The organism is Psychrobacter sp. K31L, from assembly GCF_017942195.1.
Classification (GTDB): domain Bacteria; phylum Pseudomonadota; class Gammaproteobacteria; order Pseudomonadales; family Moraxellaceae; genus Psychrobacter; species Psychrobacter glaciei.
In genome coordinates this window covers 476044-533714 of record NZ_JAGKSC010000002.1, presented here as the reverse complement: position 1 = coordinate 533714, position 57671 = coordinate 476044, and the positions used below count along the sequence as shown (strand labels likewise).

Sequence of the window (57671 nt, the reverse complement as noted above, 5' to 3'; positions counted from 1 at the left end):
GCAGGAGCTGCTTGATTTTGGCAAAAAGCAGTTGACTGGTTACAAACGTCCGCGTCACGTGCAGTTCGTTGACGAATTACCAAAATCAAACGTGGGTAAAATCCTCCGTAAAGAATTGCGTAAGATGGAAGGTTTAGAATAAAGTAAGCGCCACATTTAATGGCAACAGCGGCGCAATAGCTTGAGTGAATCTTGCTATTGCGCCGTCGCCACGTTAGGATGTCGTAATATTTAGGTCTGCTAAGGCATCCAGTTATCCTTTATTTCGGAGTGTCAGTATGTTGGAATGCAAGAGTTTCGGAACTTGAGTGTTTCGCTAAATAAATACTGGCTACTACTCAAATAATGACAGACCCCTTATCTTATGACATTGCTTTTAAAACATCGTACTAGGAATTTTTATGCGTATTGACAATCGTGAGCTTGACCAACTTCGCTCGATCAGCTTTGAGCGCCATTATACTAAGCATGCTGAAGGGTCTGTATTAGTCAGCTTTGGCGATACCAAAGTACTCTGCACAGCCAGTGTTGAATCAGGCGTACCGCGTTGGCTCAAAGGTAAGGGTAAGGGCTGGATCACGGCAGAATACGGTATGTTGCCACGAGCGACAAATACCCGTAATCAACGCGAAGCGGCACGTGGTAAGCAGTCAGGTCGCACGCAAGAAATTCAACGTCTCATCGGTCGTAGCTTGCGTGCCATGATTGACTTGAGCAAGCTGGGCGAAAACACCATTTATCTTGATTGTGATGTATTGCAAGCAGATGGTGGTACTCGTACCGCTAGTGTAACTGGCGCAGCTATCGCGCTCATTGATGCGTTAGAAAGCATCCAAAAAGCCAAAAAATTGAAAGCGGACCCATTGATTGGTTTGGTCGCTGCGGTTTCTGTTGGTATGAAAGATGGCAAAGCGTATCTAGATTTGAACTACGAAGAAGACGCCAGCTGTGATACGGACTTGAATGTGGTGATGACTCAGAAAGGTGAGTTCATTGAACTACAAGGTACGGCAGAAGAAAAGCCATTCACCCGTGCGCAAGCAGACGATATGTTGGTACTGGCAGAAAAAGGCATTGCAGAGCTTATTGCGATGCAAAAAACAGCGTTAGGCTGGTAATCTACTGTTAATGTCTAAGATGATTAAATATTTTTTTTGATGCTATTGTTAATCTTCGATAGTTAAGTGTCTTTTGACAGATAGTTGTTTGCTAAAACACATGGTTGTCTTTTAAAAGATAATTGTCTCTCAAAAAACAGTGGTTCTGCAACAGGTAGTAACGCATGCTTAAGCTGACTGATGATGGTGCCAAAATCACTCTGCACGCTCAACCGCAAACGGCTGATAATGGTCTGTTTTGGTTTGGGTCAGCATTGCTTATTGGTGCAGTTGCAGTGGCCATGGCCATGAGTCTACTCTCTGAGCGCTTGGCTATTGGTGCGCTTGCTTTGCTTATTATCGGTAGTTTTATTTTTAATAAGCAACGCCAACAACGCAAAAAGGCCATGAGTGGCGTTATTAATAACGGTATCTTATGGGTGCGAGCTGGCGAGCTGGTGCATGACAATAATGGTAAGCGTGAGCACATCCATTTGACCGATAGTGATGACGTCAAGCTTATCGGCGAACAGCTACAAATTTGCGATAGTGACAATGTACGTAAGTATCATATTAGCGGCTTTGAGACTGTCCAAGAGGCAACCGCTGCTAAAGCTATCTTGCAAGGTCAAGCGCTGACAAAGCGCCATGTCAATATTAAGATGAGCAGCGATTAGCGTCTTTACTAGGGCGTGTCCTCATTTTTAAAATGAGGACACGCCCTAGCCTTATAATTGTGAGCTTATACTTTTCTAAAAATTTCTATCCCACTCCCGTATTATTCGTACTTACATTTTTATCGCTTGTCTAAACCCCTTTTTCTCTACTACCACTAGTCTGTCTTTTTATACCTTTTATCGTCAATGAAAAAGGAATAATGCTTGCAGATGCACGCTTAAATAGTTTATAAATAGGATTGGAAATCCAACCCCTATTATTGTTAATGCTATCATTGCGATGCTATTGACAAGGAGCTAGTCATGTCGCGTTTGCCAGTGTCTATGTCGTCGGTCACAACGTCATGTAGTATGTCGTGCAGTCTATTGCTACTCACTGTCGGTATGGTAGGTCAAGCCCATGCAGATAGTATGAGCGCGCTTATTGCGCAAAAGTCCGTCCAGCCTGAATATAGTGCCCGTTATACACCAACGCATGCTGCGGTACCTGCTGCCAAAGTGAGTACACGCTCTACGATTCAACGTGCTGGCAGCTATCGATCAAGCCCTGTCAATGTTCGACCAACTAGTACTCCCTCTTATTCAACCACTAGTTATTCTAACAATAACTCTTACGCGAATCCGCCAGCGGTCAATACTTCTTATCGTTATCCTGACGTACAACGTCAAACACCTAGCGCGCTACCAGCATTTTTATCCGGTAATTATGACAACGTCGATAGTGAGTATTTACCGTTGCTCAGCAATGCTGAGACGCAAAGCAATATGGCAGCACGTGAGGTGGTGAGTACAGCACGCAAAATGGCACTGAACGAGCGCTCGATTATTCAAGGCGGCTGTTGGGATTATCTGGATGCGGTATTTAAACGGGCAGGGGTGACGCGCGATACGGTGCATAAAGGGACTTATGGTCAAGGTCCGTACGCCAATAGTGGCGAGATTGAAGTCGGAGATTGGCTCTACTATATTAATCATGGCTACAATGGTGTTGAGCATAGTGGACTGTTCGTTGGCTGGGTCGATGAGCGTGCAAAGCAAGCATTGATACTCAGTTATGCGGGCGAAAACCGACGCGAACCTGCACGTTATCGTGTTTATGATTTGAGCAATGTTTATCAAATCATGCGCCCTAGTGTTTAAGCTCTAATGTTTGACAGTAAGTCATAAAATACGATTGGCTATGTCAAATGCCTTTGTTATAGTAGGATAATAAAAAAGCGTCCGTTACTTATTAGAGTAGCGGACGCTTTTTATTTTTAGGCCGTTAGTTCTAGAGATTAGTCATTGTACTGAGCTCTAGAAAGGTTTTACCACCACTAAAATTACGATAATGACCAAAGCAAATACTGGCACTTCATTAAACCAGCGCCAAAATTTATGCGACTTATAATGTGGATTATCCATCAGTTTTTTACGATAAAAGCCGCATGCACCGTGATAGCCAGACAGTAGTACGACTAGCAAGAGCTTAACGTGTAACCAACCTTGAGTTTTATACACATCCCAGCCTAACCCTAACATCCATAGACCGAATACCCATGTCGCTATCATCGACGGTGTCATAATACCGCGATAGAGCTTGCGCTCCATAATGGTAAAGCGCTCTTGGCTAATGCTATCATCACTCATCGCATGATAAACAAACAGGCGCGGCAAGTAGAAAATTGCTGCAAACCAGCAAACCATAGAAATAATATGTGCTGCTTTAATCCAGTTAAAATAATCTGCCATTACTTAATCTCTTGTTATCAGCCATTTGAAATGAGAACACACCCTAGGCTTATTTTCATACGCTTTTTATAAGGGCTAATTGATGACACAGCCCAAACGCAAGTGCAATGCAGATTATTAATAAATAGTCGCTGCACACAGTCAAACTAGTCAGCCAATACCACTTGTGTTTGATGACCATTCATCGCATCCATCACAGGCAATACTCTAGGCGCTCTTGGTGCGGCAAACTGCTTTGTTAGACCAAGCTCACGCATAAGTCTGTCATCGCCTGATTGACTGGCGTTACCAGTGGTCAGAAGTTTGTCACCATAAAAGAATGAATTGGCACCTGCCATAAAGGCCAGTGCTTGCTCAGAGTCAGATAGGCTTTCGCGACCAGCCGACAGGCGCACATAGCTGGTCGGGCAGCAAATACGCGCCACGGCAATGGTACGAATCCACTCAAGTACAGGCAGCTGACCTTCTGCTAATACCTTATCGCCAATCGGGGTGCCTTTAATGGGCACTAATAGATTGACCGGAATCGACTCTGGTGCTTTGGGCATTTTTAGCAGCTCGTGTACCCAGTCGATGCGATCGTCACGGCTTTCACCCATACCAACGATATTGCCGCTACAGACATTGATACCTGAGTTGCGCACGTTATTGATAGTATCTAAGCGCTCGTCATAGCTGCGCGTGCTGACAACTTGCTCATAGTAGCGGCGCGAGGTATCCAAATTATGATTGTAATAATCCAATCCTGCATCCGCCAATTGCGTTGCTTGATTGGTATCAAGCATACCAAGCGTCATACAGGTCTCAAGACCTAACGCTTTTACTTCTTTGACCAGTTCAACCACATAGGGCATGTCTTTGGCGCTAGGATGTTTCCACGCTGCACCCATACAGAAGCGTGACGAGCCACTGGCTTTGGCACGTTTAGCAGCGGCAATGACTTTATCGACTTCTATGCGTTTCTCTGCTTGCAGGTTGGTGGTATCGCGATGATGACCTGATTGCGAGCAATAGCCACAGTCTTCTGGGCAGTTACCTGTTTTAATAGACAGCAATGTGCTGATTTGCACTTCATTCGCTTTAAAATGTTGACGGTGAATGGTTTGTGCTTGTAATAATAAATCCATCAAAGGCAAATCAAAGAGCTGAGAAATTTGTTCACGGCTGTGCTTGCTGGTCACATTTTGGTCTGTTTTAATCGCGTCTGTGGCTAGCATCGCCAACAACTCATTGGTTGTATTGGCTTGATTGTTAAGTGTGTCAGTTTGGCTGTCGGCGTTAGGTTCTGAGATACTAAGCAGTCCTGCCATAATATAAGTCCTTTTATAACGGTATTAAAAATATGGATATTTGCGTCTTTTATTGTTTTAAGATATTTAATGGTTCTAAAACAATAAAAAAGGCTGCGATATAGTATACCGCAACCTTTTTAGAAAGTCAGAACACGACTAGATAGTATTTAGAATTACTACAATTAAGCACATTAGAAACATCTTAGAGGCACACCAATAGTCATTGCTGGCTATTCATTTATTTAACTGTTTATGTCTGACTATTTACCCAATTTATGCTTAGCAACACCAACCCAATGCTCAGCAAATTTCTGTGCTTTATAGGCATAAGGTTTGGCTTTATCAAGATAAGGCTTACACTCTTCTGGAATGGCTGGCACGATGTGTTTGGCAAGCTTATTGAACCACATCATTAGGCTGTAATCACCCTCGATGCTCAGGTTACCTTCTTGTACTGCTGTCATAAAAGCAGGCAGACTGCCTTGGGTCAAAAGCTTAACGCCAGTCATAGAGTCTTTGAAATTGATGGTTAGGTCCGCTTCTTTTGCATGACCGCTATGTTGGCTAAATTGTCCATTATCAAAGCTAAAAGAACGGGCAATATCAGATTCAGTACTGGCAAATTCAATCGTGACTTTGCGATCAGCAAATAGCGCTTTGACGTCTTCATTGTCGCTATCAGCTAGCATAGACAGGCGATAACCAACCACGGCCAATAACGCATCTAATGGGTCAGATTTGATATCTAATACAGGAATAGTAAACATAGTGGAACTCCTAAAGGGTGGGGCATAAAAATAAAGCGTACTTTATACCAGTTTTTATGATAAATATATAATTAGATTATAAACTATTGAGTGGTATCAATTCTTTAGGAGTTAAGTAGAGCGTGTTAAGTATCTTGTAACATTGGTCGTTTAAGGTTGACCGATTGCTTGGCATCTGTGTTTTTGATTACTTGCTTTTTAATTATCTGCTTTCTGATTAATGGCTTTCTGTTTAGCCGTCTAATGAAAACGCGGCTGATAATCGTCGTCGTAGACAGGTGTGTGCTCGACATAGCGAGCCGCTTCCAACTCGCGCTGCTGACTGACCGACTGACTCACATCATCGTAGCGTAATGCCCGATACAGCACCCAGACCGCCAAAGGTAGCCAGCTTATTCCCATAGCGATGACGTAGCTGTGCCATTCTGAAAGCTCTGATAGTGTAGGGCGACCTGACAAGATATTTTGGATAACTTCGACGCTCAGCCAGTAGACCATGCCGCCAAACAGATATAGCAAGAGCCAACGATGCGATGAGAGAGCAAGTGCCACGACCACACCTGCTAGCACCCCATAACCAAGCCATGCCGCGCTGCTCCACGCATCAACACCGATAAAAGAAAAAATAGTCAGTAACATCATTCATCTCGCTATTCATAAGGTGAATTCCAATGAGTCTATTATGAAAGGTTATTGAACAAAGCTGAAGAGGGTGTAGGCGACTTTGCGACAACCGTTGACGTTTGGTTTTTTGAATGATTTTGACCATTTAGCGTAGGGAGTTGCTAGAAAAAGCGCCGCAAGAATGGGCGCTTTTTATTGGGAACGACGAGAAGGTTTTGCTAATTCTAGATGAGATTAATACAAGCTTGAGGCAGGGCTAAGCTCGATTGGTACGGTTGCCCCACCAAGACAATAGCGACACCAAAATAGCACCGAGTAGCATAAGTCCGACTGTGCTTAACCAGTGCGGGCCAGTAGGATATTGCCATGGCATGACATTGGTGATCGCCTCGCTATTTAGAGAACCTAAGGCGTCGACTTTCCACGGCCAGACTTTAACCAAAGATCCGGCGATAAAGCCTGTGAGCAAGGCTAATGTAGCTTGATAATAGCGAGACAATAACCATTTAAGCGCACGAGTAAATAATAACAATCCCGTTGCCATACCCGCTATAACAGTAAAAATGACGGTGAAATTATGAGTATGGACAGCCTCTAATACCGTATCATATGCTCCCATCAACAGTAAGATAAACGACCCTGAAATACCCGGTAAAATCATCGCACAAATAGCAATGGCTCCGGCAAAAAACAGATAGGGTAAGCTTGGAGTGGTGGTCAGTAAAGGCAAGCTACTGATAGTAACAGCTGTTACTATTCCAATGATAAACAGTACTGCTCGTCCTATGTTCCAGCGCTTAATTTCGCTTAATAAAATAAATACGGTTGCGACAACCAGCCCAAAAAAGAATGACCAAATCAGTAATGGCTCATTGTCCAGTAGATGCTTGATCATACCAGCCAAGGTCAGAAAACTGGTGGCAATACCGAGTAGCAGACATAATAAAAAAGTGGCATCCACTTGTCGCCAAACCGCAACTAGACCTTTGATACCACCTTCTTGGCGGAATATCTGCCACAGATGGGGGCCAATGCTACTAAGCGCATTAATCAAACGTTCGTAAATACCTGCAATCAATGCAATAGTACCGCCAGAGACACCAGGCACGATATCAGCCGCGCCCATGGCCATACCTTTGAAGTAGACGCCTAACAGCTGCTTTGGACTGTCAGTAGTAGTCACACTGGTATCTAATGGTTGCGGCACTGACGACTCGCTTGGTTTGGGTGATTGGGGTGCCGTCATGGACAGTCCTTGAGTGATTTAAGATGAGCGTTGAAGATGAGTGCCAATATTTAGATTAAAGTCATGAGTTAGACTAAAGTTATGCTCAGGCAGTAAGGTTCAAATGGTGTTATTAAAATAGCGCCAGAGTCAGCGGCAACAAAATATAAAAACTATAAATATAAAAGCCAGATTAGGGTCTGTTGAATATTCAAATGTGGTACTGGCAGTGGCTATTTTTTAGACAATACGCAGTGAAATTTTTGACGCCTAGTTATTCTAGGTTAGACAATTTCTCCATGTATTGGCAAAAAATAGCCCTGCCCTGAAAGGCTGATACTAAAATCACCCCAAACGTTGTTGTAAACCTAGCTAAGGTCTCGACATTATCGTCGGTTTACGCCTAGTTTGGGACGATTTTAGCGATCAGCAGTCCTAATATTTGAATGTTCAACAGACCCTAATGACAAAGACATTAACCTAGCTTTTTATAGTGTGTCCAGCGTTTAGACATTACTCAGTAGGAGCAAGTGCGGGATAGCCAAGCGCGTAGAGCACGCCTTCTAGACCAGTCACATTAATCGCTGCATCGGCACGTGCTTGCACAATAGGCTTAGCATGATACGCGACCCCCAAGTCAGCAATCGCCATCATCGGCAAATCATTGGCACCGTCACCGATACAGACCACTTGTGACATCTCGATACCCAAACGCTCAGCAGTATGTTCGACGATAGCCGCCTTTTTGGCGCCATTAACGATGGGTAATTGTACATGACCAGTGACTTCACCTTCGTCAATGTCTAATGCATTGGCATGGACTTCATCAATACCGAGCTGCTCAGCAATATACTGGGCAAAATAAGTAAAGCCGCCAGACACCAATACCGTATGATAGCCCAAGGCTTTTAGTGCGCTGATGGTAGTGCGAGCGCCCACAGATAGCGTTAAGCGGCTGCATATATCATCGAGCACATCCGTTGAGATACCTTTTAATAACGCCACACGCTGCGCGAACGACTCATCAAAATCAATCTCACCGCGCATGGCCGCCTCAGTGATGGCTTCGACTTCTTCACCAATTCCCGCTGTTTTTGCCAGTTCTACGATGACTTCTTGTTCAATCAACGTTGAGTCCATATCAAAGCAGGCAAGCTTGTGGGTACGCAGCATATGACCGACAGATAAAATATGGCAGTCAACGACGTTTAAGTCGTCCGCAATATCCGCGCTGTGCGTGTTTTTATATTGCTCGGTCAAGTCATGACGCAAGCGCGTGGTCAATTGATCATCGATGATATGAGCCGCCGCTGTCTTCTTGCCAGGGTGCATGAGCGTGTCGGTTACTGGCACCAGTAGATAGCGGAATACTTGCGCATGGGTAAAGGGAAGACGTTGCGCATCTGCTGCCATCGGTTCTGTATCAGAAACCGTGATATTGACAAAGCTTGCATCGGTGTCTTCGGCGACGGTTACCAAATGCCAGCTTGGTTGCTCATCGACCCACGACTGAATATATCGATGAATATCCATTGCTGACACTTGAGTCGGCAGCACTACGATGAGTGCAAAAACAGGCAGCGACTGTAGCGCATCAAAATCTTGCAAATTGGTATCATCAGGTAATAATGCCGCAATAGAATCGACGGCTTGTTGCCATGCTTTGCTGTCTTTTGGTAACGAATAAGAGGTATTTTTTGGCATGGCTCAATTGTCCCTTGTATGCTCATATAAGATTGGGAATAATAACAGTTTTACTGAGCAGCGCCTATAGATGACGCGCAAAGTATCGCAGGTGTCTAAAATTGCCTGTCAGGGCGCAAAAACTGCTCAAATGCGATAAAGTTATCATGATAAATTTATAAAGCGACTAACGCTATAAGGCTTATTATGGTGATATAGTAGATGAGATAAACTGACCACTTGGTAACGATGTTGTGGCAAAGACAGCAGCGGTGTTAATGATGCAGATTGCGATACTATCATGAGTTAAGTTTAGTCCGATGGGCGAGAGCTATTTGCCGTCATAGTAGTTTAAATAATGGTGATTGGTTTCAGTAACGCTCTATCAATATGCACGCATCACAATTTTCTAAAAATTAGCCAAAAAATGAGCAGTAGCCTCGTTTTTTAATTTCTCTTCTCCAAAAAAGTTTACCATATCATGACGTATTTAGCGCCGCGGCAAGGGTTGTTTGCCATTATTCTTCTGGTTAGTTTTTGTTTGCAGACTCTATTATTGGTCATCAGTACCGACCAACAGCTGAGCAAAAGTCGTGCGTTAAAAGGCGAGCAGATGGTCGCCCAGCTGATTGATGAGGCAAGGTTGTCTTTAGAAAACAAAGACCGTGTCAGTCTCAGCGTTATTGCCAATCGCTATACCAGCGAGCAAGACGTCACACGGATACTGATTAAAGACAACAACGACGACATCTTGGTGCCTGTTGGCAATGCGCCAATGCAGCAAGGCGATACCATTCGTCAGATCGCCACCAATGGCGATGCGGTGATTGGCAGTGTGTCGTTGACATTAAAAGATATTAGCAAGGGCGAGATTATCGCTATGCAATGGCCGTTTGTCATCGGTACTATGCTGCTGCATTTATTGCTTTGGCTGATTTATGGTTATCTGGCTCGTCCTACTAAAGAGCAAATCAATGCGCTCAGCCGTGATGTCGAAGATTTATATCGCGAGCAATATCGGCAGGTTGATCAACGCAGTGACTATCGTGAGAATGCTCGCGAGAATGATCGTGGCTATGCGGATGATGCGAATGGTTCAAATGACAAGCGCTCAGCCGATAACGAGAATGACAATACTAGAAACAGTAGCACTAGAAACAGTAGCAGTAAAAATGAAGGTCGTAATCTTGATGATAATCAAGTGACTGCTGAAACCAATGATAAAAATACAAATACCCGCAAAATTGACGTCCATAATGAAGTCAATGCCTATCTAAGGGCGCAGCAGAATCAAGACGCGACGACGGAAGACACTGGTCTTAATGCTGACAATACCTCTGAATATCGTACAGATGATCAGGCCACCAACGCAACGCAAAACGATGGGCGCAGCAGTGATAATGGCACTCATAAAGTCAATGGCAGTACCTCTCAGTTATCTACCGCTAAATTATCCGCTACACGCGCAGTTGACACGGTCAGTGTCCAAATCGTATTTCATGACGAATTTAATATGCTTGAGCGCCTAGCGCCTTCCCAGCGCTTGCCTTACCTTGCGCTATGTACGCAGCTACTCAATCAGGCAATAACCGAACTACTCAAACAACCACTGTTGATGGGTGTGAGTGCGATGAATGAACCACGCTTTGACGAAAGCGGTGCCTGTGCGGTGCTCAAAGCGGATAATAGCCATGCCAAAGTCGCGCTAGCAGGCGTGATGCTTGGCAAGCTCTACCTGATGCTCAACAAGATCATCCACGACAAGCATATTGAACTGTCGCGTTTTGCCTTGTCAGCCAAAGCTGGGGTGAGTGATGATGCCCAAGCCGATGCCATGACCCAACTGTTACAAAGCGTGGGCAAAAAAGAGCAGATGTTGATATTGCTGCCTAATGCTGGACTCAAACAAATCAGCAACCATGTTCAAGTGCACAGCATCATGCGTCCGACAACTGTCTATGAGCGTGAGTGCGCGATATTTGATGGTGGCAATGACTCGATGATTCAGCGTTTGGCAGATGTCCGTAACGCAGTTCTGATGATTGAAGAAACGGATGAGTAATATGCTTCATCGCTATTAATGCTGCCACTCTCTCTACAATTGCCTGCGAGATAGCCTTTACGATTGTTCTTGTGTTTGTTGCTAAATAGGGCATAGTGATAAAAAGGATTGACAATGCCCAGTAGAGACTTTATAAGGCATATATATATTCACGTATTTTTAATACACTTGCCAAAAAATGATAGGAGTTTGTCATGAGTGACGCTGATATTGACGACGATTTTGATGATGATTTTGTCGACGATGATGATGCAAAGATGGTAGAAGAGGCTGAGACTAGTGTGCGTACGCGCCTAAGTAGTCTTGAGAAGCGTCGACTAATCGATAATTTGCTAGAAGAAAAGCGTTTGGCTAAAGAGTTAAAAGACGATCTTGACGATCTAGATAACTTCGATGAAGATGGCGATGACTGGGATGATGATTTTTAGGATTTAGACTTAAGTTAACGATCCTGTTAGGTTAGCCAAGCAGATGATACGATTAAAGTAGGCCAAGTAAACCAAACTAAGCCAATGCCTTAGGGGTTGATCGTGACTGAATTGTGCTAAGCTGGCTGCACCATATTTTGGTTTTTAATGCTTGGTTTTGAACGCTTGGTTTTAGATTTTAATGATTGCTGTGCCACTTAGGGCGTGCCATCAATTAGCACATGGATACATTTAGTGGTCTTAAATGGTTAAATTTTGCCAAACGTCGTCAGAAATCTTGTCAATAGGTTCATATTTACGGCAATTTCTTTCTTGTTTGGCTACAATTTTCCTCATTTTAAGCCTCACAATCTAAATGATGACACGCCCTCGCTATATTCAATAAATTTATTTTATAAAGGTTGTTTGGTTTTAGGTGTGTCATCCATGCAACTGCTATCCCCTTCTTATTCACCATCAGACATTTAATCGGTCGTTTGTGGTGACTGACGCAATCCATCTTTCAAGGATTATTACATCATGAGTAACCAACTAAGTTTTGATGAATTACTAGATTATTTGGACAATCAAGAGAGCCAGTTTGTGCTCGATAGTGTCGCCGCGCATGGTTTTCTGACAGCGACAGTCATCGGTCGTCCATTGCCTAATTGGATGGATGCGCTATTTGAAGGTCATGCTAGTGAGATTCCAGAAAATGTCATCGATGGCATTAAGCGCTGGCGCGACTCTATCATCGCTGAACTAAAAAATGAGACACCTATCGAGCTACCGTTTGGTGAAGGTGCTGGCGACGAAGAAGTGGCTGTTGATTTTTCAGACGAGTCAGACATCGTTGCTTGGTCAATCGGCTTTGTCGATGCCATGTATGGTGATGAAGCCAGTGATTGGTTTGAAGATCAAGACACTGCAGAAGACGTGGCAGTACTGACCTTACCAATGATTGTGCTTAGCGGCATCGATGATGAAGATCCAGAGCTATCTGAGATGCGTAAAGATGAAGACAAAATGGTACAGATGGCCAATAGCATCGAAGGCAATTTGACTGAGCTATTTTTATTGTTCCATACCAATGATTAGTCTTTTATAGACAGTTTTTATAGGCAGTGTTGATTGCCATTAATAATGTGGTTTGTTCGCAGCAATGTGGTCTGCCATTATTCTTTATCAATGTTGATTAACGCTGACCATTTCTAGCTGAATTATTTTTATAAGTCACCGATAAGGTCGTACTATGACTGTGCAACTCTCCAATCTTGAGCACTTACCCAATTATCAAATTACCGAACGCCTAGACGTTGTGTACGGCAGTACGGTACGCTCAAAGCATGTCGGTAAGGATTTGTTCGCCAGTCTAAAAAACATCGTTGGCGGCGAGCTGACTGCCTATACTGAGCTGCTAGAAGAGTCACGCCAAGAGGCAATAGATCGCATGATTGTAAAGGCCGAAGCGCTAGGGGCTGATGCCGTCGTTGGTCTGCGATTTTCGACCTCTAGCATCGCGCAAGGTGCTTCTGAGCTGTTTGTCTATGGTACTGCGGTCAAAGCAGTACCTGTGCAACAGCAGCCTGCATCACCGCCACAGTACCCATCTGGTCACACTCCACCTATTCAAAATGCACCTACTCAAAATCCGCAAACACAACCGCCAACTCCAGCGGACGATTTACCACGTTTCAATCCTTTTGGTTAGTTAATTAAGTTTTAAAACACTAAAGCTTTTTTATGATAAGAGACGTGCCATGAATAATTCTATTACTCAATTCCTCATTAACTACGCGCCGCTTATTATATTATTCGTGGTGGGGTGGTTCTTTGGATCGCGTCATGAGCGCCAACACTTAGCACAGCTCAGTATCGCAGAGCAAACCTTGGGTCACATCGTGGTCTCAAGCGAGCGCTTTTATTACCCCAAGCTGGCAGCCGATAGTAAAGGTGAGCTGGTGCTGGGCAGTGTGGTGATTGCCCAAGATTACTTTAAGATGATTATCGCTCGGGTACTGAGTTTATTTGGCAAAAACTTAACCACCTATGAGACGTTGCTAGATCGCGCAAGGCGTGAGGCTATCGTCCGTATGCGCACGCAGGCACAGGCCAAAGGCTACAATCATATCTATGGTTTACGTCTTGAAGTCACTAGTATCAATCAATTGGGCAGCATGGTCGAAGCCATTGCCTATGGCACAGCAGTGGTCGATATCGACACAGCAACTGACCACCACAAATAGCTCAGCCAACCCCTAATTATCTGTAAGTTTCTATAGCTCTTCGGACAGTCATCAATGCTTGTTTCTTCAATGCCATCGTAAGCATGCCATCCTAAAATTTATATTTACATCTATCAGCGTAAATACCTCAAACCTATATTCCATTACAAAAGCCCATTATTGACCGGGGAGTAACGGAATGATGTAAGTTATGAGCACGCGACAACGCTATACTTAATTTTATCGTTCGATATGCTGGTGTACGTGTATTAGCAGGATTGGCTTATACCGCTAGCGTGAAAAATATCGTTATAAATTCTACAGCAACCTAGCCATTAAGTGCTTTGATCAAGTGCATTAAGGACAAGCGCTGTGTGTCGACCTATAGACAGGTCTTATCTACATGGATGTAGTTATGGAAAATCTTGAAATAGTTACCTTAGTAAACTCAGTCGTTATTCCCCTTTGCCTATTTTTGATTATGATGGGCATGGGTATGACCCTCATTACCAACGACTTTAAACGTGTTTTGAAATACCCAAAAGCGGTCAGTATTGGCTTGCTCAATCAGCTTATCTTATTACCGATTATTGGTTTTGCACTGGCAAATATCATGCCGTTGCGACCTGAGTATGCGGTAGGGGTCATGTTACTCGTGCTCTGTCCAGGTGGCACCACTTCCAACCTATTTACCTTCCTTGCCAAAGGCGATGTAGCGTTATCAGTCACTATGACGGCCATTGCTAGTGTCGTCACGGTATTTAGTATCCCTGTTGTCCTGAGTTTTTCACTGATTCACTTTATGGGTGCTGGGAGCGAGTTTCAACTGCCGATTATAAAGACCATGATTTCTTTATTCGTCATCACCATTCTGCCTATTAGTATTGGTATGCTGATCAAACGCTTTGCGCCAAGGGTTGCTGATAGCTCACAAGTCATAGTCTCTCGTTTTGGCGTGACGTTTTTGACATTCTTAGTGGTGTTTTTGAGTTATGTACAAAGAGATATCATCGTTGAGGCCCTTATCGCTACCGGACCAGTATCGTTGCTACTAAACCTGTCAACCATGGCGCTTGGTTACTATAGCAGTAAATGGTTGGGCTTAAACCTAGCACAGCGAACGTCCATCACTATGGAAGTCGGCTTGCAAAACAGCACCTTATCTATATTTATGGCGCTCACGCTATTGTCTAATTACGACATGTCGATGACACCAGCTATCTATACGTTAGTCATGTTCTTGACAGCAGGTATTTTGGTGCGAATATTTAGCGCAAAATATAATAAGATGAAGAAGACGGAAATTGAGAAAGGTGTTTTGGCTGCACGTATGCTCTAAATGTGTCGTCACTATTGATTACTCATAAAATATTGCCAGCGCACACTCTTAAATAATGAGTCTGCGCTGGCATATGTTTGTGCGAATCAGAGGCGTTATGATTTGATAGTCATTTGATTGCTCTAGCGATGTCGTCTATCCATCCTCGCTATTTGGTTGTCTTTATTTTGCTGCTTAACTTTGGCGACATCAAATAAGAAAGTACGGTTTTTGAGAACCGCGACAAATACCACGCCACCGACGGTATTGCCCAATATCACCACCACTAAAAATATCAAGTACCGCCAAAAACTGACGGTATTGCCATAGAGTAGAGCAGAAAACACCTCAATATTACCCACGATACTATGATGCAAACCCAAAAAGCCAATACTGCCTGTGATTAACGAGACCAGCACGATACGGCTAAGGGTGTCGCGTGCCGAGGTGACAAGCCACGCAGCAACGCCCATCATCCAACCTGCTAGTACCGCGCTACCAAATATGACCCACCATTCAAATCCTAAAACATGCTCGGAATAGGCATCGATATCGCTGACGTCAAACAGATGCATATGCAAACCCAAACCGATCATCAACGCTGCAAATAAACAGCCGCCAACGATATTGCCAGCGATGACAATCCCCCAAAGCCGCATGAGTTTGTTTAATGGTTCGATACCATTGAGTACTGGTAGGCTCAGCAGAGACGTTTGTTCAGTGAACAATAGCGACTGACCAATGACGACGATAATAAAGCCAATCGGATAAAGTAATGACGCCAGCACCATGGCATATTGATTGGGCATTACATCGGTCAATAGGGCGAATGCGGACAAAATCATAAACAGGCTAATACCAATCTCCAATCCTGCAGTAAAGGCACTGGTAAATAACGAGCCAAGCGAGCGATTAAAGGTTTCTTTGGCATCGATGACTTGCTCGACTAAGATGCTGGCATAACTTTTTGGCTCGCTTAAGTTGTCATCGCTGGCCACTTCTTTGATGGTTTCTTTATCTTCGTCACTGATCTCTTTTGGCAAGTCTTCATCTTTTATGGCGTCACCTTTGGGCAAACCTTCATTTTGGTTTGCGTCTTCAGAGCCATCTTGGCTTTCATTTTGAGCGCCATCCTGATTGGTTCCAGTAGCCACTTCTAACGCCTCGTTATTGTCCTTCTCATCGGCATTGTCACTACTCTGCGCCGCGTGAATACTAGCTGTCGAACTCGGATCATTATTTTTATTAGAATTGTCTTTAGTATTAGGCATGACAGTAAACTTATATAAGAGGAGCGGTGAGTGAAGGATATAAAAATAACGGTCAAACCAGTGTCAACGTCATAGCCGTTGCTATGTTGCTGCAATGCAAAAAAGCTTATTTTAATAAGTTACAGTAAGGCCATAACGACTGCAAGTATCGAAAAAGCATTCGATACTAACAAAATCTGCCCATATAAGATAAAATCATCCTACTAACTTTTTTGTTTGCTCGAATCACCTATTATTATCCAGCGTTAGCGCTATGCCTGAACCCAGCTTGCGTTGGTTAATTGTATGAATTCAGCGATAACCATACTTTTGCTTACTATTTATTTAATCCATTTACGTTTTAGTCTGAGAGCCTTATGAGTAACCCTAATAGCAAAAATAATTTAACCCAATCTATTCAAGCCGCCTTAAGCCAATTAGAGAATGCCTATAATCCTGCGGAAGTCGAAGCGGGTATGTATCAAGGCTGGGAAGACAGTGGCTATTTTCAGCCGACTTTTGACAAAGACGAGTCATTTTCTATCGCACTACCACCGCCGAACGTCACTGGCTCACTACATATGGGACATGGTTTTAACAACGCGATCATGGATGCGCTCACGCGTTATCACCGCATGGATGGGGACAATACGCTATGGCAGCCAGGTACGGATCATGCAGGTATCGCCACCCAGATGGTTGTTGAGCGTCGCTTAGAAGCACAAGGTATCAAACGCCGTGATATGACCCGTGAAGATTTCATCGATAAAGTATGGGAATGGAAAGAAGAGTCGGGCGGTAATATCACTAGCCAAATTCGCCGTTTGGGCAGCTCGGTTGACTGGTCACGTGAGCGCTTTACCATGGATGACGGTCTGTCTAATGCGGTAAAAGAAGTGTTCGTACGCCTGTTCGACGATGGTTTGATTTATCGTGGTAAGCGTTTGGTCAACTGGGATCCTAAGTTCCAAACGGCATTATCTGATCTAGAAGTGGAAAACCACGACGAGAAAGGCAGCTTGTGGCATTTCCGCTATCATTTCACGGATGCAGACCTAACGACTCAAGATGGTAAAAACTATCTAGTCGTCGCAACCACGCGTCCTGAAACGCTCCTTGGTGATACCGCTGTCGCTGTCAATCCGAGCGATGAGCGTTACGCGCATTTGGTCGGCAAAACCATTACTTTGCCAATCACTGGTCGTGTCGTGCCTATCGTCGCTGATGATTATGTCGAAAAAGACTTCGGTACTGGCTGCGTGAAAATCACCCCAGCGCATGATTTTAACGATTATGAATTGGGTCGTCGTCATAACTTGCCATTGATTAACATCCTCGATGAGCGCGCCAATATCTTAGCATCGATGGAAGTCTATCCTGACTTGCAAACGCGTGAGCCAGAGTTAGAGACTACGCCAAGTGACTATGCAGGACTTGAGCGTTTTGCCGCGCGTAAGTTCCTTGTGGAGCAAGCAGGCGAGCAGGGCTGGCTAGAAGACATCGAAGACTACGCACTAAAAGCCCCGCGTGCTGAGCGTGGCGGTACGATCGTTGAGCCGTGGTTGACCGATCAGTGGTATGTTGCGGTCAAAGAGCTTGCCAAGCCTGCGATTGACGCAGTAGAAGACGGCAGCATCGAGTTCGTCCCTGCACAGTACAAAAACATGTATATGTCGTGGATGACCGATCTGCAAGACTGGTGTATCAGCCGTCAGCTCTGGTGGGGACATCGTATCCCTGCATGGTATGACGATGCGACGGGTGAAATCTATGTCGCCCGTGACGAAGCCGAAGTGCGTAGCAAGTACAATCTAAGCGATGATATCGTATTGCGCCAAGATAATGACGTGCTCGATACGTGGTTCAGCTCTGGTCTATGGACGTTCAGTACGCTTGACTGGGCAGACGTCAACGCTGATCCACGCGTGATGGACACCTTTCACCCAACCAGCGTGCTCGTGACAGGTTTTGACATTATCTTCTTTTGGGTTGCCCGCATGATCATGATGACCATGCACTTCGTGAAAAACGAAGACGGCACGCCGCAAGTACCGTTTAAGACCGTCTATGTGCATGGTCTGGTGCGTGATGGCAATGGTCAAAAAATGTCAAAATCGAAAGGTAACGTCTTAGATCCGATTGACCTAATCGACGGTATTGATCTGGAAGCATTGGTAGAAAAGCGCACCAGCAATATGATGAATCCAAAAGATGCGGCCAAAATCGAAAAGCAAACGCGTAAAGAGTTCCCAGAAGGTATCCCAGCCTTTGGTACGGATGCACTGCGCTTTACCTTTACATCCCTTGCCAGTACCGGTCGCGATATCAACTTTGATCTAAAGCGTGTCGAGGGCTATCGTAACTTCTGTAATAAAATCTGGAACGCCAGCCGTTTTGTACTCATGAACTGTGTCGATAGCGAAGGTGCTGCCAAGCCTATCGATCAAGCCGCGAATCCTGACGTATGGGAATTGCCAGAAAAATGGATCATGAGTCGTCTGAACTCTACCGTTGCCGATATCCATCAGCATTTCGCCCAGTATCGTCTCGATATGGTCAGCCAAGATATCTATGAGTTTATCTGGAACGAGTACTGTGATTGGTACGTTGAGCTTGCCAAAGCCAGTCTAAATGATGACTCGGTGTCTGACGAGCGCAAAGCGCAAATCCGCTATGTATTGCTACATGTGCTAGAGACGGCGCTACGCTTTAGCCATCCAATCATGCCGTATCTGACCGAGCAAATCTGGCAGACGGTCGCACCACTACTGGGTCGTAAAAATACCGATAGCATCGTGGTCGCTGACTATCCAAAAACGGATGAGGCACAAATCAGTGAGCAAGTTGAGGCGGATATGGCGTGGCTACAGGAGCTAATCGCTAGCGTCCGTAACATCCGTGGTGAGATGAAACTGGGCAATGCCGTACGTCTGCCAGTGCTACTACAAAATATTTCGCTAGCAGAAGACGAGCGTCTATCACGTATCGCTAATCAGTTTAAAGCGCTTGCCAAAGTCGATAGCTTAACCATCCTAAAAGAAGGCGATGAAGTACCATTGTCATCATCAAGTATGGTCGGTCAGCTACGTGTACTCGTACCGATGAAAGGTCTAATTGATCCAACGGCTGAGCTGGCACGCTTAGGTAAGTCGTATGATAAGTTGAAAGGTCAATCCGAAGGTATCGCGCGTAAGCTAGGTAACGAAGGCTTTGTCAGTAAAGCACCTGCGGAAGTGGTCGATGCTGAGAAGGCAAAACTGGCTGAGCTAGAAGGGCAGTTGACCGCGATGACAGCGCAGATGGTGGAGTTGAGGGCGTTGTAACTAAGTTGTAAATAGTTATAGCAATAAAAAACGCTGTCACAATTGTGATGGCGTTTTTTATTGCTTACTGGTTAGTTCTCTGAATAGCTCTTATTACTAATAAATACTGAATATTTGTGTGCTATTATTTACAGTCTATTAATATGAACTCGAATATATCTATATAAACTGTAAAAGTATCGTTAGTAAAGCACCTGCATAAATGATCAATGCTGAAAAAGCGAATTTTCCTGAGTTAAAAGATCAGTTGAAAGCGTCGTAGCATTTTCCGCTTTTAGCTACTATCTTACTTGAAAAATGGCCGTGATAAATAGCCATTAGCGCACCTGTAGCCTTAATAATACTTCTAGCTAAGTCACCATAATATCGTGCTCAAGCAGGTGTATCTGCTATAGTCGGTCTTAAACAGCATTTAATTATAATTTGGTTATGATGTAATGCTTCCATGTTTATAATGGTTGTTTTAAGGATAGAGTTAACCTAATTTTTATGCTTGATTTTAGGCTTTTTATTTTCTGACCACTAGATATTCTATTATTTTTATGATACTGGTTAATAATTGTGAATTTTATTACCTTTTAATATTTAAGTATAAACCACTTTAGGTTTAATAGAGAGTTTCACGATATGCAAAGTAAGTCTATTAACTTCAGTAATGAAGCATCGAAACTACTCAATGAATATGAATCAGGTTGTAAGAATGACTATCATAATTATCTAATGAAATTTTCTAAATTGCTAGCAGGATATATAGCAGAAGCAGTTTTTATTAAGCTTGGAGAGCTACGGTTAGAGTGTGAAAGTGAGGAGGAGGCTTACAAGTTTGACGAAGATGTTACTGAGCTTCAAGTTTATCTAGATATAGGAGAGTACACAGGAGTTTCTGTTAGTTTAAGCGAAAGACTAGCAGAGATAAATATAACGGTAGAAAATATTAAGTTACCTTATGATAACGATATAAAGTTTCTTAATAGTGAAAGTCGTGAAATATTATGGAGATTAGGCAGAATAGATTTAATAAACTGCTATTTTGAATCAGAGTATTTTGATATAAATAATAATACTTATTTTAAAGATTGTAATTTTGAAAATAATTTCACTATTAATCCATTTTCTAAAAATAATTCAGGTGATAGATACCGATACATAAATTGCAATTTTAATGGTGACGTCAGTGTCATTCCCTCAGGTAATAATAAAGAAATATTATGTAATTTGTTTTATGAATGTAATTTCTCGAAAAAATTGACTATTCAGAATTTAACATTTAAAAGAAATCTCTTTATTTTCCCAGATCCTATAAGTTTATTTAAGAGTTTGAGTACTAATGCAGATAAATCTCAATTTAAAAATGAGTTTAAAAAAATAAAAAATCATCATGGATTTGAAAAAATAATCATATCTAAATGTATTTTTGAGCTTGAATTTAAATTAAATGGGTTTAATTATGATTACTTAAACAAGCTTAAAGGATATAGTTGCGAATATGAATCTGATGATCTGGAAATTAAGGATCTAGACATAATAGATACCAAATTCGAGTCAAAATTTGAGATTAAAAATAGAAATGCTAATATTTTCAACTTTAAAAATTCTAATGTCACAGGTATTTTTGATGCTTTTGAAAGTAAATTTCATAGGGCTTATTTCTTTAAAAGTATTTTTAAAGATTTCGCAGCTTTTGAAAAAGTAAATTTTAGTAATGGTTTGGAAGTAAATAAGACTATCTTTGAATATACTACATTTAAAGATTTTTCTAATTTCAGAAATACTAAATTTCCATCAGGATTGGATTTTTCGACAGCAAATTTAAAACAAGAACCTAACTTTTTAAATACCGATATTAATTTAAAAGGAACAGATAGAGAAACGCTCAGAATAGTAAAAAATTCTTTCGAAAAAAATAATAATAAAATAGAAGCAAATCGTTTTTTTACTTATGAAATGAGAGAGTATAGAAAGGAAACAAAGTGGATAAAAAATCCTTTTAGAAGGCTTGTTTTAGATGCTAACTATGTAATATCTGGATTTGGAAATAATTATGTTTGGCCGATAATAATCTTATTTGCATCTGTAGCATTATATGTTCATCTTCTTATACATCAAAACGAATGGGTAGTTAAGACATTAGATTTAATGAGTTTCATAGGAGGTGATAGAGCTATCTTTTGGTTTGATACAGTAACTTATTATGCTAATGAAGGATCGAAGGTGATTATTCCTTTTAATAAATTATTAGAAGCTAAACAAGGCTTTGAGTTTATAAGTCTACTTTTCTTTATATGGTTTGGAGTATTAATTTGGCAGACAGTTGTTGCTGTCAAAAGGAATACTCAGCATTAAGCTTTTATTTACAGAAAAGTAGTACCAATTTTAAATGAGGAACACCATGAACCATCTCACCGTCGGACAACGCTCGCCTCTAAGCAACCTTGCTATTGACGATACCGCACCCATCACGCTTAAGTTCACTCGTCAAAGCCCGATAGAGATGGACATCAGCTGTTTTGCCTTAGACGCAGCGGGCAAACTGATCAATGATGATTACATGGTGTTTTATAATCAGCCAACCTCACCATGCGGGCAAATCAAGCTCACCCATTACGAGTCGCAACCAACGGCGAGTAAAGGCATCCAAGCCGAGTTTGAAGTCAATCTATCCAAACTGGCGACTAATATAGACAGCTTGTTTTTTGTGTTATCAGCCGACACCCCGCTTAATCAAATTCAATCGTTAGAGATTGGCATTTGGCAGCAATCACAAAAAGCGCAGGCAGAGTATCAAGCAGCAGACTTTGCCCAGCAGCAAGCCAGTATGCTGATACAGCTTTATCGTAAGAGTGGTGTTTGGCGAGTATCTAACGTGGCGCAAGGCTTTAATGGTGGACTTGCCGCCATCGTGCAGCATTTCGGTGGCGATGTAGAAGAGGGCAGCCCGACAGTAGAGGCAACCGTAACGCCAGTGCAAGCAAAACCATCGCTAGAGAAGGTCATGCTAGACAAAGCGCCAAAGCTGGTCAATCTCGCCAAAAAAGCCACGATATCGCTTGAGAAGCGCCAATTGCAGCAATTAACCGCAAAAGTGGCGTTGGTGTTAGATGCCTCAGGCTCAATGAACAGACAGTACAAAAAAGGCCGCGTGCAAGAAGTAGTCAACCGCATATTGCCATTGGCAGTGAACTTTGATGACGACCAAGCACTAGACTGCTGGGCGTTTGCCCGAGATCCGCAGTATTTGGGTGAAATTGGGCTCAGCAATTATGACGGTTTCATTGACAACGCTCATGGCGGCTGGCGCAAATGGGCACTTGGCCCGCGCATCAATAACGAAGCAGAGGTCATGAAAGCCGTAACAGAGTTTTATCAAAAGGACGGCTTGGATGTGCCTGTCTACGTGCTATTTATCAGTGATGGCGGGGTGAATGACAATCGCGGTATCACGAGAGTCATGACGGAAGCGGCAAAATTACCGATATTTTGGCAGTTTGTGGGCTTGGGTGGTCGTGGTTATGGCATCCTAAAAAAACTAGACGACATGGCAGGGCGCGTGATTGATAATTGCGACTTTTTTGAACTCGATGATTTGGACGACATCAGCGAAGAAGCACTGTATGAAAACATGCTAGAAGAGTTTCCAACGTGGCTAAAAGAAGCTAAGCAACTTGGTATAGTCATTCCACTATAAAAGTATGACTGCGTTAACCTCGCTTGAAGTATTTAATATACGTCTACACTTGGTTGCCTTGTACTACTTTTAAATTGAATCGACTATATCGTGCAGCAATAATTTTATTATTCTATTATCACTACATAAAAAACCGCTCACCTTATAGGGTCAGCGGTTTTTTAGACTAAAAATTTAGTGGCTTATTCAGTTCTACTCAGCATATAGAGGCGCAAGAATACCTTTATAGGCCAAACGCTCGTTCACAGGCATTTTAAATACTTGCCCGTTAAATGCGGCAGTTTTGCCCCATTCAATTTTATTGGTTTTCAGATTCAGTAAGTATAGATGATGAAACTGACCTTGCTGCGGTGCAGAGAAGCTGGTTCCTGCGGTCGCCACAGCCGTCGTCACACCGACTGCCATCGAATAGCCGAATGATGGTTTAGAACCAGTCACCATGGATACAAATACTTTGTCAGTCCCTTCCATCTTTTGAATGGTGGTTAGTGTGGCTTGATCTAATGCCAACTCAACACTAGCCCCTTTTGCAGCTTCAATTTCTTGACGCTTGGCTTTATTTAAAGTGCTAAATAGTGTGAGGTAGGCTTGATTGGTCGCTGTATCAAAACTGTTGCCCGCGCTTAATAGAGGATAGGTTGTGTTGAGCTGCTCTTTAGCGCCTGCGGTGGCGGCAATATCCATTTTGGTTACAGCTTCTTTGGTTAGCATGCCACAAACAAAGGGCGCTGTCGTACGAGCAACCGTGAGCCCTTTGTGACTCAATGCCTCTTTAACTGTGTGCATCATGGCCACAGAAGTCGCATCAGACTGCTGATATAAAATATCATTTTTGCCCATCTCAACTCGAATCAAACAACCATCACTTAAAACAGTAACAGGCTGATTGGCCAATGCTTTTTGAGTTTGATCATAGGCCAAACGTGAATCTGGGCTAGTGGTGGTGGCGCAACCACTAAGCGCTAGCATAGTCGCTGCTACCAAAGATACCGTTAACGCTTTAGCCATAAAAAGGTTGGTCATAAATATCCCTATAAATACCGAAACACTTAAAAAATGTCGATTAATAAAAAAGAAGATTATGCCTGAGTTTTTATTTTTCACCTACTAAAAAATATACTAAAAAACAGTGTTTTTGTGTACCGTACAGTCGTTATATTTTTAGAAAAAACGACATAAAGATGCAAAATTACGCTTGTACGTTTTTGAGCAATATCGCATGCTTAGCTACTTATATAGGTAGCTATTTTATAAACCAGTAGCTACTTACCCCAACTGATACATCGTTGAATGACACTACTTATATGACCAATCATAAAAAAACCTTTTACTATAGACCTAATACCAATCAATCGAGAAGCCCCGCAGTGCGTTGGACGTTTGTCATACTGGGTTGGATATTTTTTATATTGGGTATTATAGGAGTATTGTTACCCGTGATGCCAACTGCGCCTTTTATACTACTGGCAGCAGGGTGCTGGGCACGCAGCTCGCGACGCTTTCATTTTTGGCTGATCAATCACAAATACTTTGGTAAGTTTGTCCGTGATTGGGAAAATAATCATGCCGTACCCCTCTATGCCAAGTGGTTAGCCACGATAATGATGACTATATCGACGGCAATGTTATTTTATCGCTTGCCAGCCGATACAATGTGGATGGCATGGGCGGTAGCCACTGTTTGTAGTGGGGTTGCGGTGTATTTGTTCCGCTTGCCAAATGCCTAAAATCGTTGCAATTTGAACCAAAAATGACTAATAAAAGGGCTTTGTTACACGAAATGTCAGATAAGACTTGCGATACTAGGATGTACCCCTTATAATACGCCCAAGCTTAAGAGCAGTTCTGCACCAAATCATTACCTCGTAGTATTAGTTATAATCCTTCGTTTTAATATTTATCGTTCAGTAGCTATTTGCAAGCGTTACCGGTCACTAGGCCATTAATAAATTAAAAAGTAGGATTATCAATATGTCAGATACTCAAAAAGGTACAGTTAAGTGGTTCAACGAAGCTAAAGGCTTTGGTTTTATCGCTCCAGAAACTGGCGCAGACGTTTTTGCTCATTACAGCGAAATCACTGGTTCAGGCTTCAAAACCTTAGCTGAAGGCCAAGAAGTTGAGTTCACTGTAACTCAAGGTCAAAAAGGCCCACAAGCCCATAACATCGTTGCTATCTAATCTGTCTTTATAGACACTTAGAGCAAGATGAAAAAAAAGCGAACCTTCGGGTTCGTTTTTTTTCGTCTGTAATTTAGTATTAGATAAAATAATATAGTCAGTGAAAAGTAATATCTATACATCACGCACTGCTGATATCAATTTTTCTTGCTTGCTGTGCCTGTGCAGACAGAGGCTACAAAAAATTGATATCGGCAGTATCGTAGCGTTTTTGGGATATTTTGACTATATGTCAAAAAGGCCTCCGACTATAAATAGTTGGAGGCCTTTTTTTTAAAGAGTGTGGTGAATCTATCAGATAGAGCTAATGGCAATATTAATCAGACCGCCACCAATAATTAACCAAGCAAACATAATAGCACCCAAGATCAGTGGCTTAACGCCAGCTTGCTTAATGGCGCTCAGATGAGTCGTCAAACCCAGTGCAAACATCGCCATCGTGAGCAAAACATCATCAAACATGACCATACTTTGCTCAAAGCTGTCAGACATCGGCACCCATGTGTGCAGTATGACGATAAGAATAAAAATAAAGGCAAACCATGGCACATTGACTTGTTTAACACGGTCTACAAATGATATTTTTTCGCCATGAATATCATTGTCACCCTTGGTCAAAGCAAAGGACAAAATCAGTAGAAAAGGGGCGAGCATCATGACGCGTATCATTTTAGTCACGACGGCTGTATTACCAACCTCAGGATTAATCGCGTTACCTGCGACCACGACTTGCGCGACTTCGTGTATGGTCGAGCCAGTATAGATGCCATATTGTTGAGCATTTAGCCAAGGCTGCAACCAACCAAGATGATATAAAAATGGGTAGAGCAGCATCGCAATAGTGCCAAAGACGACGACGGTTGCCACAGCGATAGTAACTTTATGCGCTTCTGCTTTGACCACTGGCTCTGCAGCAATCACTGCGGCTGCCCCGCAAATACTCGCGCCTGAACCAATCAATATAGTCGTTTTTTTATCGACTTTTAGCCATCTCGTACCCAGCCAATAGGTCAATAGAAAGGTCGATGTCAGTACCAGTGCATCCGTCATAATCGCTGGCATACCCACGCTAGCAACTTGGGTCATGGTTAGCTTAAACCCATAAAACATGATGGCTAGACGCAATATTTGACCTTTGGCAAAGCATACACCAGCATTTAGCTGCTCAGCGAAATTAGGGTATACCGTATTGCCTAAGACCATACCGAGCAAAATTGCCAATGTTAAAGAGGACAGTCCGACGATGCGCCCGTTCGACCAAGTGTCTAGACCAGTATTGAGCCATAAACAAAATAAACTACCGACCAGTACCACGACCAATCCTGCTAAGTGCCGATTGTTTGGAAAGTAACGATTCACTGAGTGGGTAAAAGCGTGCATGATAGACCTATCCTATTATTGCTAATCGACATAAGCATAAACTTATGAATAGACAGTATAAGATAAGCTGATTTATAATAAAAACAGATTAATAAGATACAAGCTATCGATTTTTTAGGTTAATAGGATTGTATTAATCGTTTGATAGCAAGAATCTGGTATTAAAAAGCTATATTAAAGAGAACAATATCAAGAGATTGATATTAAAAAATTAGTCCTAAAAGACGGGCATAAGGTGTCATTAATTAATGAAAAAAGCGATGCAGACGCTACCGAAGATTACGCTAAAACAATTGGCGGTATTTGTGAGTATTTATCAGACAGGCAGCACCAGCCGTGCCAGTGAAGCGCTGCATTTATCACAGTCAGCCGTCAGTAGCGCACTGACTGAGCTTGAATCTAGACTGCAAATGCCATTGTTTGAGCGCGTTGGGCGTAGGCTTAATCAGCATCCAAATGCCCATCCCATTTATGTGCAAGCGCAAGCAATTTTGGGGCAGTCACTGACGCTTGAACATTATCACAAGCACCAAGCAGGACAGATTCATATTGGCGCGAGTACGACCATAGGTAACTATGTATTGCCACCGTTGCTGGCTGAGTTATATAAAGCCTTGCCAAATGCAAATGTGAATACTTATATCGCCAATACCCAAGAGGTAGTCGCGGAGGTCGAGCAGCTAAATATAGATATTGCGCTAGTAGAAGGGATGCCGCGACCTGCGGATACTAAGGTCATTGAGCAGCATGCATGGCGAACGGACACCTTGATAGTCTTTGCCAAACGCGATAGCAAATGGCTGACAGATATGGCAGCATATAACGATGTGGATAATTGCTACGAGCTTAGTATTGAACAACTGGCACGATTACCATTATTGGTGCGAGAAGCAGGTTCGGGTACTCGGCAAATTATCGATGAGCAATTATTACAGCATATGCCCGATGCCGAAGTCATCATGGCCATTCAGCAATCGGAGGCGATCAAGCATATGGTCAGTGCCGATATTGGGCTGGGTTGTCTATCACAGCACGTGATTGAGGCAGAATTGGTCAGCGGTAAGTTAGTACAAGTAAAAGTGGCAGGCATCGATTTGTCGCGAACTTGGTGGCTAGTGTGGCACAAAGCCCGCCATCAAAGCCCAATTTGGCAAAGCTTTATTGATATTTTGACATCAGAATGAGGGTTAGAGACATATAATAAAAAACGTCCCATAGCCATGACTATAGGACGTTTTATAAAATGTTATGTTTAGCTTGTAATATAAGCGGCTCAAGTTAACTCATTAAAGCTAAGCCGCCTTTACACTTAAGCATTGTTTATTGAAAGGTGAGCGCTTATTTATTAACAGGCTTATCCAGTCTCACGACTAAGCTATCGCAGGGTACATTTGGCAAAATATTATCTGCTGTTGCCCCACTAAGCCATGCGACGATACCATGGCGCTCATGACGACCGATAACCAAGAGATCAACGTCATGCTTGTGACAATAATTGACGATACCTTCGCTACTAGAGATGGCCGTGGTCACCTCGGCATTGACGGCGGTTAAGCCGTTACGCTCTAAAAATTGTGCTAGCTTGGCTCGTGCTTCTTGGCAACGCTCATCGTCAATCTGGTCATATAAGCTAGAGGCGGGTACTAGCTCATAGCCAAAACCAACCATCGTATCTTTGACAATATGCAGTACAGACAGCTTAGAACCCGGACGGTTATCGACGATTTGTTTGGCTTTTTGCGCCACTGTGTCGGCATCAGATAACAAGTCGGTAACCAGTAAAATATGTTGGTAACTCATGAGGTGCTCCTCGTAGCAAGTAGTCTTAACTATAGCACTACTGATGACTGCTGTTAAGTAATGTCGGCATACTTTTGAAGCGCTAAGGTATTGCCCTTCCTAATTGTACTATAGTTGGATTCAAATAATTTCGATACAAGGAAACCGAGCGCAAGTTATACATTAGTATGCTTAGCGAGGATGACGATGTAGCGGATTTATATGGATTTGACTATATCAGCGCTGCTCTTTCTTAGGATGATGCCTTGACTTCTCTGTCTGCTAGCCCCATCTATTAGCGCTAGACCCATTTTTTCATTGCTATAGCTTACCCACCATACAACCGATAAAATTTTAAGCGTTAAATTTTAATGATCATTTTATCACGCACATTGTTACCATTCTATTTACCCTGAACTGCAGGGCATTATCTACATAATGAGCTAAGGACAACTATGACTGACACCGCATTTACCGCTGACCTAACATTGCACTCCGCATTTGAGCTGATTGAGCATCGTCATATTGAGGCACTATCGATGGATGTGCTGATCAGTCAGCATGTTAAGACTGGTGCGATGCATTATCACTTAGCACATCCGAGTGATGAAAATGCATTTTTGGTAGGCTTTCGCACCCAGCCAATGGACTCAAAAGGCGAAGCGCACATCTTAGAACATGTGGCTTTATGTGGTTCTGAGAAATTCCCTGTGCGTGATCCGTTCTTTTCGATGATTAAGCGTTCGCTCAATACCTTTATGAATGCGATGACCGCTGCTGATTGGACGGCTTATCCGTACGCCACACAAAACAAAAATGATTACTTTAACTTGCTTGCCGTTTATCTTGATGCGTCATTTTTCCCGAATATTCATCCGCTTGATTTTGCTCAAGAAGGTATTCGTGTTGAGTTAGATGAAAATGACAAGCCGCAATTTAAGGGTATCGTTTTTAATGAAATGAAAGGCGCTATGAGCGGCGAGATTGATCAGCTGTATCATGCCGTTGCCCATCATCTCTTCCCAACGACGACGTACCATTATAATTCGGGCGGCGAGCCTGCTGATATTCCGGACTTGACCCATCATGAGCTGGTCGAATTCCATCAAAGCCATTATCACCCATCAAACAGTGTGATTATGAGTTTTGGTAATATTCCTGTCGCTGAGACGCAGGCAAAAATCCATGAAGATGCCTTGATTCAGTTTGAGGCGGGCAAGAAGCATGTATCGCGTCCAGAAAAACGTCTATCTGCACCCATTAGCGCCACCGACACTTATACCGCTGACGAAGCTGGCCCTGACCAAACCCATCATGTTGTGGCGTGGTTATTGCCATCTATTACCGACCCCAAGCAGCGCCTTGCTTTGCGTCTACTAGAAGGTGTGTTGATTGAGCATGCAGGCTCGCCGTTGCGTGCTTATCTGGACAGCCATCCACTCGGCAAAGCACCAAGTCCGCTATTGGGGCTTGATGACAGTCATTATGAAATGGTCTTTTATACGGGTCTGCGCGGTTCAAACCCAGAGCATGCCGAAGCAGTCGAGCAGGGCATTATTGATTTGCTGACCGAAGTTGCCAGCTCACCAGTCGATGACGAAACGATTGAAACCATCCTACATCAGATTGAGATAGATCAGCGTCATATCGGCGGCGATAGCATTCCTTATGGTTTGAATCTCATGCTAGAAGGCTTTAGTACCGCCATTCATGATGGCAATCCAATCGATGTGTGGGAAGTGGACGAGCATCTACAATGGCTGCGTGAGCAAGTAAAAGACGAGCAATGGTTGCCCAACTTAATCAAAATACATCTACTGGATAACAAGCACCGCGTGCGCGTGACCCTAACACCAGACAGCGAAAAAACGGCTCGTTTAGCGGCAGCTGAGCAAACACGTCTCGACACTATCGCCATGGATTTGACTGCTGATGATAAAGCCATCTTGCATAAGCAAGCATTGGATTTGGCAGCGCGTCAAGCAGCACCAGATGATTTGAGCTTATTGCCAAAAGTTGGCTTGGATGACGTACCGACGGATATCAGCTTTAAGCAAGGCAAGCAAAAACAAGTAAATTTGAGCGGCCAAGACAGCATCTTATTTGAATATGAAGCAGGCACCAATGGCTTGTATTATTATCAAGTGATTGTGCCGTTGACCGATGCGATTGGTAATGCAGGTACAAGCGAGTTACCCGTCAATGAAGTCATTAATCATCCGCTACTGCCTATTTATTTGAGCTTACTGTCTGAGCTGGGTACCGACTCGCTAAGCGCTCATGAGATGCAAGCCAAGCAAGCGGCGCATTCGTCAGGTGTGACAGCGCGTATCAGCCAACGTACCAATATCGATGACAGCCAGTCTATCAGCAGTTATTTTGTGGTGGCAACGCGCGCACTAAACCGCAAGCCTGAGGCGATTGATTTGCTTAAAGAAGTGATGGAGCACAGCGTCTTTACGGAGCATGACCGTATCAAAGAGATTCTGCAGCAGCGCCAAGCAGGTTGGCAGTCAAATCTTGCTGGTTCAGGGCATGCTTATGCGATGCAAACGGCCAGTCGTGGTATGAGTCGTCAAGCGCAGTTAGAGTATGTGCGTAGTGGTCTGCCAGCATTGAATGCGTTAAAGGACTTTTTAACCCATGCCAGCAATGATGATGCGCAGTGGGATAAATTAGCCACCAGTTTGATGGATTTACATCAACGTTTCATCAGCCTACCTAAGCATGCCGTCATCATCTGTGAAGCCGAGCAAACTGAACGCTTAAGCAATTTGATTGTCGATAGCTGGAAAGACAGCCAAGCGCCACGTATTGCCGCGCAGCTAAGCAGCTCTGATGCTAGTATCGAAGATAATATCCCAAGCGAATTTGCCGAGTTGCAACTTGATGCGGCACTAAATGGTGAGAAAGACGTTGTCAAATCGTTAGAAAGTGGTGTCGCGCTCGATGTTGAGGACTTGGCATGGTTGGTGCCGACCAACGTTTATCACAATGCCAGTGCCTATACGGTTCCAGCGGCTGATCATCCGGACACAGTAGCCTTGATGGTATTAGCGCCTTACTTGCGCAATGGCTATTTGCATAGCGCCATCCGTGAGCGCGGCGGTGCTTATGGTGGCGGTGCGGGCTACGATGCCAATGCTTGCGCCTTTAAGTTCTTTAGCTACCGTGATCCGCAGTGTGCTGAGACCTTCGCACATTTTGATGCCAGTATCGAGTGGTTATTAAATGAGCCGCAAACCGATGAGCAATTGGAAGAAGCTATTTTGGGTATTATCTCCGGTATGGACAAACCGGGGTCTCCAGCAGGCGAAGCGATCAAAGCATGTTTTTCTGACCTGCATCATCGCGGTGCTGACTGGCAGCGTAAAATGCGTGCGTCAATTTTAGCTGTGACAGTCGCTGACTTACAGCGCGTTGCCAAGCAATATTTGCAAGGGCAAAAACATGTGCGTGCAGTCTTAGCGCCTTATGACAAAGAAGAAAAGGTGAAAGATCTTGGTTTTGAGGTTTGTAAAATAAAAAGCTAAGGTGGTCAGACTTACCATAAAGTGCAAAAAAGCCAAGCATTAAGCTTGGCTTTTTTGTGCCTAGGCACTCAATTAATACCGTTTAATGCTTTGGTCTTTACCAATATAATCTTGATGCACAGGGAATTTATCATGGCTATCGAATTGCTTACGATCTTCAAAGTAACTGGTTAGCGTGCGACGTACCGCTTCAAAGGCGATGCTATCCCATGGAATGTCTTCTTCACTAAATAACGCACAATCAAGACTCTCAGAGCCAATACCATAAGCGCCATCTTTAAGATCGTTCAAGTAAATCGCATAAATTTGCCCAATATCAGGGATATCGTAGAGGCAGTATAAATGGGGGTTGGTCACCACCGCTTCGGCTTCTTCAAAACTCTCACGCGCCGCGCCATCAGCGATGGTTTCGCCATTCTCCATAAAGCCTGCTGGTATCGTCCATAAGCCATACTGTGGCTCAATCGCTCGGCGGCATAGCAATACTCGGCCCTTGTGAACGACCAATGAGCCACAGATGACCTTTGGGTTTTCGTAGTGAATATAGCCACAATTTGGGCAGACCAAACGCGGGATATTATCGGTAGCCGGTATTTTACGTTCAGCCTCGTGGCCACATTGTAGACAATAGCGCATATAAACTGCCTTGTTATTATGATAAGAAAGGATATGGGGTGTCACTGTAATAGCTTGGGTGTGCAGCGTTATACTTAGGGTGCAACAGTCATGCTGCCGTACGATCGTAAATAGCAGCCATTACCTTAAGATAGCACATATTTTCTTCGCACAGAATGATGATAACAGTAATGTATAGTCAGAGCACTTTCAAACCGCTACCGTGTTACCCGTCCTAGATGTACTCAGTGTACTATCTGCGGTCGATCGCCTTTTAGCGATTCTAAAATTCCTTGACTATATCATTTCACCGCAGAGTCGTTGTTTGTTGCTATAAAAGAAAGGCTCTCAATTAATTCTTGTGATACAAATAGGCAGTCACATAAATAGCATGCAGTAAACAGGCGATTGCGCTAATCTAGATTGAGACATTATTTTAGGTTTTTAGTTAGCACACGCTCTAGGGCATGTCCTCAATACTATGTTCCTTGTTTGACTGCAATTTACCTCATTTTTATCACCATTTTTAAAATGAGGACACACCCTAGCAATTATTAAATAATTTAATGATAAATTTATAGATTTGATGATGATAACTATCGTTTTATGACTATTGTTTTTATGAATATCTTATTGTGACAAAGCTTTATACTGATAAAAATACAAGGCAATTATAATGTTACTTCCCCCGCAGTCTGTAAGTTTTGATGAATTGTCAGTCGCTGTGCCAGACTTTATTCGTTATCCCACTATTAGAAAATTGGCAGAGCGAGTGCAGCATGAGACATTAAATGCTGTCACCAGTCCAGCAATGTACAACGCTGGTGGCACCTCTCGTCGTACTCGTATTTTAGACAGCCTATATCAGACGCCCATTGCCGATGCCTCAGTATTGGTTGCCATCACCCATGAACGCCATCCTAAGTTGCTATTGACACGCCGCGCTGCCCATATGAATAGCCATGCTGGCGAGGTATCTTGTGCAGGCGGTAAGCATGAAGCTGGTGATGGTAACAATGTTGTTACCGCATTACGTGAGGCTTGCGAAGAGACGGCGCTACCACCCAATAAAGTCCAGCTACTTGGTCAATTGCCGATCCAAACGTCCAAAAGTGGTATGAGTGTACGCCCGATTGTCGCGCTTATTGCGCCCGATTTAGTATTAGTGCCTGAGCTTGGCGAAATCTCACGCATTTTTTGGGCAGATTTTGAAACCTTATTAACTCAGCCCACCGTAGAGTATGCGATAGAATATGCGATGCAAGATCAAATGGCGACCATCCTTACGCCCAGTTGGCAAGTGGATGGTGAAACAGTATGGGGTTTAACAGGACGAGTCATCGCTAGCTTATTAGAAACGGGGTTTGATCGGCAGCTTGAGTGGTATTACCGTATACAAGATACGCGCAATTAACACGCAGGGCAGTTGAGTTTTTCGCTTAAAATGTTCAACAGACCCTAGTCATCATTACTTATAGTAGTCATCATTTTTTTTGAGCCACCAATTCATATTGTCTTGCCGTTTGGCACGGAAGGCTTCTAATTTATGCGCCAAAGCTTGATTGTGCTGTCTGGCAGTGTCAAGAGCAAAGAGAATCGGTACTGAGGACAGGACGCCAAAGCGGATTTTCGATTTGGGCAAATCTAAGCCATCACCGATATCGTCACCGACTAGCGTACGTGTCACACTGGCATTGACCATCTCCACAAAACGTCCACGGCGATTGTCTTCTCCCATGAGTTGGCGCGGCAAATCATGTAGGGCTTTTGCTAATGGCTGTCCCATCTTAAAATCAAGCTGTTGAATCGATAAATAAGTATATAACCACTCCCAGCAAGCCGCTTCATCTTTTGGCAAGCGCTCTAAATCAACGCCCATCCAGTAGCTGGCCAGATTCCATAAATGCAAAATCCCTTCTGCTTCCTCAGGGCTGATGCGTGCACCCAGTAGGCGTAGGCCGCGCATAATCAACAATGAAAACTGCAAATGCGTAGCAATCATATCGGTTTGATTAATAGGAAGACCCCAGTAATCCGTGTTCCAGCTGCCATCTGGATTATGATGCTGGTCGGCATTTTCTATGACGCCTTTAGCAGCATTCCCTTTACCTTTAAGCAGGTTTTGCCGCACCAGTGTATGGATTTGTCGTACCTGAATGGACTGCCGCCACCCCTCAGAGCCAATCGCTAGCACTTGCTCGATGGGCTGGCGGTCGTTAGCCATATTTGCAGTTGATTGTGGATGCTCAGAGACCGCTAGAATGTAAGCATAAGTACGCATCAAGCGCGGTAGCGCATCGTGCATCAAAGCACCGGTTTGAATCAAAGGCAAGGAAAGGGCAGGGATGCTATAGCCAGCCATCAGCGCGACGTTACGAAGTAGCCAAATAAGCATCAGCGGATAACGTCGATAGGCGACTGCGCCAATTTGCGCAAGCTTAGGATCAAACCAATCTGGATGGCTGCTAAATTTTTCAGTTAAGGCGCTAAACGAAGAGTGGGTTATGGGGTCATGAGTTGGAGTATCATCAAGAATGATGTGCTGCAAGGGTTTAGAAAAACGAATACCGTCAGCCGCTAAAGCATCCGCGAGTGGATCACCGATATCATAGCCCGCGACTATCTCGTTTAATAAGTCTTGCGAGATGGCAAAGTCTTTTGGTAATAAATAACGCTTAATGCGCTTTAGGACCTGTAAGTCACTATGATCATCGACAGCAGTGGTACGGCCATGACGCTGATAAGAAGTTGCCGATTGACGATAGGTGTCTAAATCTAAACCATTGTGCTTTTTGTTCATATTTATCTCTACACCTATCATCTATCGCGTGCGTCTGTTGCTTACCGATTACCTCATTGCCTCATTAACCCATCAATCGAATTAATGACGGGTCAGATCTACCGAAGTACTGTTAATGTCTTCTTTTAGCGTTGCTTTGAGCATCATGTAACCGGCGATACCAGAGACAATTGAACCCATGATAATACCCAAACGCTCATCGAATAAGGTTGTGTCGCCTGCGAATGCTAAGCCACCGATAAACAAACTCATGGTAAAACCAACCCCGCATAGTAATGATGCACCGTAGATTTGCTTAAAGTTCATGCCTCGTGGCATGGTCGAGATACCAAGTTTAAAGATTAACCAGCACATTATCATTACGCCCAGTTGCTTACCGATGAAAAGACCGGCGGCGATACCTAGCGGTACTGAGTGAAATAACTCAGCGAAGCCTGCACCTTTGAGCGAGATACCCGAGTTGGCAAACGCAAACAGGGGCAAAATACCAAAGGCAACGGTGTTGTGTAGATCGTGTTCTAGCTCTTCTACTGGCGAGTGCTCAGGATCAGTACGATCGAACATAGGAATAAATAACGCTAACACCACACCTGCCAATGTCGCATGAATACCAGATTTGAGTACCGCAATCCACATAATCACGCCGATGAGTAGATAAGGGGTGATGCTCGTCACATTGCGACGATTGAGTAAATATAAAAACGGCAGACACAAACCAGCGACAGCTAATGAGCCCAGTGACAAGTCGTTGGTATAAAATAAGGCGATGATTAAAATGGCACCAATATCATCAAAAATAGCAATAGACACCAAAAACACTTTTAATGAGTTTGGTACACGATTGCCAAGCAGGCTTAAGATACCCAAAGCAAAAGCGATGTCTGTCGCCGCAGGGATCGCCCAACCTTTCCAAAAATCAGGTTCATTATAGTTAAAGAGCAAATAGACAATGGCGGGCATAATCATGCCACCCAGTGCCGCTCCAGCAGGCAGGATAATCTGCTTAATGTTAGAGAGCTCACCAATCAAGACTTCACGCTTTAGCTCAAGTCCGACTAAGAAAAAGAAAATAGCCATCAGACCATCATTGATCCAATGACTGGCATCTTTGGCAATACCAAATTCGCCAATACGAATGGATACAGGGGCATGAATAAAAGCCTCATACCAAACGCTGAGGGGACTATTAGCAATGATCATTGCAGCAATGGCAGCCAATGCTAAAATGATACCGCCTGCTGCCTCAAATTCGAAAAATGCCTTAATTCTTTTTATTGCCATATCATCCTCATTTACTAAATACAATTTGCTAAATAATGCAATAACCTCAAGTATCTATACTGTTAAATTGGACAGTGTCGCAGATAGACGTTAACAGTTTCTCATAATCTCATTCATATACACAACAAAATCTGTAAAACTGAAACCATAAACCTATCTTACCCTATCAATAAGAGCGAAATGCCAGCGCTATGGCGAGAGGCAAAGCAGGAATAAATCATAAAATCTGTCATTGATAAAAATATTATTCTTAAATATTTCAATAACCTGTTAGACAAATCTAGCAGACTTCAGCTCGTTTTTGGCTTTTTTTAGTCTTTTATCTCTATAATGAGCGGCATTACGCAGTGTTCTGTCACAGCTTTGATACATATCAGCAGTACTATTGGCTAGCTACTAGCAAAGTTGGTAGCAACACTTATAGTGATCATTTATTCTCAGTTCTTAAAGCCAGCTCTTAGGGCTTCTTCATTTTTCATCATAAAGTTTACAGGTCGGTGTTATGGACTTATCATTCTCTCTAGAGATTATTTTAATGCTGACAGCCGTGGCAGCGCTGGCAGGTTTTATTGACGCTATCGCAGGTGGTGGTGGCTTATTGACCATACCAGCCATGCTACTGGCCAATATTCCCCCAGTGCTAACGCTGGGCACTAACAAGCTGCAAGCCGCTTCAGGTGCGTTAGCAGCGTCCATTACGATGATTAGAAAAGGGGTCGTCAAGCCACAACGCATCAAGGTGGCCATTATTGCTGCTTTTATCGGTTCAGTTATCGGTACGATCGCCGTACAGATGTCACCACCTGATTTGCTCGAAAAGCTGATTCCGTTTTTAATCGCAGCGATTGGTCTCTATACGCTATTTGCACCCAGACTTGGTGAAGTAGAAGCCGCACCGCGTATCTCAGAAGGCAAGTGGCAAAAAGTCGTGGCACCTTTAATTGGTTTTTATGATGGTTATATCGGCCCAGGAACTGGCATGTTCTTTGCGCTTGGTAATGTGGCTTTGCGCGGTCGTCAGATCATTGAAGCGACAGGCGCGGCAAAGGTCTTGAACTTATCGACCAATATTGGCTCGCTGATTTTCTTTATTTTGGGCGGTAATGTATTGTGGAAAGTTGGGCTAGCAATGATGGTTGGGCAAACGATAGGTGCGTATTTTGGCTCGCACATGGTGGTTAAAGGCGGTAGTAAGCTGATTCGTCCGATGATTGTATTGGTGTGTTTTGCCATGTTAACTAAATACGTTTTTGGTTAAATAACAATAGGGTCTGTTGAACATTCAAATATTAGGACTGCTGATCGCTAAAATCGCATCAAACGTTTTATCAAATCAGGCGTAAACCGACGATAATGTCGAGACCTTAGCTAGGTTTACAACAACGTTTGGGGTGATTTTAGCATCAGCCTTTCAGGGCAGGGCTATTTTTTGCCAATACATGGCGAAATTGTCTAACCTAGAATGACTAGGCGTCAAAAATTTCACTGCGTATTGTCTAAAAAATAGCCACTGCCAGTGCCACATTTGAATGTTCAACAGACCCTAATAAGTAATCTTATATGTCTCAAAAAAACCTCAGCCGATTTGGCTGAGGTTTTTTATTTTATGAATGTCTATTTATAGTCGATTCAATTTAAAAGTAGTACAAGGCAACCGAGTGTAGATGTATATGTGATACTTCAAGCGAGGTTAACGCTGTAATACTTTTATAGTGGAATGACTATAGCAGTGTTGATTAGCGACGACGATCTACATCATCATACTCACTACCCATGATGCCATCACTAAAGACTTCAGAGAATTCACGCTCGTTGTCTTCATCAATATGACCGTCAAATACGTCTTTCGCGCCAGCGTCAGGATCGTTATAAATAGCCAGATCCATTTTGCCTTCTGATTTTGCTACGATGGCAGTTACTGCCGCATCACCACCAACGTTGACAGCAGTACGTAACATATCGAGGATACGATCCACACCTAAGATTAAGCCAATACCTTCGATTGGTAAGCCAACTTGAGCAAATACCATAGAGAGCATGATCAGACCAACACCCGGTACACCAGCAGTACCAACAGACGCCAGTACTGACATCAAGATAACGGTTAAGTATTCGGTCACGCCCAAATCAATACCATAAATATTGGCAATGAAGATGGTTGCTGTACCTTGCATGATAGCTGTACCATCCATGTTAATGGTGGCACCAAAAGGAACGGTAAACGAAGCAACAGAGTTATTCACACCCATACGCTTGGTAACGGTACGCAAGGTAATAGGAATCGTCGCGTTTGAGCTTGACGTACTAAAAGCAAAGATTTGAACTTCGCGCATTTTTGCCAAAAAGGTCTTGATAGACAAGCCTGAAGCAAGCTTAAGTACAATCATCATGGTGATAAAGAAATGGAAGGCCAATGAACCGACCAATACCGCAACATAACCAAGTAATGACCAAATTAAATCTAAGCCAAGGTCAGCCATTGCCTTGGTCAATAGGGCAAAGACACCATATGGTGCAAGGTTCATAATGATAGTCACCATCTTTAAAATGACTTCATTAATTAATTCTAAGCTCTGTACCAAACCTTTCGCAGGCTTACCAACCATCAGAATACTGACACCGATGAGAATCGCAAAGAAAATAATCGATAACATATCGCCATTTGCCATCGCGCTGATGGGGTTGGATGGGATGATGTTTGAGAAAACATCAAGCAATGGCGGCGCTGATGCTGCTTCAAAAGTGGCGTCAGTGCCAATGTTCATGCCCTTGCCGATACCAAATAGCGAGCCAAGTCCAATCGCCGTCGCAATAGCAAGCGCGGTGGTGAACATATAAATCATAAAGGTTTTGGTACCGATACGACCAAGCAGACGAATATCACCAATACCGCACACACCACAAATCAATGAGATAAGTACTAGCGGTACGACCAACATTTTGAGTGAGTTAACAAATAGCTTGCCAATAATAGCGAGGAAGCCGTTTGTAATATACGTATTAACAAAACCGCCTTCAGCGTTTAGTCCTGAATAGTTTATAAACAAACCCAGTATGATACCGAGCGCCATGGCAACCATGATCTTGCCTGTCAGTCCCATATTTTTCCACATAACCTCTATCCTTTTATATGCAACGCTCAGTAGTCAGTACGGCAATAAATCAATATATCTATGATTGTTGTCTCAACGTCTGATGGTGTTACGTCTATATGTTTTTGTGTATTACTTGGTGTCAGTTTTTTTGACAATATAAAATAATTGTTAAGGGTACTGCAAGATTTTTTTATCATTTAAATATCGTGACATTAGCGATTTTTTCCGTTTCACTTATTTTATTATCACAATAAAGACCTTAAATGCGAGTAAAGTACATGTTAAATAGTAAATATAGACGGCAATTTTTTTGGCAAAAAAAGCGAGACCGCCTATTTTAGACGGTCTCGCTTTTTCTTATTTATCTGATTGATTTAAATAACTTTTTGACAGTAAGGGTTTCGTATGATTAAAAGATTAAAGCGATATCTATCATAAATAGACGCCTGTCAGTGATTGCCTGTACCTTTAAACCTTACACCTTTAGACCTTGTCGCTTTCATCGCGACGGAGGCCATCTTGCCATTTGCTGTCCTTGACTACCTCAGGTTGAGTATTGGTTGAAGTAGACTCTGAATCGTTAGATACTTCAAAGTCTGTTTTATTCAGACCATGATTATAGCTCATACGCTGGTTAAGCGTTGATTCGGCATCACGATAACGAGGGTCAAGTGCTTCTGCTTCTGGATCAGATGCCTCAAAATGCGTTTGCCCGCGAACTTCTTCGACGGTACTTTGCTCGTCCACCATTTTTACATCGCCATCGCTCTCATAGCCGTGATCAGGGTTGGCATCACCGGTTTGATCTTGAGGATCTGTGGCTACCATCGAGCTGCTAGACGCTGTGCCATTTTTTGCTTGGGCCTCATTTTTTAGCTGCGCATAATCAGTCAGCTTGTGCACGGCGTTTTCTAAGCTATGTGGGTTTTCACGCTCTTGCGCTTTCAATAGATGTCCGTCGAACACATCTGTTAATAATGAATCAAACCGTAGCCCATTATATTGAATCAGTTTTTCAGCTTCTTCTTCAGTGATATCACCATTTTGGCTAGCATAGACCACATGATCTTCGAAGGTTAAGCCTTCAAAGCTGTCTTTATGCTCTGCTTTTTTGAATTTCTGCCACAAAGGTTCAATGTCAAGTAAGGTTTGATACGCATGCTCCATGCGACCGCTGACATCATCAGGCAAGGTATTATAATAGACCATGGTCTTGAGATAATCACGGAACGGGTTGGCTTCATGGTCATCCATAAAGACATCGCCCAGTTTGGTTTTTAGCTCATCGCTTGCTGGAGTAAAGATACGACCACTCGGGAAAGTCACGAAGCTCACGACACCCGCCGCCATACGATTTGGGAAGTTGGCAAAGAAAGAAACAAAGGCTTCTTGAATGGTATAGAGGCTGTTTTGTAGCGCGACCTCGGCATGTAAGCGCTCGGCTTCTGATTTGCTGCCGTGCTCATAAAACTGCAAAATAGCGGTCGCAATGAACAAGTGACCATGAATATCTGCCAAACGACCAGAGAGCATCTCTTTGCGCTTCAAATCACCAGCTAACAATCCTAAAGCCATGTCAGCTGTCAAGGCAAAGCTGGCACTTAGACGGTTGATATGTTTGTAATAAGGGCGGGTAAAGTCATCGGCAAAGCTTGGCGCATCGCTACTGCCACCAATATAACCAGCGATAAAAGCTTTTGCCCCGCGGTTAAAGGTATAACCCAAATGTTTAAAGAATAACGTATCGAACTCTTTGGTCGCAGATTCTTTGTCTTCACTTTGCAAGAGTTGTAATTCGTCAAATAAATACGGATGACAACGCATCGCCCCTTGACCAAAGATCATCAAAGAACGCGTTAAGATGTTGGCACCTTCAACAGTGATAGAAACGGGAATCGCTTGGTATGGCGTCGCCAAAAAGTTACGTGGCCCCATTTGTACAGCGCGTCCGCCCACGACGTCCATACCATCGTTAACAACGCTACGCATGGTTTCTGTCGCATAGTATTTTGCCATTGCCGTCATAACCGATGGCGTGCCACCTTGATTCAATCCGCATGTAACGAGATGTCGGAACGCTTCTAACATATAAGTATTACTTGCCATACGGCTAGTGGCGTCTTGTACACCTTCAAATTTACCTACTGATATCTTGAACTGCTCACGAACTTTGGCAAACGCACCAACCGACAGATACGTCATTTCACTTGCTGAAGTGGATAAGGCTGGTAGAGAGATACCGCGACCCACACCCAGACATTCCATCAGCATGCGCCAACCGCGCCCAGCGTTTTCAACACCACCGATGATATAATCTAGTGGGATAAAGACGTCTGTGCCATCGACCGTACCATTCATAAATGGTGAGCCGATTGGGTTATGACGTGGCCCTGTGATGACCCCTTCGTGGCTAGCAGGAACCAACGCACACGTAATGCCGTAATCGGTTTTGTTAGGGTCACCAAGCAGACCTTCGGGATCGTGCATTTTAAATGCCAATCCAACCACAGTAGCGATAGGGGCAAGGGTAATCCAGCGCTTAGAAAAGTTCATACGCAGACCAAGCATTTGCTCGCCTTCGTGAGTCCCGTAACACACCACACCCGTATCAGGAATAGCGCCAGCATCCGAACCGGCCTCAGGACCAGTCAGACCAAAGCATGGCACTTCTTCGCCTTTTGCTAAACCGGGTAGCCAGCGTTGTTTTTGCGCGTCCGTCCCATAATGCATGAGCAGCTCACCAGGGCCGAGTGAGTTTGGCACCATACAGGTCACGGCTGCGGTGGGTGAGCGCGAGGCAATTTTACTCATTACCCGACTTTGGGCATACGAGCTAAACTCAAGACCACCAAATTCTTTAGGAATGATCAGACCCAAAAAGCCATTACTCTTGATAAATTGCCACGCTTCGGGCGACAGGTCTTTATCTTCGTGCTGAATTTTCCATTCATCAAGCATGGCACACAGAATTTCTACTTCATTGTCTATAAAGCTTTGTTCTTCTTCTGACAGTTTTGGATATGGGTAATTGGCAAAAGTGTCCCAGTTCGGCGCACCCATAAACAGCTCTTTTTCCCACCAGCTCGTACCCGCATCGAGAGCTTCACGTTCAGTATCACTCATGCTTGGCATTGCGCCAGCGAGTATCTTATAAACAGGCTTGGTAATCAATGACTGACGGATAGGCGCGACAAGCAGCACCAAACACAATAGCAATATCGGTATGCCTAAAATAAGTGACCATGGACTGATGATGGCGGTCACGACCACGGTAATAATGGCGACGATACTACCAGTGACGCGCGATAGAGACAGCAAAAAGATGGCCAAAACTGTGGCTAACTGTATGATTACTGCCAAAATAAATAAGCCAACTGCCATGACTGTCTCCTTGGTAAAACCTAACTGGAAAATGAGGTAAAGCTCAGAAAGAGATTATATTAAGAAAGCATCTTATTTAAAATAATGGGTTTTAAATCAATTAACTTTGAATCTAAAACCTTTTAAAATAAACAATGTCATTATTTTTATAGCAATCATATTAAAAATCTATTGGTGAACAAACTTATAGACGTCTATCACAACGTCATTCTGACTCAAAGAATCGTTCTTGAGTCAAAAAATGCGATAAAACTAGGATTGCTGACCATTAGAAATATACATTTAATGCTCTACAAAAACTAATGAATCAAAATATAAATAACTGAGCGAAAGTTAGCTACTAATATGAAATAGTTATCGATAACTATCAATAGCGAAAGTGCTATTCTGTGTCGAGGATATGTATCATATTCTAGATATACCGTCAATAAGTCAGCGTTATAATTGATTCAAGACAACTGCGTGTCCATTATCAAAGTATTATGGCGTTAACTCGCTTGAAGTATGGTGTATAAGTCTTTACTCGAATATTTTTCGACTAACCGAAAGGCGCTAAGCAGCTTTCGGCATAAGATAATGTCTGATTGCGTCCAACGATGATGTGGTCAATCAAGGACAAGTCTATTAAATCGCAGGCTTTCTTTAGCTCATAGGTCAATAGATTGTCTGCCGTTGAAGGGGTCGCATCGGTATGCGGATGGTTGTGCGCGACGATGAGTTGACTGGCAGCATGGCTCAACGCATGACGGAGTACGTGTTTGATACAGACGGAACAGGACGAGATACCGCCAGTAAACAGTATTTCAAAGTTTAGCAGGTTTAGCGCATTGTCTAAGCAAAGAACGGCAAAGACTTCACGGTGCTCACCGCGCAATTGGGTGCTTATATAGTCCTTGACGACTTGTGAGCGTCCCAGTGCTTGACCTGTCTTTAGCTTACTGTCTAAATAACGCGTACCCATCTCAAGCGACGCCAATATCTGTGCGTACTTGGCAGGGCCGATACCATGACAAGCAAGCACAGTCTGTGGCGGCGCTGCTAAGAGTTCGGCAAGACTACCAAACTGATCGATCAGATGACGTGCCAGCTCAATTGCCGACTGCGACTGCGTGCCAGTCCGTAAAAATATCGCCAATATCTCAGCATCTGTTAAGTGAGCGGCGCCAAATTTCAGCAGTTTTTCTCGTGGTCTATCATCTTCATGCCAGTCCTTAATCGCCATTGTCACTCCTTAATGAGGGTTGGATGCTAGATATATGATATAAATGCGGAAAACGTTACCCAACTTATCTCATAATTGTTACTATAAGCGCAATTTTATCTTTCAATTTTTTTACTGATGCCACGCTTATGTCGAATGTTATCCTTGCTATCACCGGCGGTATCGCCGCTTATAAATCTGCTATATTTGCCCGTCTGCTAATCAAGGCAGGCTTTGATGTGCGTGTCATTATGACCACAGGTGCGCAGGCTTTTATTACGCCATTGACCCTACAGGCATTGACCGGTAATGAGGTGCATATCTCCTTGTTAGATGAGCAGGCAGAGGCGGGGATGGGGCATATCGAGCTTGCTAAGTGGGCGGACTTAATCGTCATTGCGCCAGCATCTGCCAATACACTGGCTCGCCTCGCGATGGGCATGGCTGATGATTTGTTGGCGACCGTGTGCTTAGCAACGACGGCTCCCGTTATTATTGCTCCAGCGATGAACCAGCAAATGTGGGCGCATCCAGCAGTGAATCTGAACGTACAGACCCTGCGCGATATGAATTATCAAATTATCCAACCTGCTAGCGGTGAGCAGGCCTGCGGTGATGTGGGGGCAGGGCGTTTGCCTGAACCTGAGCAGCTATTGGCAGAAGTATTATTATTTAACGCGATGCAAACCACACCGCAATTATTGACAGGTAAAAGAGTAGTGATTACTGCTGGACCAACTGTCGAAGCGATTGATCCGGTACGCTATTTGTCTAATCACTCTACTGGCAAGATGGGCTTTGCATTAGCACGTGCGTGCGTGGCTGCTGGTGCAGACGTTATTTTGATTGCGGGTGGCAAAGTGGCACTGCCGACACCGCTGAATGTCACGCGCATTGATGTGTTGTCGGCTAAAGAGATGCTGATAGCAGCTCAGCAGTGCGTGGATGGTACGCACAGTGCGCTACAGTATGTGCCTGAAGATGAGCACGACCATTCTCACGATCATAGCCATCAACATGAACATCATGGCGAGTGTGATTGCGGCGATGATCATAGCCACAGTCATAATCACAGCCATGAGATTGATGATGAGCATTATTCTCATAGCGAGAATCAAAATGTAATGGCGGATATCTTTATTGCCACTGCGGCTGTCGCCGACTATCGTACTGAAGAAGCTGCCCCGCAAAAAATCAAAAAGACCCAAGATGCGATGACGCTGAGCTTGGTCAAAAACCCTGATATCTTAGCGACGATTTCGCTTGCGCATCCAGCATTGTTTATCGTTGGTTTTGCGGCAGAAACGCAAGATATCGAGCGCTATGCTCGCGGTAAGCTGGTGGCTAAAGATTTAGATTTGATCGCTTGCAATGATGTTTCACGAGCAGACATTGGTTTCGCCAGTGACAACAATGCCATGCAGGTATTTTTCTCAGAGCGTTATAAGCAAGCGGCAGTGACGTTGGAGAAGGCGAGCAAGGATAAGATTGCCGAGCAGTTGGCTGGCATCATTGGTGAGACAATATGGCAACGCCACAATGGTCACAGTGCCTAGTTATGTCACTCTTAATCCAAATATTAGGTCTTAATATTTATGGCTAATATAATGGATAGTGATAGCACCCAGACGTTGTTACTGATAGTAATCTTTGCGCTGGCATCGTTGCTACATGGTATTAGTGGGCTGGGTGTGACGTTGGTGACGACCACTGCGCTTGCTAGCATCTACCCGTTACCACATGCCATTGTGCTAGTTATCTTCCCCTCGTTATTGCTTAATGCCATGACTTGGCTCGCGGGTGGCGGGCGCACAATCTGGCAAAATTTCATCTATTACGGCAGGCGCTATTGGTTACTGGCGTTGACCAGCTTACTTGGTAGTATTCTAGGCGCGAAGCTCTTGCTATGGGTCGATAGCGCCTATATTTTATTGCTATTGGCAGCGGTTATTGGTTTTTACGTCATAAGCAGCTTGCTTGGTAAGCAACTCCGGCTACCTGCTACCAAGCCTGTATTAATCATCGTTGGCTTTAGTGCAGGTGTGATTGGTGGCTCGACCAATGCCATGTCGACCATATTGATGATGTATCTACTGTCTGCCAGCGATGATAAGAACACCATCGCCAAAGTCGGCAATATGTGCTATTTCTTAGGTAAGATCGCCCAAATCATTGTATTGCGTGAGCCTATTATGGCGCTCAGCAGTGGTGAATGGCAGCTGATTACTTTGCTCAGTGTTTTATCTATTGCCGCGCTTTTAGTTGGTATCCGCTTACGTCGTTATTTACCACAAGCACGCTTTCGTCAGCTTATTTTATTGATACTTACAGTGCTTGGTATTCGTATCGGCTGGCAGGGGATTACGGCATTTTTATAAAATAGCTCGCGAGGCAGCTGTCTGTTTAAATGCTATTTTATGCGCGTGTTATTCTGTTATTTCATCAAAAAATATCTGTTGCGCCAAACGAAACGTATTGCAGTGCGCTTCAACCACATCTTCAATATCTTCTGAATAGCCGCCACCCATGACGATAGCGATAGGAATTTTAGCGGCTTTTGCTTGGCGTAACACATATTCATCACGCGCCTTACAACCTTCTATCGTCAGCCCAAGTTTTCCTAACTTATCGGTCGCCAGTACATCGACAGCAGACTGATAAAAGATCATATCTGGTGCAACGTCGCTGATTAAGCGCGGTAGCGTGTCCTCTAATATCTGTAAATACTCCGCATCGCCAGTATCATTGTCTAGCTCAATATCCAAATCTGATACTTGCTTTCGAAATGGATAATTCTTGGCGCCATGCATGCTAAACACAAAAACCCGTGGCTCATTCGTCATGATACTGGCATTGCCGTTGCCTTGATGCACATCCAAATCGACCACCAAAATCTTTTGCACCTGTCCACGATTTAATAATAAATTACTCGCGATACAAACATCATTAAACACGCAAAAGCCCTCGCCATGATCGGCAAATGCATGGTGCGTACCGCCGGCAACATTCATCGCCACGCCATATTGCTGAGCATAAAGTGCACATTCGTAAGTCGCATGGGCAATATGACGACCACGATCGACTAAAGCTTCAGTCATCTCAAAGCCGATAGGGCGTGCTTCCTTGCGCGGTAAGGTTTGGGTTTTAAGCTTATACCAATAGTCCATAGTATGAGTGGTCAAAATCTCCTCTTCGCTTAATCGCGCAGGCGCAAAAAAATTAACCGTACTGATAGTGCCTTCAGCCAACAGCCGCTCAGGAATCATGGTGTATTTTTGCATGGGAAAACGGTGCTTTTCAGGCACGGCATATCTAAAAATATCAGAGTAAGCAATTTTGAGCATAGCGTTAAAGGATGTCTTTGTTGAGAGGGGTTTTAAGGATAGATAGGTTTAAGCGCTTTGAAAGTAAGGTATTGGTGAGAAATTGTAAAAACCGCCAATATCTATTGTGATCAGTTGATTACTGAACAAACTGCGTTGGCAAAAAGAAGGTTTTAGAATCTGATTGTTGACGCAGCTCTATTAGTAAAGTCTGCATGTCTTCAGCAGGATCTTGGTTATTGAGCAAATCACTAAACAGCTCATTCGCCACAGTGGTCATTGCAATAACGCTTTGTAGTAAATGCTCGATGATTTCGTCATTAATACCGACGGTTTCGACATCGACAGCGTGCTTATAGCGTATCTCGCCATCGTTGATATCCATTTCTAGGTTACCAATCAGCATGTCGTAATTGATCTGAGTAATCAGTAGCATCGCGGCACTTTGATGACTTTCTGGTATTAAAAATGGCAAAATTCCATAGACTGCCAGTAGCTTGGTTTTTTCTTGTACACGGAACAAATAACCGCAGTTCAGTTGTTTATGACGCATTCTCAGCGACAAATGATGCGTTGTTTGGTTGTCACTGCTTTTATCGCCACTGGTTTGGGGTCGATAGTGAGTATAGTGCCATTGCTTATCATTAAAGTACTGTTTTAGGCAGTCGACAATACCTGTGTCATGACCCTCATGTTGCCCTGCGTTTAAATGAGCTTTGGCCTGCAGGTACTCGCTGTGGTCATTATTGTTATGGTGAGGCTTGTTGTCACGCTGACCGGAAAAACTGCCAGTAGAGTCAGCCGTATTTGCCTCATCGCTATTACGAGTATTGGCGCTAGAGATTCCGGCCTGCATCAGATCAAGATCAATGTCATCGTCAGCCGCTGATGACTGCGTCGACAAGTTTGCGCCATCGACAACAGACTGCGGTGCTGAGGCAGTCAGTAACCGTTTGAGTTTTTGCCACAAGCTGAGTTTGTTACGTTGACTCATAAGTATTGTGCTGACAAGTAAATGGATGATATTAAAAACTGACCACTAAGTAAAAAACAGTCAGTTACTGATTGTTAAACATCAAACCCTCTTTGATAGAGGGCTGTGCATAAAATGATTGCAACATCTCACGTATATGCGCTGTGAACCACTCGCTTTCAATGGCATCATGTACCACAGGCAATAGAGCGGTACTCAATTGCGTCATCGCTTGCTCATCTATATATAAACTCGCGGCTACCGTTGCCATGCTATCGCCTTGATGGTTGGCATACCACGTATCGATGCTGGCTGACACGAGGCTGTGCAGATAAGGCGACATGCGCAGGCGGTTGTAGCTCTGTTGGATGCTGGCTTCGATATGCTCGATACTACTATTACCAGGCTCATCACTTAAATAATTTTGTAGTTGGCTGATCGGCTGATCTTTGATTCTTGCCCAACCGCTTACTAGTAACCGAGCGACTTCGTCATTTGATAAATGCTCTTGGGCATTGGCTTCTGCACGACGTGCTAAGTCTTTAATATTACGATGCAAATACGTCTGTAGTTTTTCATCAAGATTTCTATTGGTCGCCTTTTCAAAAGAGCTGCGGCCAAACTTCATCAGTTTGCCAGCAGCGCCCGCTTTATCCAGCGTGGTTTCCATAAAGTCGTTGATCGCGTGATAGAGCGTTTGCGTCAGCAAATCTGCAAAAGTCTCGTTGCCGACCAGCGTATGAATCAAGATATTACGCTGCTGCTCATGGCTACCCACATAATTGGCTAGGGTCTGCACTTGAGTGTCATCCACCAGCTCAGACAACGGGACATTGTCATTGACTGGATGATAAATAATCGTATGCAAGATATCGCGAATATCTTTACGTATCACATCCGTCATCGGTTGGTTCAGTAGCCAGTCGTTGATCAGATGTTGCAAATCATCGGCGCTGACATATTTATTCAATGGCTGGGCAGCAAACCACTGCCAAGCCTCTATGCTTAGCGGTTCTGCTTGCGTGCGTAACCATTGCTGCATAAAGGCAACTTGTGCGTCGACTAAGCTATCTATTGTTAGCGCTTGCGTATCTAAATTTTGGCTATCTTTTGAAGTCTGCATAGGTTTTGAGGTCATAGTTATCGACAATTTGTTATACTGTGTGGTTGGGGTAAGCATAAAGTATTATGCCACGAACATGATATTTGTTGGTGATGAATATTGACTGCTGCTTGATAAATAATAAGAGGTTTGAATGACAGCTCTGAATACCGCCTTACTTACGCTTGATGAGCTGACCGTTCAGCGCGGTGAAGTCCCCTTATGTGAAGGCGTTGCGCTCGATTTACCTGCGGGCAGTATTTGTCATCTGATTGGTGCTAATGGTACGGGCAAAACGACGCTACTGATGCAGCTGGCTGGATTATTACCAGTGTTGGAAGGTCAAGTTTATTATCAAGGATTGGCAAGTTTGCCTGTTCAGCCTTTGTATGTGTCGCATCAGTTGGGCATACATCCCAATCTAACGGTCGCGCAAAATCTGACTTTTTTGCTGAATTTATACGGCATTAGCCCAAGTGTTGCTGATATTGATGACGCCCTTGCTTGGGTCGGACTGCAAGGCTTTGAGACGATTAGCTCAAGCCATTTATCTGCTGGACAAACTCGCCGTATCACCCTTGCGCGACTTTACTTGTTGACCCCTGAAGTGACACCGTTATGGCTACTTGATGAGCCTTTTACTGCTCTTGATGTCGATATGGTGGCGCGGATGGAAGACAGATTACGCGAATTTGCCAATGCTGGCGGCGTTATATTAATGACCAGTCATCAGGCAGTCGGCGTGGCCAATCAAGTGCTCGATTTGTCCGATTATATGGTTTGAATGCTGTTAGCATAAGTGTGATAAGTAGTATAAGTGTGCCAAGCATCCGTAGAAGAGCGAATAAATGATAGAAACAGACAATCCAGTACAAGTAGCGAATAAAAGCTCAAACGTTAGCGTATCACCTGCGCGCGGTATCAGCTTTATGCAGCTATGGCGGCGCGAGTGGCACGTGAAGCAGCAAGGGGCGGTACAGTGGTTGTACCCTTTGGTGCTGTTCTTAGTGATTATTACTTTATTCCCACTAGCGGTTGGTAGTGAGCCTGCGCTATTGCAGCGCCTTGGCGTGTCGGCGGTGTGGATTGCCGCTCTGTTGTCACTGGTGATGGGTGTCGACGGCTTGTTTAAGCCTGCCCTTGATAATGGTACGCTAGCGCAATTGGTTGTCGCAAAAGCGTCGCTGCCGTTATGGGTGTTGATTCGTTTGGTGATTCACTGGATTTTTAGTAGTGGTATTGTGGCGGCATTGAGTTTGCTTGCCGTGCCATTGTTTCAGCTTAGCTGGTTTGAGGCGTGGATATTGATGGCTTCTATTGTGACGGGCAGTCCGATGCTATTGATGTTATCAGCGGTTGCCAGTAGTTTGACGCTATCATTGAAAAATGGCGCGGTGCTAGTGCCTTTGATTGCTTTGCCGATGCAGTTACCGGTATTGATTTTTGCCACCGGAGCAGTTGATTTATTTGCCACTGGTCTTAATGGCTTACCGATACTGGCATTATTATTGGCAGGGAGTATTATTTCAGTATTAATCATGCCATGGGTGATTGCGATGACCTTAAAAATGTCATGGCTCAATTAAACTGTAGACTTTCTTTACTATCAAAACCCAGTCATTTAAACCCAATGTATTAACAGCATGTTGAAAACTGGCAACTTTGCTATAATAGCCAGCTAACTAAGCAAACAATCACTTGTAGATTCTATCCAGTGTTTAACGCCAGCAGGTTGACAGATAGTCGCGCCCATGATGCGCTATATCAGTTCCAACCAATACGCTGTGCCAATAGGTTTATTCCCATGCCCAACCTGAATAACGTCTCATCTCCTAGCCTGTGGCAGCGCATCTGGCAGGGCTTTTTGACCACTGTGGGTACCAAGCAGTTTTTTCGTATTTTTTCGCCTTGGGTCAAGTGGCTGGCAATATTAGCTAGTATTTGCCTATTGATCGGTAGTGTCTGGGGTCTCGCTTTTGCGCCGCCTGATTATCTGCAAGGCAATAGCTATCGCATTATCTTTATTCACGTGCCTGCTGCCAGTATTGCCATTTCTATTTATTTTGCCTTAGCAGTGCTCGGGGTTATTTATTTAGTCTGGAAAATCAAGACCGCTAGTCTAGTGGCGCAGGCGCTTGCTCCGCTGGGATTCTTGCTCTGTGTGGTTAGCTTAATCACGGGCTCTATTTGGGCGAAACCGACGTGGGGTACTTACTGGGTTTGGGATGCACGTTTGACCTCTATGCTCATTTTGGCATTTTTGTATGCGGGTGTGATGGCGTTATTTGCAGCGTTTGAGCATACGGCCAATCGTGGTAAAGCCGCCGCTATTTTGTCTATTGTTGGCGCAGTAAACCTGCCTATTATTAAGTATTCGGTACAGTGGTGGAACACCTTACATCAAGGCTCGACCTTTACCTTAACTGCTGCACCAAAAATGTCAGCGGATATGTGGATGCCATTATTACTAATGATTATTGGTAGTTATTTATTGGTCGCGACGTTAGCGATTTATCGTACCAACACGCTGATTTTGTATCGTGATCAAGGCAAAGCGTGGGTCAAAGAATATATCCGCGGACAAGCCAAATGACTGCAATGATTGTCGCCAAAACAAATAACGGCTAGGAAAATATTATGCAGCCTTACTTTTATAGCGTATCTGAGTTTCTCGCCATGGGTAAGCATGGTGTTTTTGTTTGGTCATGCTGGGCCATTACCGTTGGCGTGATGCTGGCTTTTATCATTTATAGTCGCAGGCAGCGACAGGCCCTTATCAAGCAGCTGACCATTCAGCAGGCTCGACAAGCACAGCGTACGGCTAAAACCCCTAATCCTAAAACCAAGCAACCGATGTAAAAATTATTTTAATATCATCGCTTTAGCTCAAAAAATTATGATTTTTCAATTGTAAAGATATGACCTCGTCAGTTGCTAAGGGCTTATTGATTTATGCGAAAAATGCTACCATATAGCCATTAGAAGAGTACGATTAGAAAGACATTTTTAGAACGTTTTTCTAATGGTAGTTTCTTTAATATTTTCTGTTTTATAGGCTGTCTATATTCTACAAAACAGCGACTCATCAATGAGGTAGTGGTATGAACGCAGTTCGTCGCAAAAAACTGATGTGGGTTATGTTTACGTTGGCAGGGGCGGCAATCGCCGTCGTATTGGTGATTTATGCCATTGGACAACAAACCGACTATTATTTCGATGCCACAGCCATTGCGCAAGGTGAAGCACCCCAAGATAAGCGTATACGGGCGGGCGGCATGGTAGTTGCGGGTAGTGTCCGACGCGCAGAAGACAATCCATTGAATGTTGAATTTGCCATTACTGATTTTCAATCGACCGTACCTGTGACTTATCAAGGTATTTTGCCAGATTTATTTGCTGAAAACTCAGGCGTCGTCGCCACGGGTAAAATGCAAGGCGATACCTTTGTGGCAGGGGAGGTATTGGCTAAGCATGATGAAAAATATATGCCGCCAGAAGTGGCCAAATCAATGAAAGAAAACAACCGTAGCGGTGCAGTGCCTTCTTCTGAGCAATACAATCCTGCTGAAAAGATACATGAGACGGACACTTTACAGCAGTAATTTTCTAGTCAATCCAATAGTAAAAAGAGCCGCTAATAATGTATTAGCGGCTCTTTTTTTACACGAATTTTGGTACTAACAGATCTTTATTATCTAGACCTTAATCATCCCATACAGGGCTGTAATCAGGATGCTCAATTTTACGACCATCGCTACTGGCAAGTTTGCCAATCTTCTCTAACTCATCTGCACTCAACTGCACCTTCATTGCATCCAAGTTACCTTGCAAATGGTCAGGGTTAGACGTCTTCGGAATGGCAACACGGTGCTTGTCTGATAGAATCCAAGCCAATGATATTTGTGCTGGCGTGACGTTATGCTTATCAGCGATTTCTTTAATAACCTCATTATCGAACACATCACCGCGTGCAAGTGGCGAATAAGCTTCCAATAAAATATGGTGATTGTTTAAAAAAGTCTGTAAAGTATTTTGCTTAATAAAAGGGTGAAACTCAACTTGGTTGACCACGATTGGTACATCCGCATATTTCTTGGCTTCAATAATGTTAGCAATATTAAAGTTAGAGACCCCGATATGACGCGTCAAACCTTGTTTCTGTAGTTCGCACAAGGCAGGAATGGTTTCAGATAAAGGGACACGGTCATCCGGCCAATGCAAGAGCAATAGATCGACATAATCTGTACCCAAATCTTCTAAAGAGCGTTTAGCGGCTGCGACCAATTTCTCAGGCTCGAACTTCATATCATCAGGGAAAATCTTTGTCGTCAAAAAGAATTTGTCACGAGCGATACCTGATTGCTTAATACCTTCGCCCACTTCTTTCTCATTACCATAAGCTTGGGCGGTATCGATATGCTCATAGCCCATTTTAAGACCTTGGCTGACAACATCAATACAATCTTGACCGGTTGACTGCCAAGTACCAAGACCTAATACCGGAATGTTTGCTTGTCCAGCAGTACGAATATTATAATTTTTTGAACTCATATTATTATCCTTATGTGCAAGTTTTCATATTAATTAGTTGATGACTTTATTCAGTTCATTAGCATTCGGTTCATAGGCTCAGACTCTATTTCTAAAAATGATCATATAGAGAGCCAGAACCGATTCAACTGCACTTACTATAAGGAAAAGAAGGGCAGTACGATAGAGTAGGTGACGCTTTCCTACAAAGGGCAAACAGGCTGTAACGTCATTTTTAGTAACTGGTAACCACTAGAGACAGGTTTAAAAGAGTAATAATCACAAAGTTGAGGCCATAAAAAACGCCCATTACTATTCAGCAATGGGCGTTCGTCATTAGCATGATACCTATATGTTCAGGTATTTTTTGATCTAAAAATTATTGAGCAGCAGCTTCTACTGGTGCAGATTCTGTCGCGGTATCTGTGTTTGCACCGTGATCAGCGCCCCAGATTTTTGGGTACTTATAACCAGGGAAAGTATCATGAGCATACTTTTTAAAGGCTTCAGAATTATAAGCATTGGTTACGTCTTCAACCCATTTTTTACCAGTATCCGCTGATTTAATCGCTGACCAGTTGACGTAAGCAAAGCTAGGCTCTTGGAACAAGGCTTCAGTCAGTTTGATACCAGCGTCAGTAGCATAGTTACCATTGATAACTGCAAAGTCAACTTCATCACGCGCGCGTGGTAGTTGGGCAGCTTCTAGTTCAATGATTTCGATGTCGTATTTGCTGTTGTCAGCGATATCAGCTTTTGACGCAGTCAATGGATCGATGTCGTCTTTTAGCTTAATCCAGCCAAGATCATTCATCATGACCAAAGCACGAGCAAAGTTACTTGGATCGTTTGGTGCAGAAACACTCATACCTTTAAAAGCAGCATCAAGGCTGGTCTTTTTACCTGAATAGATGCCAAGTGGTGCTGTTGGCACTTGGAATACTTCAACTAGGTCAAGGTTGTTTTCTTTTTTGAAGGTATCAAGGTAAGGCTTATGCTGGAAAATATTGATATCCAAATCACCTTCAGCCAACGCAAGGTTAGGACGGACATAGTCAGTAAAAGCAATCAACTCAACTTCATAACCTTGAGCTTCAAGCGTGCTTTTTACTTGGTTACGAACCATATCAGCAAAGTCGCCTTCAGTGGTACCGATAATGATTTTGGTATGGTCAGGATCGATATCGCTAGCGGCAGTCTCTGCAGTTGACCCTTCGGTAACTGGCTCTTTGGTCGCTTCTGGTGCTGATGAATTGCTGCAACCGACTAAGACCAAGCCTGATACACCAACAGCGGCAAATGCGGTCGCTAACTGACGGCTGATATCTGTTAATTTCATAATATGTCCTTTAATGAATGGGATTGAGTAAAACGTTTATCGTCTGAAAATTAAAAAAGCAACATTATCAATAGTAATGCTGCTTTTTGGTATAAGCGCTGAGATAAGGGTTGAGTATGGCCAAAAATAAACCTAGTCGCTCGTGATGTCAAGTATTCTCTAAAGCGGTTTAACGTTTATCTAAACGATTGGCGAGCCAATTGCCAGAGGCTTGGATTGAGATAACCATGATTGATAATACAATCACGATAAAAATCATCACTTCAGTTTGATAGCGATAATAGCCATAACGAATGGCCAAATCACCCAAACCGCCACCACCGATCATACCAGCCGCCGCTGAATAAGACAGCAGACTGATACAGAGGATGGTCACTGATAGCACCAATCCTGAGCGCGCTTCGTTTAGTAAAACTTTTATGATAGTAAAAGGTCGTGCACCCATAGACTCGGTTGCTTCAATAATACCGCGTGGCACTTCACGTAAGTTTTGCTCGACCAGACGGGCAAAGTAGAACGAACCTGCAATCGCGAGTACTAGCGATGCGGCGATGGGTCCAATACCTGTGCCGACGATGGCTTTAGTAAATGGGCTCATGGCAATCATCAAAATCACAAACGGGAAAGCGCGCATAAAATTGGTGATGCCGCCAAGTACCCCGTAGAGGGTTTTGTTTTGCAAAAACTGTCGATCACTGGACAAAAATAAGAATATGCCAAACAGTCCGCCAATGACAATGGCGACTGTTGTAGAAATACCAAGCATAACAAAGGTATCGATAAAGGCACTTATAATTTCTTTGCGCAGCACCAACAGTTTATCGATTGAAGCAGATAATTCAGTACCAGTTAACATATGTGTTTCTCCTGCCTCATTAGTCTTCGTGCACTAAGCCTTTGCCAATCGGAGTAGTGGCCTGAATAAGACCATCGCGAATATCTGCCACTTCAAGTAATTGTCCTTGGTGTAGTAGTGCTGCACGATGACAGAGCCTACGAATGACGCTCATCTCATGAGTCACAATGACAATGGTGACGCCAAGTTGTTCGTTGATATCACGTAGACAGGTCAGTAGACTGCGCGTCGTCGCAGGATCAAGCGCACTGGTCGGCTCATCGGCCAATAATACTTTGGGGCTGGGCGCAATCGCGCGGGCAATACCAACACGCTGTTTTTGTCCACCCGATAGCTGCGCAGGATAGTGGCCAGCACGATCGATCAAATCAACAATCTCAAGACATTCCATCACTCGTTTGTGAACATTGCGACTGGGATAACCAGCAACGGTCAAATTAAATGCTACGTTATCAAAGACGGTACGATTGGACATCAGATTAAATTGCTGAAAAATCATACCAATGTTGTGACGGGCAATACGCAAATCACTGGCAGACAAGGTGGTCAAATCAGTACCATCTATCACTACTTGACCAGAATCTGGACGTTCAAGTAAGTTAATCAAACGCAAAAGGGTAGATTTCCCTGCGCCTGAGTAGCCCATCAGACCAAAAATTTCACCTTGCTGAACAGACAATGAAGTCGGTTCGACAGCGGTAAACCAATGCGGCTTACCGTCTTTATCTTTGATTGATCGGTCGCTTAAAAAACTTTTGGTCACATCGTTTAAGACAATCATGTCACTCATGGAGGGCTCAAAATTTAATAGGTTTATGATGGTTATAGAATAATTGGGCTGCAACTTACTAATGACAGCGTCAAAGTGGATGGTCGCTACCATTAACAATGCAATAAGGGGCGGTAATATAGCATATTATGTAATGTTTTGGATAT

Annotated in this window: 49 protein-coding genes (1 of these 49 running past the window's edge); 26 read left to right on the top strand and 23 right to left on the bottom strand. The window is 43.6% G+C overall.

Going from position 1 to position 57671, the window contains the following annotated elements; genetic code table 11:
* The 4 genes from J5X94_RS05405 to J5X94_RS05390 form a co-directional block, all read left to right on the top strand.
* Positions 1-142: the end of an AMP-binding protein gene (locus J5X94_RS05405; protein WP_210540503.1), read on the top strand. The gene continues 1643 nt to the left of window position 1, outside the view; only the last 142 of its 1785 coding nucleotides appear in the window; its start codon lies off the left edge, out of view; its stop codon occupies positions 140-142.
* Between the two features lie 259 nt (positions 143-401).
* On the top strand, positions 402-1118 hold the full coding sequence (rph, locus tag J5X94_RS05400) for a ribonuclease PH (RefSeq protein ID WP_010201684.1): 717 nt from the start codon (positions 402-404) through the stop codon (positions 1116-1118).
* 164 nt (positions 1119-1282) lie between these two features.
* Entirely contained in the window at positions 1283-1774 is a 492-nt protein-coding gene (locus J5X94_RS05395) for a hypothetical protein (protein ID WP_210540502.1), read from the top strand.
* Positions 1775-2077: 303 nt separating this feature from the next.
* Positions 2078-2914 carry a hypothetical protein gene (locus tag J5X94_RS05390; RefSeq protein WP_210540501.1) on the top strand — a complete coding sequence of 279 codons (837 nt, stop codon included), beginning with the start codon at positions 2078-2080 and terminating at the stop codon, positions 2912-2914.
* Positions 2915-3070: 156 nt separating this feature from the next.
* On the opposite strand, the gene hemJ is transcribed toward J5X94_RS05390, so the two are convergent.
* The 6 genes from hemJ to serB all read right to left on the bottom strand — a co-directional run bounded on the left by hemJ (position 3071) and on the right by serB (position 9117).
* Positions 3071-3505, bottom strand: a complete 435-nt coding sequence (gene hemJ, locus J5X94_RS05385) for a protoporphyrinogen oxidase HemJ (protein WP_010201681.1) — start codon at positions 3503-3505, stop codon at positions 3071-3073.
* 146 nt (positions 3506-3651) lie between these two features.
* Positions 3652-4722, bottom strand: a complete 1071-nt coding sequence (gene bioB, locus J5X94_RS05380; protein WP_210540547.1) for a biotin synthase BioB — start codon at positions 4720-4722, stop codon at positions 3652-3654.
* A gap of 335 nt (positions 4723-5057) precedes the next feature.
* Entirely contained in the window at positions 5058-5564 is a 507-nt protein-coding gene (locus tag J5X94_RS05375) for an SCP2 sterol-binding domain-containing protein (protein ID WP_189585708.1), read from the bottom strand.
* 240 nt (positions 5565-5804) lie between these two features.
* On the bottom strand, positions 5805-6206 hold the full coding sequence (gene aciT, locus J5X94_RS05370) for an AciT family ciprofloxacin tolerance protein (protein WP_227676203.1): 402 nt from the start codon (positions 6204-6206) through the stop codon (positions 5805-5807).
* A gap of 238 nt (positions 6207-6444) precedes the next feature.
* Positions 6445-7434: a DUF368 domain-containing protein gene (locus J5X94_RS05365; protein ID WP_210540500.1), complete on the bottom strand. Its 990-nt coding sequence runs from the start codon at positions 7432-7434 to the stop codon at positions 6445-6447.
* Between the two features lie 492 nt (positions 7435-7926).
* Positions 7927-9117: a phosphoserine phosphatase SerB gene (gene serB / locus J5X94_RS05360; protein ID WP_210540499.1), complete on the bottom strand. Its 1191-nt coding sequence runs from the start codon at positions 9115-9117 to the stop codon at positions 7927-7929.
* A 460-nt stretch (positions 9118-9577) separates the two neighbouring features.
* On the opposite strand from serB, the gene J5X94_RS05355 reads away from it, so the two are divergent.
* From J5X94_RS05355 to J5X94_RS05330, 6 genes are all read left to right on the top strand, one after another.
* On the top strand, positions 9578-11158 hold the full coding sequence (locus tag J5X94_RS05355) for a hypothetical protein (protein ID WP_210540498.1): 1581 nt from the start codon (positions 9578-9580) through the stop codon (positions 11156-11158).
* A gap of 194 nt (positions 11159-11352) precedes the next feature.
* On the top strand, positions 11353-11586 hold the full coding sequence (locus J5X94_RS05350; RefSeq protein ID WP_010201674.1) for a PA3496 family putative envelope integrity protein: 234 nt from the start codon (positions 11353-11355) through the stop codon (positions 11584-11586).
* A gap of 519 nt (positions 11587-12105) precedes the next feature.
* Positions 12106-12663 carry a YecA family protein gene (locus J5X94_RS05345; protein WP_010201673.1) on the top strand — a complete coding sequence of 186 codons (558 nt, stop codon included), beginning with the start codon at positions 12106-12108 and terminating at the stop codon, positions 12661-12663.
* A 154-nt stretch (positions 12664-12817) separates the two neighbouring features.
* Positions 12818-13276 (top strand): YbjQ family protein, encoded by a 459-nt coding sequence (locus tag J5X94_RS05340; protein WP_210540497.1) that lies wholly within the window; start codon positions 12818-12820, stop codon positions 13274-13276.
* 49 nt (positions 13277-13325) lie between these two features.
* Entirely contained in the window at positions 13326-13811 is a 486-nt protein-coding gene (locus J5X94_RS05335) for a YbjQ family protein (protein ID WP_210540496.1), read from the top strand.
* A gap of 394 nt (positions 13812-14205) precedes the next feature.
* Positions 14206-15129, top strand: coding sequence for a bile acid:sodium symporter family protein (locus tag J5X94_RS05330; protein ID WP_189585690.1), 924 nt, complete (start codon positions 14206-14208; stop codon positions 15127-15129).
* 122 nt (positions 15130-15251) lie between these two features.
* Here J5X94_RS05330 and J5X94_RS05325 read toward each other — a convergent pair whose 3' ends face one another.
* On the bottom strand, positions 15252-16379 hold the full coding sequence (locus J5X94_RS05325; protein ID WP_210540495.1) for a formate/nitrite transporter family protein: 1128 nt from the start codon (positions 16377-16379) through the stop codon (positions 15252-15254).
* Between the two features lie 356 nt (positions 16380-16735).
* Here J5X94_RS05325 and J5X94_RS05320 point away from each other — a divergent pair, with 356 nt between their 5' ends.
* The 3 genes from J5X94_RS05320 (at position 16736) to J5X94_RS05310 (ending at position 23366) form a co-directional block, all read left to right on the top strand.
* The gene (locus J5X94_RS05320) at positions 16736-19681 is read left to right on the top strand and encodes a valine--tRNA ligase (RefSeq protein ID WP_210540494.1); all 2946 of its coding nucleotides are present in this window, start codon (positions 16736-16738) and stop codon (positions 19679-19681) included.
* A gap of 627 nt (positions 19682-20308) precedes the next feature.
* Entirely contained in the window at positions 20309-22024 is a 1716-nt protein-coding gene (locus J5X94_RS05315) for a hypothetical protein (RefSeq protein WP_210540493.1), read from the top strand.
* A gap of 46 nt (positions 22025-22070) precedes the next feature.
* On the top strand, positions 22071-23366 hold the full coding sequence (locus J5X94_RS05310) for a VWA domain-containing protein (protein WP_210540492.1): 1296 nt from the start codon (positions 22071-22073) through the stop codon (positions 23364-23366).
* A 192-nt stretch (positions 23367-23558) separates the two neighbouring features.
* Here J5X94_RS05310 and J5X94_RS05305 read toward each other — a convergent pair whose 3' ends face one another.
* A complete protein-coding gene (locus tag J5X94_RS05305; RefSeq protein WP_210540491.1) occupies positions 23559-24389 on the bottom strand; it encodes a hypothetical protein in 831 nt (276 codons plus the stop codon).
* Between the two features lie 281 nt (positions 24390-24670).
* Here J5X94_RS05305 and J5X94_RS05300 point away from each other — a divergent pair, with 281 nt between their 5' ends.
* Together J5X94_RS05300 and J5X94_RS05295 are read left to right on the top strand one after the other, a co-directional pair.
* Positions 24671-25093 carry a YbaN family protein gene (locus tag J5X94_RS05300; RefSeq protein ID WP_026037370.1) on the top strand — a complete coding sequence of 141 codons (423 nt, stop codon included), beginning with the start codon at positions 24671-24673 and terminating at the stop codon, positions 25091-25093.
* Positions 25094-25337: 244 nt separating this feature from the next.
* Complete coding sequence (locus J5X94_RS05295; RefSeq protein ID WP_010201661.1) at positions 25338-25547, top strand: cold-shock protein; 210 nt, start codon at positions 25338-25340, stop codon at positions 25545-25547.
* Between the two features lie 294 nt (positions 25548-25841).
* Here J5X94_RS05295 and J5X94_RS05290 read toward each other — a convergent pair whose 3' ends face one another.
* Positions 25842-26927, bottom strand: coding sequence for a YeiH family protein (locus tag J5X94_RS05290; RefSeq protein WP_210540490.1), 1086 nt, complete (start codon positions 26925-26927; stop codon positions 25842-25844).
* A 248-nt stretch (positions 26928-27175) separates the two neighbouring features.
* Between J5X94_RS05290 and J5X94_RS05285 the strand changes: the two genes are divergently transcribed.
* Entirely contained in the window at positions 27176-28111 is a 936-nt protein-coding gene (locus tag J5X94_RS05285) for a LysR substrate-binding domain-containing protein (protein ID WP_210540489.1), read from the top strand.
* A 154-nt stretch (positions 28112-28265) separates the two neighbouring features.
* Here J5X94_RS05285 and J5X94_RS05280 read toward each other — a convergent pair whose 3' ends face one another.
* Positions 28266-28727, bottom strand: a complete 462-nt coding sequence (locus tag J5X94_RS05280; protein WP_010201658.1) for a universal stress protein — start codon at positions 28725-28727, stop codon at positions 28266-28268.
* Between the two features lie 434 nt (positions 28728-29161).
* On the opposite strand from J5X94_RS05280, the gene J5X94_RS05275 reads away from it, so the two are divergent.
* Positions 29162-32239 carry an insulinase family protein gene (locus tag J5X94_RS05275; RefSeq protein WP_210540488.1) on the top strand — a complete coding sequence of 1026 codons (3078 nt, stop codon included), beginning with the start codon at positions 29162-29164 and terminating at the stop codon, positions 32237-32239.
* A 72-nt stretch (positions 32240-32311) separates the two neighbouring features.
* Here the strand turns inward: J5X94_RS05275 and J5X94_RS05270 are convergent, their stop codons facing one another.
* Entirely contained in the window at positions 32312-32875 is a 564-nt protein-coding gene (locus tag J5X94_RS05270) for an NUDIX hydrolase (RefSeq protein WP_010201656.1), read from the bottom strand.
* Between the two features lie 655 nt (positions 32876-33530).
* Here J5X94_RS05270 and J5X94_RS05265 point away from each other — a divergent pair.
* Positions 33531-34268, top strand: a complete 738-nt coding sequence (locus J5X94_RS05265) for an NUDIX hydrolase (RefSeq protein WP_189585659.1) — start codon at positions 33531-33533, stop codon at positions 34266-34268.
* A gap of 54 nt (positions 34269-34322) precedes the next feature.
* On the opposite strand, the gene J5X94_RS05260 is transcribed toward J5X94_RS05265, so the two are convergent.
* Both J5X94_RS05260 and nhaA read right to left on the bottom strand, forming a co-directional pair.
* Positions 34323-35654, bottom strand: a complete 1332-nt coding sequence (locus tag J5X94_RS05260) for an oxygenase MpaB family protein (RefSeq protein ID WP_210540487.1) — start codon at positions 35652-35654, stop codon at positions 34323-34325.
* An 81-nt stretch (positions 35655-35735) separates the two neighbouring features.
* Positions 35736-36935, bottom strand: coding sequence for a Na+/H+ antiporter NhaA (gene nhaA / locus J5X94_RS05255; RefSeq protein ID WP_210540486.1), 1200 nt, complete (start codon positions 36933-36935; stop codon positions 35736-35738).
* A gap of 502 nt (positions 36936-37437) precedes the next feature.
* Between nhaA and J5X94_RS05250 the strand changes: the two genes are divergently transcribed.
* A complete protein-coding gene (locus tag J5X94_RS05250; protein WP_189585651.1) occupies positions 37438-38193 on the top strand; it encodes a TSUP family transporter in 756 nt (251 codons plus the stop codon).
* Positions 38194-38671: 478 nt separating this feature from the next.
* On the opposite strand, the gene J5X94_RS05245 is transcribed toward J5X94_RS05250, so the two are convergent.
* The 3 genes from J5X94_RS05245 to radC form a co-directional block, all read right to left on the bottom strand.
* The gene (locus J5X94_RS05245; protein WP_189585648.1) at positions 38672-40048 is read right to left on the bottom strand and encodes a dicarboxylate/amino acid:cation symporter; all 1377 of its coding nucleotides are present in this window, start codon (positions 40046-40048) and stop codon (positions 38672-38674) included.
* A 465-nt stretch (positions 40049-40513) separates the two neighbouring features.
* Positions 40514-43411, bottom strand: a complete 2898-nt coding sequence (locus J5X94_RS05240; protein WP_210540485.1) for an acyl-CoA dehydrogenase — start codon at positions 43409-43411, stop codon at positions 40514-40516.
* A 538-nt stretch (positions 43412-43949) separates the two neighbouring features.
* The gene (gene radC, locus J5X94_RS05235) at positions 43950-44633 is read right to left on the bottom strand and encodes a RadC family protein (RefSeq protein ID WP_201591979.1); all 684 of its coding nucleotides are present in this window, start codon (positions 44631-44633) and stop codon (positions 43950-43952) included.
* A 128-nt stretch (positions 44634-44761) separates the two neighbouring features.
* On the opposite strand from radC, the gene coaBC reads away from it, so the two are divergent.
* A complete protein-coding gene (gene coaBC, locus J5X94_RS05230) occupies positions 44762-46168 on the top strand; it encodes a bifunctional phosphopantothenoylcysteine decarboxylase/phosphopantothenate--cysteine ligase CoaBC (RefSeq protein ID WP_210540484.1) in 1407 nt (468 codons plus the stop codon).
* 39 nt (positions 46169-46207) lie between these two features.
* Positions 46208-46990 (top strand): sulfite exporter TauE/SafE family protein, encoded by a 783-nt coding sequence (locus J5X94_RS05225; RefSeq protein WP_210540483.1) that lies wholly within the window; start codon positions 46208-46210, stop codon positions 46988-46990.
* 48 nt (positions 46991-47038) lie between these two features.
* Here the strand turns inward: J5X94_RS05225 and J5X94_RS05220 are convergent, their stop codons facing one another.
* From J5X94_RS05220 to J5X94_RS05210, 3 genes are all read right to left on the bottom strand, one after another.
* A complete protein-coding gene (locus J5X94_RS05220; protein WP_210540482.1) occupies positions 47039-47956 on the bottom strand; it encodes a histone deacetylase in 918 nt (305 codons plus the stop codon).
* Positions 47957-48074: 118 nt separating this feature from the next.
* Positions 48075-48929: a YbjN domain-containing protein gene (locus J5X94_RS05215; protein ID WP_210540481.1), complete on the bottom strand. Its 855-nt coding sequence runs from the start codon at positions 48927-48929 to the stop codon at positions 48075-48077.
* Between the two features lie 64 nt (positions 48930-48993).
* The gene (locus J5X94_RS05210; protein WP_228293163.1) at positions 48994-50031 is read right to left on the bottom strand and encodes a hypothetical protein; all 1038 of its coding nucleotides are present in this window, start codon (positions 50029-50031) and stop codon (positions 48994-48996) included.
* A gap of 133 nt (positions 50032-50164) precedes the next feature.
* On the opposite strand from J5X94_RS05210, the gene ccmA reads away from it, so the two are divergent.
* The 5 genes from ccmA to ccmE all read left to right on the top strand — a co-directional run bounded on the left by ccmA (position 50165) and on the right by ccmE (position 53612).
* Complete coding sequence (ccmA, locus tag J5X94_RS05205; protein WP_210540479.1) at positions 50165-50794, top strand: heme ABC exporter ATP-binding protein CcmA; 630 nt, start codon at positions 50165-50167, stop codon at positions 50792-50794.
* 145 nt (positions 50795-50939) lie between these two features.
* Positions 50940-51596, top strand: coding sequence for a heme exporter protein CcmB (locus tag J5X94_RS05200; protein ID WP_416346166.1), 657 nt, complete (start codon positions 50940-50942; stop codon positions 51594-51596).
* A gap of 218 nt (positions 51597-51814) precedes the next feature.
* A complete protein-coding gene (gene ccmC, locus J5X94_RS05195; protein ID WP_210540477.1) occupies positions 51815-52603 on the top strand; it encodes a heme ABC transporter permease CcmC in 789 nt (262 codons plus the stop codon).
* Positions 52604-52647: 44 nt separating this feature from the next.
* Positions 52648-52869, top strand: a complete 222-nt coding sequence (gene ccmD / locus J5X94_RS05190) for a heme exporter protein CcmD (protein ID WP_210540476.1) — start codon at positions 52648-52650, stop codon at positions 52867-52869.
* Positions 52870-53111: 242 nt separating this feature from the next.
* Complete coding sequence (ccmE, locus tag J5X94_RS05185) at positions 53112-53612, top strand: cytochrome c maturation protein CcmE (protein WP_210540475.1); 501 nt, start codon at positions 53112-53114, stop codon at positions 53610-53612.
* 100 nt (positions 53613-53712) lie between these two features.
* Here the strand turns inward: ccmE and J5X94_RS05180 are convergent, their stop codons facing one another.
* From J5X94_RS05180 to J5X94_RS05165, 4 genes are all read right to left on the bottom strand, one after another.
* A complete protein-coding gene (locus J5X94_RS05180) occupies positions 53713-54561 on the bottom strand; it encodes an aldo/keto reductase (protein WP_010201635.1) in 849 nt (282 codons plus the stop codon).
* 358 nt (positions 54562-54919) lie between these two features.
* On the bottom strand, positions 54920-55879 hold the full coding sequence (locus tag J5X94_RS05175) for a MetQ/NlpA family ABC transporter substrate-binding protein (RefSeq protein ID WP_210540474.1): 960 nt from the start codon (positions 55877-55879) through the stop codon (positions 54920-54922).
* Between the two features lie 169 nt (positions 55880-56048).
* Positions 56049-56705 carry a methionine ABC transporter permease gene (locus J5X94_RS05170; RefSeq protein ID WP_373299678.1) on the bottom strand — a complete coding sequence of 219 codons (657 nt, stop codon included), beginning with the start codon at positions 56703-56705 and terminating at the stop codon, positions 56049-56051.
* A 49-nt stretch (positions 56706-56754) separates the two neighbouring features.
* Positions 56755-57525, bottom strand: a complete 771-nt coding sequence (locus J5X94_RS05165) for a methionine ABC transporter ATP-binding protein (protein ID WP_210540473.1) — start codon at positions 57523-57525, stop codon at positions 56755-56757.
* Positions 57526-57671 lie beyond the last annotated feature (146 nt).

What these genes read in the sequence shown, in the direction of transcription:
- rph (WP_010201684.1), top strand. Translation starts at nt 402, where the DNA reads ATGCGTATTGACAATCGTGAGCTTGACCAACTTCGCTCGATCAGCTTT.
- J5X94_RS05395 (WP_210540502.1), top strand. Translation starts at nt 1,283, where the DNA reads ATGCTTAAGCTGACTGATGATGGTGCCAAAATCACTCTGCACGCTCAA.
- J5X94_RS05390 (WP_210540501.1), top strand. Translation starts at nt 2,078, where the DNA reads ATGTCGCGTTTGCCAGTGTCTATGTCGTCGGTCACAACGTCATGTAGT.
- hemJ (WP_010201681.1), bottom strand. Translation starts at nt 3,505, where the DNA reads ATGGCAGATTATTTTAACTGGATTAAAGCAGCACATATTATTTCTATG.
- bioB (WP_210540547.1), bottom strand. Translation starts at nt 4,722, where the DNA reads ATGCTAGCCACAGACGCGATTAAAACAGACCAAAATGTGACCAGCAAG.
- J5X94_RS05375 (WP_189585708.1), bottom strand. Translation starts at nt 5,564, where the DNA reads ATGTTTACTATTCCTGTATTAGATATCAAATCTGACCCATTAGATGCG.
- aciT (WP_227676203.1), bottom strand. Translation starts at nt 6,206, where the DNA reads ATGATGTTACTGACTATTTTTTCTTTTATCGGTGTTGATGCGTGGAGC.
- J5X94_RS05365 (WP_210540500.1), bottom strand. Translation starts at nt 7,434, where the DNA reads ATGACGGCACCCCAATCACCCAAACCAAGCGAGTCGTCAGTGCCGCAA.
- serB (WP_210540499.1), bottom strand. Translation starts at nt 9,117, where the DNA reads ATGCCAAAAAATACCTCTTATTCGTTACCAAAAGACAGCAAAGCATGG.
- J5X94_RS05355 (WP_210540498.1), top strand. Translation starts at nt 9,578, where the DNA reads ATGACGTATTTAGCGCCGCGGCAAGGGTTGTTTGCCATTATTCTTCTG.
- J5X94_RS05350 (WP_010201674.1), top strand. Translation starts at nt 11,353, where the DNA reads ATGAGTGACGCTGATATTGACGACGATTTTGATGATGATTTTGTCGAC.
- J5X94_RS05345 (WP_010201673.1), top strand. Translation starts at nt 12,106, where the DNA reads ATGAGTAACCAACTAAGTTTTGATGAATTACTAGATTATTTGGACAAT.
- J5X94_RS05340 (WP_210540497.1), top strand. Translation starts at nt 12,818, where the DNA reads ATGACTGTGCAACTCTCCAATCTTGAGCACTTACCCAATTATCAAATT.
- J5X94_RS05335 (WP_210540496.1), top strand. Translation starts at nt 13,326, where the DNA reads ATGAATAATTCTATTACTCAATTCCTCATTAACTACGCGCCGCTTATT.
- J5X94_RS05330 (WP_189585690.1), top strand. Translation starts at nt 14,206, where the DNA reads ATGGAAAATCTTGAAATAGTTACCTTAGTAAACTCAGTCGTTATTCCC.
- J5X94_RS05325 (WP_210540495.1), bottom strand. Translation starts at nt 16,379, where the DNA reads ATGCCTAATACTAAAGACAATTCTAATAAAAATAATGATCCGAGTTCG.
- J5X94_RS05320 (WP_210540494.1), top strand. Translation starts at nt 16,736, where the DNA reads ATGAGTAACCCTAATAGCAAAAATAATTTAACCCAATCTATTCAAGCC.
- J5X94_RS05315 (WP_210540493.1), top strand. Translation starts at nt 20,309, where the DNA reads ATGCAAAGTAAGTCTATTAACTTCAGTAATGAAGCATCGAAACTACTC.
- J5X94_RS05310 (WP_210540492.1), top strand. Translation starts at nt 22,071, where the DNA reads ATGAACCATCTCACCGTCGGACAACGCTCGCCTCTAAGCAACCTTGCT.
- J5X94_RS05305 (WP_210540491.1), bottom strand. Translation starts at nt 24,389, where the DNA reads ATGACCAACCTTTTTATGGCTAAAGCGTTAACGGTATCTTTGGTAGCA.
- J5X94_RS05300 (WP_026037370.1), top strand. Translation starts at nt 24,671, where the DNA reads ATGACCAATCATAAAAAAACCTTTTACTATAGACCTAATACCAATCAA.
- J5X94_RS05295 (WP_010201661.1), top strand. Translation starts at nt 25,338, where the DNA reads ATGTCAGATACTCAAAAAGGTACAGTTAAGTGGTTCAACGAAGCTAAA.
- J5X94_RS05290 (WP_210540490.1), bottom strand. Translation starts at nt 26,927, where the DNA reads ATGCACGCTTTTACCCACTCAGTGAATCGTTACTTTCCAAACAATCGG.
- J5X94_RS05285 (WP_210540489.1), top strand. Translation starts at nt 27,176, where the DNA reads ATGAAAAAAGCGATGCAGACGCTACCGAAGATTACGCTAAAACAATTG.
- J5X94_RS05280 (WP_010201658.1), bottom strand. Translation starts at nt 28,727, where the DNA reads ATGAGTTACCAACATATTTTACTGGTTACCGACTTGTTATCTGATGCC.
- J5X94_RS05275 (WP_210540488.1), top strand. Translation starts at nt 29,162, where the DNA reads ATGACTGACACCGCATTTACCGCTGACCTAACATTGCACTCCGCATTT.
- J5X94_RS05270 (WP_010201656.1), bottom strand. Translation starts at nt 32,875, where the DNA reads ATGCGCTATTGTCTACAATGTGGCCACGAGGCTGAACGTAAAATACCG.
- J5X94_RS05265 (WP_189585659.1), top strand. Translation starts at nt 33,531, where the DNA reads ATGTTACTTCCCCCGCAGTCTGTAAGTTTTGATGAATTGTCAGTCGCT.
- J5X94_RS05260 (WP_210540487.1), bottom strand. Translation starts at nt 35,654, where the DNA reads ATGAACAAAAAGCACAATGGTTTAGATTTAGACACCTATCGTCAATCG.
- nhaA (WP_210540486.1), bottom strand. Translation starts at nt 36,935, where the DNA reads ATGGCAATAAAAAGAATTAAGGCATTTTTCGAATTTGAGGCAGCAGGC.
- J5X94_RS05250 (WP_189585651.1), top strand. Translation starts at nt 37,438, where the DNA reads ATGGACTTATCATTCTCTCTAGAGATTATTTTAATGCTGACAGCCGTG.
- J5X94_RS05245 (WP_189585648.1), bottom strand. Translation starts at nt 40,048, where the DNA reads ATGTGGAAAAATATGGGACTGACAGGCAAGATCATGGTTGCCATGGCG.
- J5X94_RS05240 (WP_210540485.1), bottom strand. Translation starts at nt 43,411, where the DNA reads ATGGCAGTTGGCTTATTTATTTTGGCAGTAATCATACAGTTAGCCACA.
- radC (WP_201591979.1), bottom strand. Translation starts at nt 44,633, where the DNA reads ATGGCGATTAAGGACTGGCATGAAGATGATAGACCACGAGAAAAACTG.
- coaBC (WP_210540484.1), top strand. Translation starts at nt 44,762, where the DNA reads ATGTCGAATGTTATCCTTGCTATCACCGGCGGTATCGCCGCTTATAAA.
- J5X94_RS05225 (WP_210540483.1), top strand. Translation starts at nt 46,208, where the DNA reads ATGGCTAATATAATGGATAGTGATAGCACCCAGACGTTGTTACTGATA.
- J5X94_RS05220 (WP_210540482.1), bottom strand. Translation starts at nt 47,956, where the DNA reads ATGCTCAAAATTGCTTACTCTGATATTTTTAGATATGCCGTGCCTGAA.
- J5X94_RS05215 (WP_210540481.1), bottom strand. Translation starts at nt 48,929, where the DNA reads ATGAGTCAACGTAACAAACTCAGCTTGTGGCAAAAACTCAAACGGTTA.
- J5X94_RS05210 (WP_228293163.1), bottom strand. Translation starts at nt 50,031, where the DNA reads ATGCAGACTTCAAAAGATAGCCAAAATTTAGATACGCAAGCGCTAACA.
- ccmA (WP_210540479.1), top strand. Translation starts at nt 50,165, where the DNA reads ATGACAGCTCTGAATACCGCCTTACTTACGCTTGATGAGCTGACCGTT.
- J5X94_RS05200 (WP_416346166.1), top strand. Translation starts at nt 50,940, where the DNA reads ATGCAGCTATGGCGGCGCGAGTGGCACGTGAAGCAGCAAGGGGCGGTA.
- ccmC (WP_210540477.1), top strand. Translation starts at nt 51,815, where the DNA reads ATGCCCAACCTGAATAACGTCTCATCTCCTAGCCTGTGGCAGCGCATC.
- ccmD (WP_210540476.1), top strand. Translation starts at nt 52,648, where the DNA reads ATGCAGCCTTACTTTTATAGCGTATCTGAGTTTCTCGCCATGGGTAAG.
- ccmE (WP_210540475.1), top strand. Translation starts at nt 53,112, where the DNA reads ATGAACGCAGTTCGTCGCAAAAAACTGATGTGGGTTATGTTTACGTTG.
- J5X94_RS05180 (WP_010201635.1), bottom strand. Translation starts at nt 54,561, where the DNA reads ATGAGTTCAAAAAATTATAATATTCGTACTGCTGGACAAGCAAACATT.
- J5X94_RS05175 (WP_210540474.1), bottom strand. Translation starts at nt 55,879, where the DNA reads ATGAAATTAACAGATATCAGCCGTCAGTTAGCGACCGCATTTGCCGCT.
- J5X94_RS05165 (WP_210540473.1), bottom strand. Translation starts at nt 57,525, where the DNA reads ATGAGTGACATGATTGTCTTAAACGATGTGACCAAAAGTTTTTTAAGC.